The sequence below is a fragment of the Bradyrhizobium sp. 14AA genome (genome assembly GCF_054185205.1).
The window spans coordinates 56,613-110,446 of the sequence record NZ_JAVAYM010000005.1 but is presented as its reverse complement, the minus strand read 5'-3'; the positions used below and the strand labels follow the sequence as shown (position 1 = coordinate 110,446).

Sequence of the window (53,834 nt, the reverse complement as noted above, 5' to 3'; positions counted from 1 at the left end):
CGCGAGGTTCCTGTGCTTCAGGTCTACGGCTCGACGGAGACCTGCCCAATTGCGATCTATACGCGCCTCGGCGGCGATCTTGCGCGCGCCGGCTCAACCGGACTTGCCGGCTTGTGCTGCGAGGCAAAGGTGATCGATCCGGCCGGCAGCGAGGTGCCGGCGGGCACGCCGGGCGAGATCGCGGTGCGCGGTCCCAACGTGTTCTTCGAATATTGGGGCAATGCGGAGGCCACACGCGATGCGCTGCACGACGGCTGGTATCGCACCGGCGATATCGGCCTGTGCGACGCCGACGGCTATTTCTGGGTCCGCGACCGCAAGAAGAACATGATCATTTCGGGGGGAGAAAACGTCTACCCGGCCGAGGTCGAGCGCGTGCTGCTCGAACACCCCGATGTCAGCGAATGCGCCGTGATCGGCCGGCCGGACCCGCGCTGGGACGAGGTACCTATCGCCTACGTTATCCCGCGGACCGGCTGCCGCCCCGAAGCGGACGAACTCAGAGCGCATCTTCAAGCGCAGCTCGCGCGTTACAAGGTTCCACGCGACATCGTCTTCGTCGGCGATCTGCCGCGCACGGCGTTGGGCAAGGTGCAGCATTTCCTGCTGAAGCAGCTTGATGCGCAGTCGCGCGCACAAGGAGACGTATCTTGAAGATTGCAGTTCTGGGTGGGGGAAACGGCTCTTTCGCGGCCGCAAGCGATTTCGCGATGGCGGGACATGACGTCCGGCTCTGGCGCCGTGACGCCGATCAGGTCGCAGCGCATCGCGCCGCCGGCTCACGCATCCTGATGAAGGACCACAACGGCCGCCACGACGTGAAGCTCGCGCTGGTCACGACCGACATCGCCGAAGCCGTCAACGGCACAGAGCTGATCCTGTGCCCCGCTCCTGCTTTCGCACAGGCGGACATCGCCCGCCTGCTGGCTCCGCATCTGCGAGACGGCCAGGTCGTGTTTCTGCCGCCGGCGACCTTCGGCTCGATGATCTTCGCGCGGGCCGCGCGGGACGCCGGCAACCATGCCAAGGCGAGCTTCGCCGAGACTGGCACGCTGCCCTGGCTGACCCGCAAACACAGGCCGTTCGAGGTCGCGATCACCATCCGCGCCAAACGACTGCCGGTTGGGGTGTTTCCGCTCGATCAGGCACCGCGCGCGCTCGACGTGATTGAACGGGCCTTTCCCGGCGTGATCGAGCCGTGCGGAGACGCGCTGTCCGGCGCGCTGATGAATGCCGGCCCCATCATTCATCCACCACTGATCGTGATGAATGCGGGCCCGATCGAGCATTTCGAGACATGGGACATCCACAAGGAGGGCACGCAGGCCTCGATACGCCGAGTCACTGACGCACTCGATGCCGAGCGGGTCGCGGTGCGCGAGGCGCTCGGATATAGCGCGCCGCATTTCCCGCTCGCTCATCACTACGCGAGGGAGGGCGAGATCTGGATGTATGGCCGTGGCTCGCACGACCGGTTGACCGATTCCGGCGACTGGCGCGAGCGAATCGTCCTGACCGAACACCGCTACATGCGTGAGGATTTGCGCCTCGGGCTCTCGCTGCTGGTTTCCGTCGCCGGCCTGGCGGGCGCGGCCACGCCGCTGGCCAAGGCTTTCCTGGCCATCGGCGGCGCGATCTGCGGCGAGAACTTTGCGCGAGAAGGCCGAACGCTCGGTACGCTGGGTCTTGGCAAGCTCGACAAGACCGAGTTGCAGACACTCCTTCGCAGGGGATTTTGATCGATGACCAGCCGCGCCATTGCCTGTCTCGGGGCCGGCCGCATGGGACGCGGCATCGCCGTCGCGTTCGCCTACGCGGGGCATAAGGTCACCATGATCGACGTCAAGACACGTTCGGCAGACGAATTCGCCAAGCTGGAAGCAGATGCGCACGGCGAAGTCAGGACGACGTTTGCGAGCCTCTCGAAGCTGGGGCTACTGACCGAGACAGACGTCGATCCGCTCATCGCGCGGGTCTCGGTGGTGCCGGCCAGCCAAAGCGGCGCAGCGCTGGCCGAAGCCGGAATGGTCTTCGAGGGCGTCCCCGAAGTCGTCGAGCTCAAGCGGGAGGTGCTGGGGGCAGCCTCTAGGCAAGTCGGCCCGGATACGATCATCGCGTCGACGACGTCGACCATCCTCGTCGACGATCTCTCCGGCGCGGTCGTGAACCCGCGCCGCTTCCTCAACGTGCACTGGCTCAACCCGGCCTATCTGATCCCGCTGGTCGAGGTTTCGCCCGGCAGAGCGACCGACCCCGCGATCATCGACGAGGTCAAGGCGCTGCTCGAGGGCATCGGCAAGGTACCGGTGGTCTGCGCGGCGACGCCCGGATTCATCGTCCCGCGTATCCAGGCGCTGGCGATGAACGAAGCCGCGCGCATGGTCGAGGAAGGTGTCGCCAGCGCCGAAGAGATCGACAAGGCGATCCGCTATGGCTTTGGCTTCCGCTATGCCGTGCTCGGACTGCTCGAATTCATTGACTGGGGCGGCGGCGACATTTTGTACTATGCCAGCCGCTATCTCGAGGGTGCACTCGGCAGCGATCGCTACCGCGCGCCGGACGTCATTTCCCGCAACATGCATGAAGGCCGGATCGGCCTGCGCACGGGCGCGGGATTCCTCGATTACTCAGGCATGGACGTTGACGCCTATCGCGTGAAGCGGCTTCAAGCCATGGTGGACCTGCTCCGGCACTTCGACCTCGCTCGGCCGCCCGTGCTCGATCGCAGCTAGCCGAAGACGTCCTGAAGCACGCCTTCCCGCACCACTGCGACGCCGTCGAGCTCGATGGTCGTTCCCATCATCGGCAGATCGAAATGGCCTGCGGTGTAGCGGCCGGCAAATTCATTGGCGCCGGTCGAGAACAGGAAATTGCCGGAGACGGCACGAATTTCGGTACCGTTGGTGTCGCGCTGGTCGTACATCGACAGCGCTTCATAGCGCGCGCCGGGGTTCATGCCGAAACCGACATGCGAGACCGCATAGGCCTCGCGGTCGCCCCAGGCCGCGAGATAGGCCCGCATCATCGCGGCATCCGTGCCCTCGCCTTCCAGCTCGACGACGTAATCGTCCTTCAACGTCATCGTCACCGGCGAGGTCAGGTATCGCTTGAACGTGAGGTTGATGTCGCCCGGCGCCATCACCAGCGTGCCATTGATCGTCCCGCTTTTGGGAAAGCTGACGACAATGCCCCCCGGCCAGTGCGCCAGCGTGCCGGGCTTATCAGTCCACCCCCACACGCCGACCGTGGAAGCGCCGACCATGTCCACATCGAGTGCCGTGCCGGCCTTCGAGGTGACCCGCATCCGCTTGGTTCCGCGCAGCATCTTTGCCGCGGCACGAACGCGCTTTTCGAGCGCGGAATCGGGCACCATCCGCTCCAGCGCCTCGGGATGCTCGTTGGAGATCACCAGGATCCGCGCACCGGCCTTCAGGATATCTGGCGTCTCCACAGCATGCATCAGGCCCTCGATGGTGCAATCCACCACGAAGCCGGCCTGCTGAAGGGCTGTGATGACCGGACCAAGCTTTTGGATCGCCTCGCTCGCACCTGTCGAACGAACCGCGACGATATTCCGGTTGCGCGGGGTCGGCATCACCACGTGAAACGGCCGTGCCCCCGTTCGCAACAGCGCGAGCTCAGCCAGATGCACGTTCAGCGCGCGTGACTGGGTTTCCGAGAGGATCGCAGCGGTATCGCCGGCCTTGACGGCGCAGCGCTCAAATATCTCGCAAAATGCGTCAATCCATTTTGCCTCGATGCGATCCGCCAGCATGGTTCACTCCCGGTCTTCTGGTTTTTGTCAGGTTACGCTTCGGGGAAGCCCCGCAAGAGGTACGATCGCACGGCGCCCAACAAGCCGTTCAGGATCAGGCCCAACAGCGAGATCGTGATCAGCGGCACGAACATGTCGACGGCCTGAAAGGTGCGGGCCGCCGTCACGAGCGCATGGCCCAGTCCGTCCGTCGACGTGATCATCTCGGCCAGAAACACCACGATGCAGGAAATAACAAGGCCGATCCGGCAACCGGTCAGGATCGACGGCATCGCCGCCGGTAGCACCACCTTGAACAGGATTTCATAGCGCGGCGTTCCGGCCGCCATGGCCGACCAGATCAGCTTTTGCTCGACGGTCGACGCGCCGTAATAGGTGGACAGTAGAATGGGAAAGAGTGCGTCCGCGGCCACCAACGTGATCTTCGATCCGTGACCGAAACCGAGCAGCAGCAACAGTGCCGGATAGAGCGCAACCTTGGGCAACGGCGCCAAGACGCGCACGATGGGCCGAACCACGGCATTGATCACGGGACTGGCGGAAGCCGCGATGCCGATGCCGACACCGAGCACCACCGCAATCGCAAAGCCGGCAAACAGCCGGATCAGGGTCGCGGCGATCTCCTGCTGAAACGTCCACGTCGCGAGTTGCTGCAACAATCGGCTGAAGACATATCCCGGCGGCGGCAGCAACACCGCAGGCGCAAAACCAAACGACACGAGGCCTTGCCACAGCGCAATCACCAGCATGATCGGCGCGGTCCCGAGGATGATGTTTGCTGGCAGAAGGCGCGGTGTCATGAGAAGCTCAGCGGCATGTCGAACTGAGGCTCTGACCAGCGCACGAGCCGGGCGCGCACTCGCTCGAAGATCGCGTCGAGGCAGATTCCCATGGCCCCCACGATGATGATCATCGCAAAGACCGTGTCGTATTGCCCCATATCGAGCGCATTGAAGAGGATGTTTCCCGCGCCGGACTGGCGGGCGATCATCTCGCTGGTGATCATCGTGATCAGCGCCAGCACCAGCCCGGTCCGACAGCCGGTGAGGATTTCCGGCAACGCCGCCGGAAGCACGATGCGCACCAGGCGCTGCACGGCCGAAAGCCCCATCGCAGCACCCGACCACAGCATCTTCTCTTCGACCGCCTTGGCGCCCTCGAAGCTGTGATAGATGACCGGGAGGCTGACGCCGAGGAAGATCACCAGCGTCTTGGTGACGTCGCCAACTCCCAGCCACAGCATGATGATCGGCATCAGGGCCGCCTTCGGCACCGGGTAGATCACCATCAAAAGCGGATTGAAGAATGCGGCGACGGCCTGGCTGCGTCCCATCAATAGACCAAGTGGAATCGAAACCAGAACGGCCACGCCGAATCCGATCGCCATGCGGCGCAGCGAGGCCAGGATGTTGATCAGGGATTCCCTGTCGCCGAGAATGTCCGGAACCGCCCGGATCGCCTCGATCGCCGTCGGAAAGCTGTCGTTCTTCAGCGCGAGCGACGCGACCTGCCACGCCGCGAGCAACCCGATACAGGCCAGCACCGGTGCGGCGCGCTTGAATATGGCTGCGGGCGGCATCATGAGGGCGCCCCGATTTCGTCGCTCTCATCGAACATGCGTTCGATGTCGACGACGTATTTCTGGTAGCGCGGATCGAGCAACAGCTCGTTGCGGCGGCGTGGCCGCGGCAGATCGATGTCGATGACCTCCCGGATGCGGCCGGGCGATTTCGACATCATCACGACCTTGTCCGACAGGAAGACGGCCTCGTCGACCGAGTGGGTGACGAACAACACCGTCTTGCGATCGCGCTCCCAGATGTTCAGGAGATCGTTCTGCAGGCGTGTCCGAGTGTGAGCATCGAGCGCGCCGAACGGCTCGTCCATCAACAGGACTTCGGGATGGTAGGCGAGCGTCCGGGCCAGCGCCACGCGCTGCTTCATGCCGCCCGACAGCTCCTTGGGGTAAAAATTCTCGTAGCCCTTGAGGCCAACCATTTCGATCAAGGCGAGGCTTTGCGCCTCCGCCTCAGCGGCGCGCAGGCCTTGCTGGCGCGGTCCGTACATCACATTGCCCAGCACGGTCTTCCAGGGGAACAGCGCGAACTCCTGGAACACCGGTCCACGATCCGGTCCAGGCCCCGTAATCTCCTGTCCCTTCATCGTCGCTGTGCCGCTGCTTGGGCTGACGAAGCCTCCGACAATGTAAAGCAGTGTCGACTTACCACAGCCGGATGGACCGAGGATGGAGACGAAGGCCCCCTCTTCGATCGACAGCGAGATGTCCGATAAGGCCAAGTGTTCCTTGCGCGCCGAGGTTTGGAAGACCTGCGAGACGCGGTCGATCTCGATGATCGCAGAAGCCGGCTTTGGTCGTGTCACCGGTTCCACCCATTCACTCGATCTCGAAGGCACGACCTTCATCCCGTCTCTCACTTCACTCGCGCACGAACTCTGTGCAGCAGACTTGCTGAACGTCCTCCGTCAGCGGCACGAGCTTAGCAAGAAACTTGCCAGAGTACTGGCGATTTCCGAGCCGGTGCGGCGCGTCATTCGAACCAAGGCCATTCTGCCGGGCCTTCATGCGTGACGGCTCCGCCCGGCGCCTGCCCGACCAATCGCGCATACTTCGCGAGCGCGCCTGCACGGTGGCGTGGCGGACGCGGCTTCCAATCGCGCCGGCGCGTCGCAAGTTCCTGATCGTCGAGCAGCACATCCATGCGCCGGTTTGCGGCATCAATCCGGATCTTGTCACCGTCGCGGACGAGCCCCAGTGGACCACCTATGAAGGCTTCGGGAGACACATAGCCGATGCACATTCCGCGGGTTGCACCGGAGAACCGTCCATCGGTGATTAGCGCAACCTTTTCGCCCATGCCCTGCCCGTAGATCAGCGCGGTGACGCCAAGCATCTCGCGCATGCCGGGGCCGCCGACCGGCCCTTCATTACGGATCACGAGGACCTCGCCCGCTTTGTAGCTACGGTCGCGAACCGCTTTGACGCAGGCTTCCTCATCTTCGAAAACGCGCGCGATGCCCTCGAAGAACTGGTTCTTCAGGCCGGCGACCTTGATCACCGCACCATCCGGGCAGAGATTGCCCTTCAGCACCGCCACGCCGCCATCGGACATGATCGGCGCACGAGTCGCAAAAACAACTTCGCCATCCGGTGCATTGGCTGCGCCATATTCTTCCGCCAGCGTGCGGCCCGTGATGGTGACGCAACCACCATCGATGTGACCGCTCTCGATCAACTCGCGGATCACCACGGCGGCGCCACCGATATCGTAGACGTCCTTCGCCGTGTATTTGCCTCCGGGACGCAGATTTCCGATTAGCGGCGTCCTGGCAAACACCTCGCCGACGTCATCGATCGTGAATGCGATCCCCGCCTCGTTCGCAATCGCCGGCAGATGCAGCGCGGCGTTGGTCGAGCCACCCGTTGCAGCCACGATCGCCGCGCCGTTTTCCAGCGCCTTCCGCGTCACGATGTCACGCGGCCGCGGCCCTCCGCGTTTCAGCATCTCCATGATCAGGCGTCCGGCACGTCGCGAGATTTGCGCGCGCTCGGCGTAGATTCCGGGCACCATCGAGACGTTTGGCATGGTGAGACCCATCGCCTCCGACACCATCCCCATCGTGTTCGCAGTGAACTGGCCAGCGCACGCGCCGATGGTCGGCAGGCAGGCGCGCTCGATCCGCTCGAGCGTGGCGCCATCGATCTCGCCGGTCATGAAGCTGCCGACAGCCTCATAGGAGTCGAGTACTGTCAGCGTCCGCCCGTCCACACGGCCCGGCAGCGAGCTGCCACCATAAATGAAAATGGACGGCACGTTGCAGCGGACCATGCCCATCATCACGCCGGGAAGCGTCTTGTCGCATCCGCCGTATCCGATCAGCGCATCGTAGGCGAGACCTTGGACGACGGCCTCGATCGAGTCGGCGATCAGCTCGCGCGAAAACAGGGAGAACTTCATCCCTTCGTGATTCATGCTGATGCCGTCGGAGACCGAGACGGTCGAGAACTCGCGCGGCGTGCCACCGGCCTCCTCGATGCCGGTCTTGGCCGCGGCAACCTGGAAGTCGTGGGTCATGTTGCAGGGCGTCTGCTCGCCCTTCATGCTGACGACGCCCACCATCGGCTTGGCAATCGCGGCGTCGTCGAGGCCCATTGCGCGCATGAATGCGCGGTGCGGGGCCCGGTCGAGGCCGTCTGTCGTGACCCGTGATCGCAGCTTCTTCATACGTGCATCTTCTTCATGCAACGTCCCGTATCACCCGGGACGTTGCGATCTCACTATTCAGGACAATTGGCCCAGTCGCTTATTCCAGCGGCGCGACGATCGTCGGATGCTTGAACTGCGCGACATCCAGTTTCGGCAGCATCCCTGTCTCGGCGTAGATGTCCAGCATCTTCTGGATCGCCGGGAAGTTCGGTGCCGCACCTGGATCGCGGCCGAAATCGTTGTCCTTGAGCAGGTAAGTCTCCAGTACCGGAATGGGCGCTTTCAGAACCTCATTGACGACCTTCAGCGTCTCTTCGCGGTTCGCCAGCGCCTTCTTCATGCCTGACGTGATGTCGCGGACATAGGTCTTGACCAGTTCCGGGTTCTTGTCGACGAAATCCGCACGGCAGGCTTCCAGGATATGCACGATATTCGGCATGGCCTGCGACAGCGAGAACAGTTTCCTTGTGCCGCCCTTCGCCTCCGCGCGCGCGGCAAACGGCTGGTTCATGTTGACCGCGTCGACGCGGCCCTGACGCAGCGCATCCTCGGAGACGGCAAATCCGACCTCGACCAGCTTGATGTCCTTGGCCGGGTCGACGCCATTCTGCTTGAGGAGCAGGTTGAAGGGCCCTTGCGTGCCGCCGCCGATCACGGAAATGCCAACCGTCTTGCCCTTGAGATCGGCAATGGTCTTGATCGGCGAGTCATCCATCACCGCCCAGTAGACCGAGAAGCCACCGGGCTTCTCGAAGACGTGCTGCGCGACGATGTAGGCTTTGAGGTTGCCTCCGACCACGCCATTGGAGAGCGACAGCGGCGCCTGCGTGGCGCAATCCAGCGCGCCCGCTGCGAGCGCCTGCGTCATCGGCGCTGTGCCCTGGAATTGGGTCCATTCGATGTTGTAGGTCTTGCCGATGCTGGGAAACTCGGCAGGGCGGCGCATCATCCAATACTTGGATTCCTCCGCCGGAATCGTCCAGCCGACGCGGATGGTCTGCTGCGCCCATGCCGGGCCTGCGCCCGCGTTCACGGCCGCCGCCGCTCCCAAAGCCAGGATCCACTTCGAAACGGTTCGCATCGTGCCCACTCCGCTGCTCCGGCGCCGACCGGCGCCACCCAACCCGACCGGTCCAAATGTTTCATGGTTCAAACAATCAGGCAAGCCATGCAGACGGGCCCGGTTTCGCGGTGGGGTGCGCCATGTAAGGTAAGGTGACGGTCGCGCGGCGTTGCGCTGCGACAGAGGGAGGCAACCTATGGCTGATGCGAGCAAGACAAACGCGCAAGGTGTCGAGCGACTCGGCTATCTCGGCCTCGGACTGATGGGGACACCCATGGCCCGCCGCCTGCTCAAGGCTGGCTATCAGCTCACGGTCTGGAACCGCTCGGAGGGCAAGGTAGCTCCGCTCCTCGAGGCCGGCGCCAAGCGCGCGGTCACGCCACGCGACCTGTCGGCCAACTCGGACATCATCTTCATGTGCGTGACAGACGCTGCCGCCGTGGAAGAAGTGATTTTTGGAGCCGAAGGTCTTGCGGCGGCTCCCGGCGCGGGCAAGCTGGTGGTCGATTTCTCGTCGATCCATCCCGACGCCGCGCGCGACCTTGCGACGCGACTGAAAGCTGCGAATGGTGCTGGTTGGATCGATGCACCGGTGTCTGGCGGCACCAAGGGCGCCGAAGAGGGCTCGCTTGCGATCATGGCTGGGGGAGAAGCAGCCGATATCGAGAGGGTGCGCCCCTACGTGCTGGCCATGGCGCGCAGGTTCACCCGCATGGGGCCGACCGGCGCCGGCCAGACCACAAAATTGTGCAACCAGGTGATCGTCGGATGCGCGATGGCCGTGCTCGCGGAAGCAACACGCCTTGCGGCGAACGCCGGAATTGACGCCAACCGATTGCCCGAAGCGCTGGCCGGCGGTTTTGCGGACTCCATTCCGCTCCAGCTTTTCGTGCCGCGGATGGTCCAGGGCATTCATTCACCACCACTTGGCCATATTGCCACGATGCTCAAGGACCTCGATACCGTCGCCGATGTCGCGCAGGCAACGTCGACGCCTGTGCCGATGGCCTCGCTTGCGGGGCAGCTTTTCAGGTTGGCCAAGGCCGCGCGAGGCGCGGAAGCGGATGCACTGGAGATCTACAAGCTTTCAGAGCATTGAACCGTCGCGTCCGAAGCACCCTACGGTGACTTCTTGCGCCCGTCGTCCGCGAGAAATTGGCCAAACGCCCCTCGCGCAAACAGCAGCGGCTCCTTTGCATTGTAAGTATAGGCTTCGACCGCACCGAGAAAGATCACGTGGTCGCCGCCGTAGTAGCGATTGACCGAGCGGCATTGAAAATTGGCGACGCTCTCGGCGATCACCGGCGCATTTCCGAGACCCGGCGTCCAGTCGACGCCCGCGAATTTGTCATCGGATGATTTTGCGAACTTGTTCGCAAGCGCCTGCTGCGAAGCGCCAAGCACGTTGACGGTGAAATGGCTGGCGTTCTGGAAGATAGTCAGACTCGAGGAATAAACGACCAGGCTCCACAGAACCAGCGGAGGATTCAGCGAAACCGAGGCAAACGAATTGCACGTCAGGCCGTAGGGCTTGCCGTCGGGAGCCGCGGCCGTGATGATCGTCACGCCGGTAGCATAAGTCCCGAGCGCGTTGCGAAAGTCACGAGGATCGATCGACGAACTGTCGCTCGCGAATTCATTGGCAGGATCGGGAATGGCCGGCTGTTTCGGCAGATCATTCATCGGCCGGCCTCACAACGTGAGATTCTCGGACGGCAGGCCCAGCGCCACGCGTCCGTAGTTGGTTCCAGCCGCATCGAAGTTGAACGCGAGATGCGAGTTGATCGCGTGCGCATCGCGGAACTGCCGCTGCAACACGCCCGTCGTAAACAGGCCGCGCGCTCCGCTGGCGGCAAACAGCATCGAGACCGCATCGGTGCACAAGTTCACCGAAAAAGCCCCGTCGCGCCGATATCTGGTCTTGGCCGCCATATCAGGGATATGGCCGCGCCGCGCATCGTCCATGGCATCCAGACAGGCCGAGCGCATGATCAGGCGCGCGGCATCGATCTTCGCCGAGGCCTCTGCGATCTTGATCTGCGTGCTTTGAAAGTCGCTCAGCTTGGCGCGGTTGTAGGTCGAAATGCGGTGACGGGCGACCTCGGAATAATCGTCGAGACACGCCTGTGCGTTTCCCAGCGCGACGCCGGAGAGGACGTAAGGAAACAGCGAGAAGACGGGAAGCGCATACAACGGATTGGGATTCACCTTGCTTCCCGGCGTCGGACCGCCGGCAAGATCGCCGACCGCGACCGTCATGTAGTCGGCCACGAAGGCGTCCCTGACCTCCACGTCGCAAGAACCCGTGCCGCGCAATCCCGCCACATTCCAGGTATCGAGGACCTTGTAATCCCCTTTCGGCAGTAGAAATATCCGATACTCTATGCCGTCTGCCTCGTCGTCGGAGTAGACGACACTTGCAAGCATGTTCCATGCGCAGGAGGCAACGCCCGAGGAGAATGGCCAACTCCCATGCAGCCGGTATCCACCCTCGACCCTCGTGGCGCGTCCGGCCGGGAAAATGAATGAGGATGCAATCAGCGCGTCCGGATCATGGTCCCAGACCAGATCCTGCGCCTTCTGCTCGAACATGCCGAGCATCCAGTGATGACTGGCCAGATTGGCCAAATTCCAGGCCACCGACGCGTCGGCTTGCCCGAGCAGATCCGCGCAATCGATCAAGGCGACATAGTCCAGTTCTGCGCCACCAATGCGCCGGGGCTGGAGCATCCGGAACAGGCCGGCATCGTGCAGGTCCACCTCGGTCTCCGGCGGCAAATGGCGCAGCTCTTCCGTTCGCGCGGCACGGTCTCGCAGTCGTGGTACGAGCGCACGAGCTTTCGCGGTCATTGCCGCATAGCCACGTTCACCGGCTTCCGGCCCCGCCGACTGGCCTACGCTCGGCTCTTGACCACGCGCCATTCGTATCCCTCGCTTTCACACATTTATGCTGCGAGACCCTCGCCAAATCAAGCGGATGCGGCACATGCGCCTGCGGCCGCCCTGCACCTGGCTGCCTGGAAAGGATGCGATCTGGCAGCGGTCGGCCTCGCGAAACGGCGATCCGCAAGCCACGACGCCCAGCCCGCGGGACCAGCCGCCAAGCTCAAGCCGACGTTGACGGCTTGCCCGGGCCAAAGACACCCTTTTGGGCGAATTCCGTGATGCGACGCTGGTCGTACCCAAGCGTATCGCGCAACACGTCCTCGGTATGCTCGCCCAACAGAGGTGCGGCAACGGGATCGACCGCACCCGTCAGGCTCATCGCAATTGGTGGCTCGATGTTGGGGACCCATTGTGCCGTACGATGCGGGATCCGGCTCAAGCGATGGCGTTCGCGTGCCTCCGGCGCGTTGAACCCCTCCTCAACAGTCCGGAGATAGCCGACCGGGATATTGGCCAGCTTCATCTTTGCCATCCAGTTCTCGAGGGTATCGCCCGCAAAAACCTCCGCGATGGCTGCCCGCAGCAGCTCCTTGTTCTCGGAACGGGCTTTGCGCGTCGCAAACTGCGGATCGGTGATGAGATCAGGCCGGTTCAGCACCTCGACGACCAGCCGGCGATAGAGCCGGTCGTTCGCGCAGGCCATGTAGAGCGGCCCATCGGAGGCCTCGTACACGCCGACCGTGGGAGATCCACTCGGGGAGTTGCCGAACCGGCCGGGGTTCTCACCATTGATCAGATAGGCCATGCCGTAGAAACCGGTCATCCCCATCGCGACATCGAACAGGGCGACTTCGACGTGCTGCCCGCGACCGAGCCGATCCCGCGCCAACAGCGCCAGCAGGATGGCGTTGCAAGCTGACATCCCCGTCGCCATGTCCACGATGGGTGGGCCGGTACGAACCGCCGGTCCATCGGCAAACCCGTTGAGTGACATGAAGCCGCTTTCCGCCTGCGTGATGGGATCGAAGCCGGGGCGCGAGGCGAACGGACCGGTGCGTCCGTAGGCCGAGATCGAGCAATAGATCAGCCGCGGATTGAGCGGCGCGACCGCTTCATAATCGAGGCCGAATTTTTTCATGACACCGCTGGAGAAATTCTCCACGACCACGTCCGCCTTTCGGATCAGATCCAGCGCGATCTCGCGGGCCTCCGGCACGGCCAGGTCGAGTGCCATGCCGCGCTTGTTGCGGTTCAGGCTGAGATAGGCGGCGCTCTCGCCGCCGATCTCGGCGTGTTCGTAGGCGCGCGTGTCGTCGCCACCGTCCGGATTCTCGATCTTGATAACGCGCGCGCCAAAATCGGCGAGCGTCTGCGTGCAGGCCGGGCCGGCCACCACACGCGTAAAATCGACGACCAGCAGACCATCGAGCGCGGTTGGCCCTCCCGTCGCCCGCGACGAACGTTCAGGCAATTGAGGCTTGGTGGACATCGATAGCGCTCCCTTACATCGGCTTATGGCCGCCGAATTTCCTGCGAGAGCAAGCTTAAAGCCCGGCGCCGCCGACTTCGCAAGTGCTTCAGTCTCGCCGCCTGAAAACGCAAAAGCGGCCCGGCAGCCTTCAAGCTGCCGGGCCGCTCGATATTGCGGGCATACCGTCTACGCCACGTCTCGCGCGCTGCGAAAGCCACGTTCCGCATCACGAGAAACCTGCTCGAACGTCAACGAAGCGACCTTCGCCAATAAAGCGTATGCGACCAGGCCCATGGCATCTCGGGTTCGTAGAGCCGGTAGCCCGCCTGGATGAAATTATTGGCAGACACCGGATTGCTAGTCGTATCGGAAACGATACCGTCCCATCCGACACGCCGCCCATGCGCCTCGACAGCCCGCATCAGCCTGAGCTGGAGTCCCCGCCCCCAATGCCGCTGCATGACCCCAACCCTGGAGAAATAGCCGTTGTTTGGCGCATACGTGGACGGCACAACACCGGCAAACGCAACTGGCTCATCACCATGATAGGCCAGCCACCACGCTCCAAGGTCGAACTGGGGTAGAGGCGCGGTATCGAGGAACGTCAGTTGGTGCAGGTCGGACAAGGTGTCGGCAACGTCGTCATCCGACGCATCGACGATACGAATTCTGTACATGGGATGGCTCATTGGAGCGGAGCGCCCCTTTCATCGGGCACGCAGTGACGTTACCGCCACGAGAGCCTCAGCCACGAAAATCTCACTTGCCGAGCACGACCTTGACGCCCAACCAAACGGCACCCATCAGACCAGTGGCGATCACCGTAATCACGGCCTTGAAGGTGTAGCTCTGGGCCTGCTCCACGCTCTTTCGCCACCTCCGCAAATGCTGAAAATCGGCCCTCAGCTCCTTTCGATCGTCGTCCTCGATTCCAAAAGAGGCCAGCACCGACGCCACCGCTTTCAATACGATCGCATCGATGCTCTCCTGCTGGAGCCTGTGCTGCTCGGCCAGCGTCTCGGCGACAATCGCTTTGATCTCTTCATCTGGCATCTTCACCGCTTGATGATCCTTGCAACATTCTCGAAGCCGCGTTTTGCGAAGTAAAAGGACACAACCAGATTGGCCGTGATCGCAGCAAATCCCGCCAGAGCGTCGGTGGAGCCAAATCCAAGGACCTTGTCCCAGACCAGGAGTTTCGCGAAATAGAGTGCCACGCAGTAGCCCATCAACTTGTCCGGCTCATACCTGCGTACCAGCCGCGCCGCCGAATTGGCGCTGCCGCCGCCGGCCGTCGCGGACAAATGCTCTTCCACGGTGTCGCGCGCCTGCGTCTCGATCTCGGTCGTGCCGGTGTGCGGCAGCAAGGCCCTGATCTGACCGCCATCAAAGCCTTCCGCGATCAGCTGCGCCTCGGTTTTGGTGACGACCTCGTGGAAGCAATAATTGCAATCGCGGATGCTGCGCGCACCGCGCTCGATGCCGAATTCTTCGGGCGGCACCCCCATCACCCGCGCCAGCGCAAGCTTGCGCGTGGTGACGATGGTGACGTCGTGCGTGACGAGAGACCCCATCGGCGCTGATGGCGCCGGGGCTAGCAAGGGAAAGGGCATGTGTGATTGAACTCTCAGATTTTGCCGGGCGTAGAGGCGGCAGAAGGGCAGCAGCGGCTAATGGCCGTTATTGCGCATGTAGTCCTGGATCATGCCGAGCAGTCCGCCGGCCGGCGGCCAATCGAGATCGGATGGAACGCCCCGTGTGATCGCAGGGACCCCGCCTGGCAGGCCGGCAGAAGCGCGTTGCGTGAGCGGAGACGCGCCTCTTTGCGGTGAAGACGAGGCCCATTGATCCAACGCGCGACTGCGATCAGGCGCAAGCAACGCCTCGAGTGGAAATCGTGTCGGAGGAAACGCAGGCGAACTGAGCTGATCGGACGCGAAGTGCAACGACGGCAGCGTCGGATCGCCAGCCGGCGCGGGCCTCGTAGGGGCTTGCGAACGCGGGCGCAGAGGAGGCGTCAATGGTGCTGGACCATTAGGCCCACCAAGCGACGTCGGGCCTTTCGCGCCGGAAACTGCGGTGCTGGGCAAGTCCTGCGGGGGCGTGACCAGGGAACGTGGAGCGCGAACCGGCGGTGCACTTGTACGGTCGCCTGGAGCTCCAACAGAACCGAACGGTCGTTTCGCGGAATCGAGAGGGCTCGGCTGATCGACACCGCCCGGCTGCGAACCTGAGTTCGGTGCATCCCCAGAGCGGGCCGCACCGATGTTGAACTGACGCTGGATATCCTGAATATCCTTCGGGTCTAGCAACATACTCCTGGCGCCCGGGACCACGGACGCGCCACCGGGCATTGGCGATTCGGTCAAGCCCATCGCAGCGATCAACGTGCTCGCAAACGAGTTGCTGTTTTGCCCGAGCCCCATCCATGGATAATGGATGTTCCGCGCATTTATCTTGTCGAGGACGGCCCTGCCGGCATCCCACCTTTTCATGATCTCGGCCTGATCGCCGGAGGCTAACTCGGTCTGAGCAAAGTTGGGCTTGTAAAAGCGCTGGTCGTGATACCCCCTCAATTCATCCGACGGCAAATGCCCGATCGGCTTGGGAAGTCCGTCTGCCCCCGTCGCCAGACCATGCAGCTCCCCGATGACATTCCCATCCGGGTCGATCAGCACAAGAAAATTGTGTCCAGCAACTCCACCGATAAGGGGAAGTTGCGCCTTGACGATACGATATTGGCCTTCCGCCATAATCCACCTGCTCATTCATCGGGAACGTAGCGCTTGTGAGCTTGCACGACGGCGTCATGCGGCTTCAGATAGGAGAGCCGCACGTCGACATGATAAACTGCTCGTGCTCCGTAGTCGGGACCATCGCGCGGGACATATCGCTGGTCGCTTCGAACCCAATATTCGCCCGAATAGCTGCACTCCTTGCTGGGCGCCGGGGCGCACCGCAAACCAAGAGCCTCTGCATCGTCGCGAGAGATGCCCTTGGCAGACGTCTGCTCGATGATGAACCTCTTCGTCAGTTGCTTCAGGCCATCGACGTCATAGTTGGAGTTGCGGCCAAGGAATTTCGCCAGCTCGCCTTCGCCCAACCCCTCAATATTGATGTCGACGCGAGGCCACGGCCCGGACCAGAAACATCCGGAGATTATGAAAGCAATTGCCAACAGCGAGAGAATGTTGAGTATCGGGAACTTCGGCATTCCAAGTGCTTCTCCGGGCAAATACTTCATCTGCTCATCTTTCTGGAATCGCATGTGCGCTGCCTCTATCGTTCGCAGTACAGAGCGGCCAACAACGGCCGCAACACCTTTCGCCGTATAAGAGCGCGCTTACCGCACCACTACCTATGATTTGAATAGAACAAATGGAGAACTTCGTCAAACGAGACTTGGGCTACCATATACTTCCGGATCCAGCGGTCCGCGGGCTCGCACCGAAGCGGCGCCTCGCCAGCCCTAACGCAAGTCTCTCAAGGATCAGCTGCCACATATGGTAGGCTCCACAAAGTTGGGCCGAGGTGCGTCCGAACGATATCGTTTAATCCGAACACATGGCAAATGAAAATGGTAGGCGGCACGAGCGCCGCTCATCGACGTTCGTCAGGCGCACAGCGCAGCCCCAAGGATGCGACGGTCGATGAAATCGCATTAGGAATGACCGAGGGCGCTCATATCGCCGCTCGATGCCAGTGCTCGCGTTGTCATCCGACGGGCCATATTGCAGTCGCTCCAGCGCAATCAGTGAATAAAGGAGAGAACCACTGCAAGCCCGGCGCAACAAATCAGCAGGCCGATCAAGGCAGCGAATGTGGCCCAGTCTGCAACGTGTCTCGCTGTTCGATCCCGTCATGCACCGTGTGCGCGACGATCTTCATCGTGTCGTTCGATTCCGCGACGTCCTGGGCCAGCAGCGCGAACTGGTCGTCGGTGAGATCGTAATAGGTCTCACGGCTCTCCTCCTCCCGCTCTTCCCACCAGACCTTGACGATGCCGGCCTTCGACAGCAGCGCGTCCTTGATGAAGGAATAGAGGACCATGAAGCCGCCGTTCTGCTGCATGAAGACGTGGTTGACGTAGTCCGTCTCCTGCTGCGCGGCGGCGACGTCCTCCGGGCCGACCGGTTCGAAGCGCACGACCTCGTCGGAGCCAGCAAAGATGTCCATCAGCGATGGCATCAGGCCTTCGATGGTGTCGGCGACGTCGGTCGACACCGCGCGCGAGCGGCCGTCCTGCGCCGGCATGTCCTTGCGCATGTCGCCGAGATAATAGTCCATGGCAACGGCCCGCTCCTCGGCAAGCCGCGCAGCCGACATTGCGGCAAGCGCGTTGGCTTTTTCGGAGGCGAGCATCGCCTTTACTTCGGAAATCGACATCTTTGCCATAAAATACCCTTTGGTCAGAACTCGTTCATCGCAACACCGGCGGGCAAAGCCTCACCTGTATGGCAGGTACGGCACCGGCGAGGCACCTGACGTAAACACATCCGCCTCGTTTGAAACATTGCGCCGGGTCAATCGGCGGATGTCGCTGCGACGGACAGCGGGTGGGTCGACGGCGTTCTCGCCGAGCGCGTTCGGAGCCGGCGCGCTGGCGGCCGGAGGCGGCGGCGCGTCGTATCCGCTCCCGATGGACGCATAGCTTGCGCTCGCCGGTCCCAATACCCCACCGAGCTCGCTCCAACGTCCGAAACGATCGGCAAGGTCCCACGGCGCGGCTCCCGGGGCGGGAAGCGAATTATCGAGCGCCTGTTGAGCCCGTGTCGTTCCATCGAGAAAAGGAATCGGCGCGGCACTTGGCGCTCCGGTAAACCGACGAGCGCCATCCGGAGACAACACATTGGGCGAAGCGGGGCGCGAAGGCCAGCTCGTCGCACCGAACGCCGGCTCCACTGCCTGCGTCTGCAGGATGGAAGGAATGGGTTGGCCGCCCCTGTCCCATACGCTCGGCTTTGACGCCGGGGCGTTCGCCATCTTCCTGTTCGCCCAGGCGATGACCCAGCCGGCTGTCTTGCCCCGAAGGAAGTCGTTCGCTTCGATCGCATTCTTGCTGAGGATCGATTCCACCGGCGTATCCGGATTTGCTTTCATCAATGCGGGGGCGCCGCCCGGGCCGGCAAAGTGCATGAGATAGATCGAGCCCGGCGTGACAGGAAGGTGGGCGTCGCGAAGCGCCTTTTCGTTCTCCTCCGCGTACTTGGCCGTCATCTTTTTCGAAAGGTCGGGATTTTTCCGAAGCTCAAGGATCTCGGCGTCCGATTTACCTTCCGCCAGCTCGTGCTGGTAGCGCTTGACCATGTAGAGCCAGGTCCCGTTGGTGAACTGCCCGAGCCCAAGCGCGCTCGACGTCTTGTTCGGCTTGTTTGCCTTGATCAGATTCCCGCTACTCTCGGCCGAAATGATCTTGTCAAGAATATCCATCTTGCCTCCACAAATGAGAACAGCGGCCCACGAGGACCGCTGTTCAGTTCCAGAGATTGACGTTTTCGGTGCGCCGGCGTCACGGGAGCGTGGACCAACCCCACCAACGACTCGATCTTGTCAGCGACCCGTCAGTCAGCGATCGCCCCAGGAGCAGCCACACCCCTGTAGGAATTTGTGCGCGCTACGATTTCGTCACGTTATTTGCGGTTGCCGTCGCCAAGCCGTTCTCTCAGAGCCCCCTGCTGGGCGGCGCTCGGCGCGCCGAGGTAGGAAATGGTTCCTTCCTGATACAGGGCTCCCCATGCCCGGGTGGCGTTCGGAGCAAACATGACGGTCAGCTGGCTAAGGCTGCAATTCTGAGACTCGCAGGTGAACAACAACTCGTAGGTTGTGCCATCGATCGTGACATTGGTGACGGGTGACCCGACGCTCCAGCCTTTCCCTCTGCCCATTCCCTGAGCCCATTCAGGCAGCTTGTCAGCATGATCGAGCAATTCATTCAATGCTCGCGCATAGGCCGGATTTTTCTTCATCATCTCGGGCAGATAGGGTCCGGTCTTCGGCGGCGGCTCAGGAATATAGAGCTCGCTCTTCAGCACCGTTTGCTGCGCATCGCTCGGAGCTCCCAAGAAGGATACAACCCCTTTTTCCCTGAGCCCGGCCCACGCCTGCGTGCCATTCGGCGCAAACATGACGACGATGGAGGTGTCGATGCACTTTGCAACACGCACGCACATGTTAAAGAGCTCGTATCTAGTTCCGGCGATTTCCTCGTGGAATTGCGGGCTGCTCACATAAGGGCCGTTTCTCTTGAGGATTTCCCGAGTCCAGCTCGGAGCGTTACCCAGCAGGGTCGTCAGGGTCTGAACATAGGCAGGCTTTTGCAAGACACCGGACAGATAACCAATGGCCATCGCCGGCGGGCACACGGCCCACATTGCCAGACCCGCCGCCAATACGATCCAACGAAACTGCCGTCGCATGATCTCTCCCTCGAACGCCCAGGCACGCACTATCATAGGTAGCGGCTGCAATTCCAGACCGCGCGCTTTCGCTTAGAGCGGAGTCTGAGTACGGACGTCAAATTTGCCTGGACTGATCGGTGCCGTGCGCCAACGCTCACCGAATCCCTTGTAGGTCTGCTCGACAGATCCGTCAGCGTGACGACCGCGTGTCCGACGCCCCATTGTCTAAACTCTCCAGCCGCACTCAGGACAACATGCCATGAAACATGGCGACGATCGCAAGCAGCACCAGGACGCAAATCCCAAACCCGATCCACCCGGCGGCCCTCTGATGCATTTCGATCCGCCCGTTCACGTCGCGGCGATAACACGGCCACCGCAATGGCTGAGGAGATGCGCTGAAGGGCTCGACATAGATCCAGCCGAATGAAAGGAACGGCAATGTAGCTCGCGCCACCGCGTATCCGATCAACTCGACCAGCATTCCCAACGCCGACATCGCAGACTCACGCAGCGGTAGAGACTACACTCATAGAACATAACGCGAACATTCGTCAACCGGAGGTTTTACCCCAACAGCTTGTCTCGCTCACACCCAGCCCTGCTCGGCGTAGCGAAGCGGCCGGTTGAACGCGGCCGCCCTGCCCGGCTGCTCGTAGCAAACTGCCATCAGCCCGAGCGCATCCGCGGCATGGCTCGACCAGTCGTGCTCGGGGCCGAGACCGATGTTGCGCGTCTCGTCCTTGCGTTCGTGATAGAAGCCGAGCGCTTCGCGTCCGGGCTCCGTGGTGTCCGCGTTGAACCAGAGCTGCGGCGCGAGCCGCCGCAACGCCTCGATCCGCATCATGGCCGCGCCGGGCCCCTGGTTCTTCACCGGAGGCTCGACTGTAAAGCCGGCTTCGCGCAAATGATCCTCATAGCGCTTGCCGGTGATGTTGCTGGTGGCGATGCCGTCGTGCGGCAGATAGAGGATAGCGCTCTGATAGCCGCGCGAGCGCAACCAGTTGACGTGGAACGCCAGCACCTGGCCGACGCTCTCGTAATAATCGAGAACGCGTATCTCGCTTCCCACCCACTGCACGATCCAGATCGTGAAGGCATCCGCCGAGGCGCCTGCGCCGCCGATGTCGATGAAGGCGCGCAGCGGCAGCAGCGGATCCGCCGCGACCTTTCCGATCCGTCCCCCAGCGCGCGCCTCCGACAGCAGCGAGGCAAAATAGGCGCCCTCGAAGGCGCGCGCATATTCGCCTTCCCATATGTGGTCGTAGCGCTCGGGATAGAGCTTCTGGTCCAGCAACCGTTCCTCCGCCAGCACCTCCGGAAACCATGGATTGTCGCGCCAGTTGGCTTTCACCATCACCGCACCGTCCGGCCGGCGCCCGCGCAGAAAATCGTCGATTGCATCGCTCTTGCGCCGCGGATTCCAGCTCGCCCACAGCTCGGAATCCTTGGCACGGATCGTCGGCCGCAGCAGCGCGAGGCTGCGCGCGCTCAGGCTCTGCGCCTCGTCGATCCAGGCGATGCGGAATCCTTCCAGGGATTTGATCGAGTCCGCCGTGTGATCCTGAAGCCCCCGGAAGATGATCAATCCGTCCCCGGGCGTCTCGATCTTGTCGCTGAACAGCTTGAAGCCGTGGCCGAGATTGAGGTTCGCGATCTTGCCCTCGATCAACCGCTTGGAGGACTGCGCCAGGGTCCGCTGCGCCTCGCGGATACAGACGGCGAGCGTGCCGCGTTCGGCCTGGCAGGTCTCGACCAGGAGCTCGCCGAAGAAATGCGATTTGCCCGAGCCGCGTCCGCCGTAGACGCCCTTGTAGCGCGCAGGTTTGAGCAGCGGCTCGAAAATCTTGGCCGTCGGAATTTTCAGGATGGACACTGGATGCGCTCGCTCGCGTCAGGGCAGGCCGATGCGCCTGCCCACATCGCGGACCAGTCCTCGTTGTTTAGGGGGGGCGGGTTGTCCCTGTGGAGCTTGATTGGAGCCGGCGAGGACGCCGCCGGAAGGTGTAGGCCACGATCCGAACCGTCCCTCGAAGCGGCCTTGCGGCGAAGACGGAAACGAAGCGTCGGGCAGAATAAAAGGCACTGGCACGCCATCACTCGAATTGAAAGTGGATCGATCCGATTTGCCGGCAGTCATCCTTCTCAGGATCCGCACATCTTCGGGACGAGCCGCAGGCACGATATCCGCGTCCTGGAGATACCGCTGATGTTCCGGAACATGAGCTGGCGGGCTCGGCGCGGGCACCTCTCGTTGATTCCAGAATGCCTGGGGATCGAGACGACGCCCGGCGGCATCGATCAATTGATAATGAAGATGATGATCACCTTTCTCCACGTACTCCTCGCGCACTCCCATGTTGCCCATCGTGCCGACCATCTGTCCCGCGACAACCCGATCGCCGATGCTGACATATTGCCTGTGCGTGTGCAGCAGTTCGTGTGACACGCCGTCTGCGTCCCTGATCGCTATGCGACCTGCCGTTCCTTCACCGGCATTGGTCACGATGCCATCGACCGGAGATCGCAGTGCGGGATTCCTGAGATTGATTCTCTGCTGTCCGTTTGGTCCAACGTAGTAGTTCGCATCTACGCCACGATGGGGCGATGTACCAACGTCCCGAATTGCACCGTATGGGCTGGTGGTGTGCGGTTGAAAGCCGTCGGTCGGTGGCAGCATTCGTCGCAGGGCATCTTCCCAAGACATATAAATCTCCACTTCATTGAATGGATTGAGGGCAAGCCAGGCAGCGCCAGAACGCATCCCACTTGCTCAACCTATGGTCGATCCACTATTCTGCCGTTGACGCCCTCGGACAGTTCAACACCAAACCTTGTGCAGGGATGGATTCGTGAAACTGAATCGGATGAAACGCTTCACCTTAATGTTGACGCTTGCCGCGCTTTTGTTGCCGTGCGCTGACCTGTCTATCCACGCCCAGGAAAGCCCCAAGACCGCGCCCGACAGATGGCGCCCAAAAGACGGCGCCTATGCCGCGCCCGGCAAAGACTTCCAGTCGTCCTGCAACGAACTCAATGAGATGACGATCGATCTCCGCGGCAAGTCAGTCCACGGCTATGAATGGGGCTGCACGGTCAAGAAAATGACTGATCTCTCGCCCGGCTCACTGAAGCTCGACATGATTTGCAACGACTACAACCTGGCGCAGGATCTCGAGCCTCGTGATCCCAACTGGGAGACCAGGAAGTTCAAGGAAGTCATGTTCATCAAGCGGATCGATACTGCGACAATCTCCGTCCAGAAGAGCTTGAATGGGAAGCTCAAGGGGCCTCCCTGGCGTGCGGCCTACTGCCCTCTGGAGACGCAGCCCGCCCTTGCCGAAGTCAAACTGGGAGCCAAGATAGAAGCGAACGCCCATCCGCCCGATGGCGTATACGCCGCGGCAGGCGCCGATTTTGAGAAACGCTGCGCGAAGTTCGACGACACCACCGTTTCGTTCTCCGGCAAATCGATCACGACAGCCTGGAACATCTGCAAGATCGAAAAGACGCGGGTTCAGCTTCCCGACACAGTCAGGATCGGCGCGACCTGCACACCGCAGACGGCTCCGGGCCCCGAGGCCGTCAGCGTGCAAGACATGGACTTCACTCCGGACCGTGAGAACCTGATGTTCAAGAAGGTCGACGACAAAACCGTCATCCTCTGGATCATCAACAACGGACACTTCACCGGCGATGGCCGAAAGCTGTCCTATTGCAGCGACCAGGTGCAGCGCGCCTATGCCGCGCAACGCCGGACCAGCAAGCAGACCAAAAACTAGGACTCACCGAAACGAAAAGCCCGCGGAGAGATTCTTCCCGCGCGGGCTGAACCAGACCATTTCGATGATGCCATTCTGCCAGTGTTTTGCCCGACGTCTCAAACGTTCAACCGAAATTCCGAATCGAAGCTTCCGTCGACGGGGGCATCGTGACCGACGCACCGACGTCTCCCGTGTTTTCCGGATGCACGATCACGCGCTCGATCCGGTGCACAAATTCAAGCCCGCCGTCCTCGCCGTTCTCTATCGGCTGCGCGGCCTTGCCCCAGCCGCGGTCGAGAATGGCGTTGGCCGCCGAGACGCGGGCCGCCGGCGTCGCGTCGTCGCTGCGCATGATGCCGACAAGGACCCTTATCGCTGTCCTGGTGTGACTGCGCGCGAGCGAGCGAATTTCGGTGAGCGTCCGCGCCCTTGACGTATTCCTTCGCGCAGGCACGCGCGCCGGAGCGCTCTCGACTTCGCATTCGGCCTCCTCGCTCAAGAAAACGTCTCCCACAGCACGATCGCAACCAGGCCCGCGAGCGCGAGCGATATGAGATAGGCAGTCATCAGCTCTCCACGAGAAAAGAAATGCGCGGCAGATCGCGCGACAAGGCGCGATCGTTTCGGGCGCGAACCCTATCTCCGTGTCCCCGGAGACCGCAGCGGCGCGAGCAACAGGCCCAGCGCCGCGGGCCGGCACGTTCGCGCGTGCACGGCCAGCAAGATTGGTTCGGACGGCGGCACGCCGATCGGCGCTCTCTCAACGCGTATCAAGCGAGTGCGTGGCCGTGATGCGTGGGTCGCCGTCCGATTCTGGATCGAGACGAAAAAACCCGCGGCGGATTTCTCCGCGCGGGTGAACCAAACTCGTCTCGATGATGTCATTATGCCGGTGTTTTGCCCGACGTGTCAAAGCCTGTCTTGAAGCAACAACGCTCGGTCGGAATGAAAAAGCCCGCTGCGGATCATTCCGCGCGGGCCCAACCAAACTCATTTCGATGATGGCATTATGCCAGTGTTTTGCCCGACGTGTCAAAGCCTGACTTGAAACAAGAACGCACGATTGAAATGAAAGAGCCCGCCGCGGATCATTCCGCGCGGGCCCAACCAAACTCTTTTCGATGATGGCATTATGCCGGTGTTTTGCCCGACGTGTCAAAGCGTGTGTTGAAGCAAGAACACTCGATTGAAATGAAAAAGCCCGCTGCAGACTATCCCGCGCGGGCCGAACCAAACTCTTTTCGATGATGCCATTCTGCCAGTGTTTTGCCCGACGTGTCAACGCGTCGAACGCAAGAGAGAACATCGTCCTCCCAACTCAGTATGTGGTGCGCAAGGGGCTTGCTTCAAGTCCCCGACTGTCGCGTAGAACTCCCGACCCAGCAACACGTCGAGGGGTCACGACATGCCTGTACTGCTTCCCACGTCCCGCTCCCGCGGCCGGAGCGAGCAAAGCCACACGCGGAACCCGACGGGGGCCGCGCATGCCGTGGTGATCGCCGGCGGCGGACCGACCGGGTTGATGCTCGCCGCGGAGCTCGCACTCGCAAAGGTCGCCGTCGCCGTCGTCGAACGGCGCGGGAGCCAGGATCTCGTCGGCACGCGCGCCGGCGGATTGCACGCGCGCAGCATCGAGATCCTCGATCAGCGCGGCGTCGCGGATCGCTTTTTGCGCGAAGGACAAATCGTCCAGCTCGCGGGCTTTGCCTGGACGCGGCTCGACATCAGCGACCTTCCCACCCGGCACGCCTATGGGCTGGCGCTGCGGCAGAGCCACATCGAGCGCATCCTGGCCGATTGGGTGGCGGAGCTCCGCGTGCCGATCCATCGAAACTGCGAAGTGACGGGCTTCGTGCAGGACGCGGCCGGCGTCGACGTCATGCTGTCGGGCGGCGGCACGTTGCGCGCAGATTATCTCGTCGGCTGCGACGGCGGTCGCAGCCCGGTGCGCAAGGCCGCCTGCATCGACTTCGTCGGCTCCGATCCGACGCTCAGCAATCTCATGGCCGAGGTCGAGATGCGCGAGGCGCCGGCCTTCGGCCTGCGTCACGACGCGCTCGGCTTTCACGGCCTCAGCAAGAGCGAGAGCGGGCGCGTGCTGGTCGTCGTGACGGAAGCAACGCTCGATCGCACGGGTGAGCCCGGCTTGCGCGATCTCAGCGACGCGCTCATCGCCGTGTACGGCACCGACTTCGGCGTACAAAATCCCGCATGGATCTCCCGCTTCACCGATGCGGCACGGCAGGCTGCGTCCTATCGCAAAGGACGCGTGCTGCTCGCCGGCGATGCCGCGCATATCCATCACTCCGTCGGCGGACAAGGCCTCAACACCGGCCTGCAGGATGCCGTCAATCTCGGCTGGAAGCTGGCGCAGGTCGTCAAGGGCTCCTCGCCGGACAGCCTGCTCGACAGCTACCACGCCGAGCGTCATCCCGTCGCCGCGCGCGTCCTGCGCAACACCATGGCGCAGATCGCCCTGCTCCGCCGCGGCGACGACGGCCTCAAGGCCGCGCGCGACACTGTCGCCGAGCTGCTCGCGATGGACGAGCCGCGCCAGTGCTTCGGCGCGATGATGAGCGGGCTCGACATCCGCTATGATCTCGGCGACGGACACCCACTGCTCGGACGCCGCATGCCGGACCTCGACGTGACGATCGAAGGCAGGCCGCTGAGACTGTTCACACTGCTGCACGAGGCGCGGGCGCTGCTGCTCCATTTTGGAAAATCCAGCGGCGTCGACATCACGCCGCGGGCCGATCGCGTCGAAGTCGTCGTCGCCGACTACGACGGCGGATGGGAGCTACCGGCCATCGGAAAGGTTGCCGCGCCAGAGGCCGTGCTGGTACGTCCCGACGGGCATGTGGCATGGGTCGGCGAGAAGAGCCAACGCGGACTTGCAGAAGCACTCACGACGTGGTTCGGACCGGCTGTTGCGGCGTAGCGCATCTGCAGCTCACACGCGGTCAAAACGCGCAAAGCCCGCGGCATCCCGCGGGCTTGATCCAAATTCCTTTGATGACGTCATTCTGGTGTTTTGCCCGACGTATCCAACGTTCGATCTCGAGCAGCATGGGCGGAACTCCGTAACCAACCGTCAGTCGGGCCGAAGCAGCGGCCGTATCCAGCGCGAGAACCACTCTTCGGCATCATTGCGCGGATTGCCCGGACCATCCGACCCGAAGATCGGCGGCGGGATAAGATAGCTCGGCTCATCCGCGAACGCGCCGATGGGCCTGCTCGTCTGCGGTGACTGGCCGTCAGCGGTCGGCATGCTCCAGTTGCCGAACCGTTCGCTGAATTCGGTGGAAGGCAGATACGGGACTGGCGCACTCCCCGATGTGAAGACGCTGCCCGCATTCGACGCGTTGACGCGGGTGAGACGCCGAACCTCTTCGGGCGCGACTGCTCCCGCGGCGGGAGCTGTCGGGGCGGCTGGCGCGACTTGGGCGGGCATCGCGCCGGCTGGCGTATCGGTCCAGTTGCCAAAGCGAGCGGCGAAGGTGCTGTCAGGTTCCGATTCAAGTGTCTTGTCTTTGGCCGGCGATGCAGGCGCATGCCAGAGAGAGTTGCTTGGGCTTGTCTGAAGGACAGGATTGCTCGAGGAGAACGTATTGTAAGGAGTTGTACCCGTGAAGAAGACGCTGCCGGCACTGGTCCCTGCGCCACCCTCCGCACGAGCCGACGCCGTCCCTGCTAGTCCAACGCCTAACATTCCCCACAGTGGCCAGAGCTCCGGAGCTACAGCCATGAGCGCGGCGAGCCCGGCGACACCATACAGCGCATTAGGCGGCGTACCGCCGGAAGGTGGGTCGGGATCGAGGATTGGTGAGCGCTCGGAGAATGGAAGTGGAGCCCCGGTGGCCGGATCGAACCTGAGAATCAAGGGATCCGGCGTCGTTGCCGTGGTCGGAGGCAATTGACCGAGCCTTTGTTCATTTGGGCTTGGCTCGGGAAAGGCCGGCAGGGCGCCCGTGAAGCGGGGATCACCCCGCGTGAGTCCTTCTTCGTTCAGACCGGAGAGAGAAGGTGAATGGTAGCCCGGGAGCGGAGGAACATCGCTCGGATTGACTGCTGTCGAGCCGGGTAGCCCGCGAGACACGCATCGTTCTGGCGCTGTACCGCAAGCGCGGCTTCGTCAATGGCGATGCGTTTGCCGATGATGTGCCGAGTGCCTTCAACCAGTTCCTGCACCTGAGCCTCTCCGCCTGAGCCGGGCGCAGCCTCTGCGGCGGCCCGCTGCCCGCGCAAGAACAAGCGCCGACGCGCGCCGTTGAGTCGCCATGCACGGATCATTGCCCGACCCGCTGATTGCGCGCGCCGATGCCGCTCTGGACGAAGCAAGGCAGCTTCAGCTGGCACTGTTACGCCAGCGTTCGCTGGCCCAGGCCATTTGCCCCCAAGCCCGCCAGAACCACACGCTGCGATCCGGCCTGCAGCCGGCCGTCGGCATCGCGCTGGTGGTCAGCGCTCATCCCCCGTGGGAGAGATAGACCGTCCGGCCTCGTCGTCGGGCGTCACCTCTTTCGGAGGCGCCTCCTGCGTCTTCCGCCCAAGGAAGGTGTCGGGCAGCGGCTGCTTCAACAGCTCGCGCGCCTCGCGCGTCAGCTCGCGCATGTACTCGGTCTGCTCATGATCGGCAGGCAACGGCCGATACACCGGCATCTGGTGTGCTCCTTCGCTGCAGGCGGGAGCACTCTCGGTCTCTCTGCCACCGACGCCCACGGACAAAGCCTTGGCCGGTGATGGAAGTAAACTGACTGAGGTCGCCTTTGTTCAAAATCGTACTTTGGAATCGCCTGCCTCCAATTGAGTAAGCCACTCAAAACGCTCAGCTTAGCCCCCGAAAATAAATCTGCGGGACATATCAAATGATAGGAGTGCGCCGCCGCCTGAGGCGTAGGGTCACCTCATCACCGCGAGGCCCGTGGCATCAACCGGTGATGAGAACGCCAGTTGCGCTCCCGCCTTACTCCAACGAGGGAGCACCCCATGATGAAGCGGCGTCGTTTCAAACAGACCAACACACTCCATGAACGGCTTGCCGACGAGGCAAAACGGCTTCGCGACGAAGCACGCGCGCTCTCGCCCGGCCGCCGCCGCGAACTCCTGCTGCGCAGGGCGCGGCAGGACGAGACGGCCATGCAGATCGATGCCTGGCTTCGCTCGCCGGGCCTGAGGGCGCCGTCATGACCCAACAATATCGCGCCTATCTCGTCGGCGAGAACGGCGTCTTTCGCTCCGCCGAAGCGTTTGAGGCCTTGTCGGACGAGTCGGCGCTTGCCATCGCGCGGCAATTCACGCGACAGGGCAAGGTGGAGATCTGGCAGCTCGGCCGGAAGGTCGGCGTGCTCGAGGGCGAGCAGTCCTCGCCGCGGATGCTGTCGCGTCAATGATCGCGTGAGTGCGATCGCGTCTTGAGATTCTCGATCTCGAACCAGAATTTCACCTGCATGACAGGACCGCTGGCGTCGCGCACGTCGATCGTCATCGTCTGCCGGCCGCCTGTGAGCGGCGAGGAGAGCACGGCGTCGCGCGCCATGTCGGCCAGCGATTTGGCGGCCTCGGCCCGGACGGCGCGCGGACTGGCCAATTCAAGTCCCTCCTCGTCGAGTGCTATTCCCTTCTCGTCGTGAAGGTCGAAGTAATATCGGGGCATTGCCACATCCTTTTCTCCTAATAGGTCCGGGACGGACAAAGGTTTCCGGCGACGCGAAACTTTTCTCTTGGGATCAAGGGGTTCCGGGAACACGGCCGCTCCGGGCCCGTGACCGGGCGAGAGTCGCCCGCTTGCGCGAACCTCTCACTCCTCCGCAAGCTTGCCCTCGATATAGGCGTCCACCGTCTCGGCGAACGAGCGCTGCACGCCAACAGCAACATCGTGCTGGTCGAGCGTATCGCGCTGAAGCACGCGCAGGCCGCGCCCGCGGGCGCTGACCGGCGCAGTGTTCAGAAACTGATCGATGGCGCCCTTGGCGAGCGGGATGGATTTCGGATCGCCCCTTGCGATCAACAGACGCAGGAGGCTCTGGCATTCGGCCAAACCGGGCATGGAGGCTGCTCTCTCACCCCTGCTGCGATTTCGGCTTTGGGCGCCTGACCGGCTGGGTGTGCGTGCCGAACAGCGCCAGCAGAAACGCGACTTCTTCCTTCGAACCGACTTGGATCATGTTGTCTCTCCTGTTCGCTTCGTTGGTCGGTGTCCGGAGCCGGGCAGTTCAGGACAATCGGGTTTCAGCATTGTTTCAGGCGTGTTTCGTCGGTGACGGGGAGATGCGGCTCACGCAGGCAAACGCTTGAAATGCCGGCGTCGCAGAGAGCGCCGATGCGGGGCGAGCAAACCGGATGAAGCGGCAAACGTTCCTAAGCTCCAGCTCATCTGACGCAAGACCATGCTGCGGCACTCGCACGTGCAAGCCGGAGAAACCAATTCGAATCCCGCTTGTTGTCGCCGGCACATTCACTTTGCCGGAGGACAAGACATGTCACGACTAACTCTGCTGCTCACAACCCTGTTGCTGCTCGGATCGGTGCCGGCCGGCGCCCAGACGCGGCCCGCGCAAAGCGGGCCGGGAAACAACGCCGTCAACAGCTCCGATCGCAACAACTCGAACGCGCCCGTCGCCGGCCGCAACAGCTTCACCGAGGGACAGGCGAAGTCGCGGATCGAGGCGGCCGGCTATTCCAACGTCTCCGGCCTGCAGAAGGACAACGAGGGCGTCTGGCGCGGCAAGGCCGACAAGGCCGGCACCAAGTCCGGCGCCAAGACCGACGTCAGCGTGGACTTCCAGGGCAACGTGAACCCCACCAAGTAAGAGGAGGACTTTTGAAATGACGATCACCATCTCTCGCCTGTACGACAATTATTCCGATGCCGAGCGGGCGGTCACCCGGCTCGAGAGCGCCGGCGTGCCGCACTCCGACATCAGCATCGTCGCCAATAATTCCGACAACTGGTTCAGTTCCTCGCGCGGCAAGGTCGACCGCGACCGCGACGGCGTCGACGATCGCGCCGAAGGTGCCGGCACGGGTGCCGGAATCGGCGCCGGCCTCGGCGGCGCGGCGGGCCTTCTGGCCGGCCTCGGCCTGCTCGCCATCCCCGGCCTCGGACCGGTCGTGGCGGCCGGATGGCTCGCCTCGACGGCGGCCGGCGCTGCCGCCGGCGCGGCCACGGGCGGAATCGTCGGCGCCTTGACCGAGGCCGGCGTCTCCAGGGAAGACGCATCGCGCTATGCAGAGGGCGTTCGCCGCGGCGGCACGCTGGTGTCTGCAAGGGTGCCCGACCAGGACCGCGCACGTCTCGACGCGCTTCTCCACGACAAGTCCGTGAACCTTCAGGACCGCAGCGCGGCCTGGCGGAAAGCGGGCTGGACCGACTTCGACGCGGCAAGCCCACCCTTGTCTCCGGAGGATCTCGGTCGCGAGCGCGAGCTGTACGGCGCGGGCACGCGGCGATAGGCGCAGGCCCATTCGACACGACAAAGGCCCCGCCATGGCGGGGCCTGACAATGTTTTATCCGGCGGCTCAAACTTTATCTTAAATGCAGCGATGCGGATTCGGCGGACTGAAATCTCTTCGCGCCATGCTGGGACAATCGCCTGACGGGGGCGAGCCGGAGAGATCGACTATGTATTACGTCGCCGCTGCATTGCTGGTGCTGTCGGGACTGTTCTATTCGGCGAGCCATCACGAGATCGGCTCGTTCGGTGTCACCATGTGCACCTATGGCGGCGCGTTCTGCGACAACCCGCTGATCGTCTTTTCCGGCGCGGCGCTGGCCAGCGCCTGGGGCATGTTCGTCAGCATCAAGTAGGCCGCACGGGCAGTTCTTCACCCGCGTTCGAATTCCCTCCGGCGCGATGGCGGCCGCGGCCGGGCTGCAGCGCTTGCGATTGTCGGGATGATGACACTCTACAGGTGTTTTGCCCGACGGGTCAAGCCAAGTTATAAAAATCCGAAATGATCGTGGCCAACGGTGCGGAAGGAACTTCCGTTCCCTCATTGGCATTTGCTCTGAAAGCCATTCCGGACCAAGGCCTTTTCCAATGAGTGACGACGCCCTCGCCCCGACGAAATCCTCGCCGACATTCCTGCAAAGGCTGGGGCCAGGCCTCGTCACCGGGGCGGCGGACGACGATCCCTCGGGCATCGCCACCTATTCGCAGGCCGGCGCGCAGTTCGGCTACGGGCTGCTGTGGACGGTATTCCTGACCACGCCGTTCATGATCGCGATCCAGCTCGTCAGCGCGCAGATCGGCCGCGTGACCGGCAAGGGGCTTGCCGCCAACGTGATGCAGGTCGCACCGCGCTGGGCGGTGCTGACGCTGGTCGCCATGCTGGTCGCCGCCAACACCTTCAACATCGCCGCCGACATCGCCGCGATGGCCGAGGCGCTCTCGCTCGTCATCGGCGGCCTCAACCACGAGCACGCGCTGATCTTCGCGGCGGGCTCGACCCTGCTCCAGGTCTTTCTGCCCTATCGCCGCTATTCGCCGGTGCTGAAATTCCTCACTTTGGCGCTGTTCGCCTATGTCGCGACCGCCTTCACCGTCGAGATTCCCTGGAGCACGGCGCTGCTTGCCGCGGTGTGGCCGAAGGCGAATGTCAGCGCGGACTATTTCATGATGGTGGTCGCCGTGCTCGGCACCACCATCAGCCCCTATCTGTTCTTCTGGCAGGCCTCGCAGGAGGTCGAGGAGATGAACCAGGGCACGCGCGACGAGCCGCTTCGCAAGCTGAAGCGCGGCGGAAGCCCGGAGCTCGCGCGCATCAGGGCCGACACCATCTCCGGCATGCTGCTCTCCAACGGCATCGCCTTCTTCATCATCCTCACCACGGCATCCGTGCTGCACGCCAACGGCGTCACCAGGATCGGCTCGGCGACGGAAGCGGCCGAAGCGCTGCGGCCGCTGGCCGGCAATTTCACCTTCGCACTGTTTGCGATCGGCATCATCGGCACGGGCCTGCTCGCCATCCCGGTGCTGGCGGGCTCGGCCGCTTACGGCGTGGCCGAGATCTTCGGCTGGCGGGCGACGCTGGAGGCCAAGCCCGACGAGGCGGCCGGCTTCTACACGATCATCGCGGCCGCGAGCGCGATCGGCTTCGGCCTCGGTTTCACCGGGATCGACTCGATCCACATGCTGGTCTGGAGCGCGGTGCTCAACGGCGTCGTCGCCGTTCCGATCATGGCGATGATGATGCTGATCGTCTCGAGCCGCGCGATCATGGGCCGCTTCAGGGCCCGGGCATGGTTGATCGCGCTGGGCTGGCTCGGCACCGCGCTGATGGCGCTGGCCGTGCTCGCTTTGCTCGGCTCGTCCGCGATCGGCTGACGGGCTTTTCCGCCGAAAGAGACCCGAAAGCGTTCTGGGCCGCAGCCCTGCGGGCTTCACGCCGGTCCCTGGTTGGCCTAACAGTTGTATCCAGGGCCGGCTCGCGACCGGACCACAAGAAAAACAACGCCCGCCAGGGCGACAGGGAGCGACATGACCAAATCGTCAAAAGCAACAAGTCTCGAAATTCTCGCCTGCGATGCCGGCTGGAGAAACTACCACTTCGTCAAGCTGACGACCGAAGACGGCATCGTCGGCTGGAGCGAGTTCGACGAGGGCTTTGGCTCGCCTGGCGTTGGGGCAGCGATCCAGCGCCTCTCCGCCCGCATCATCGGGCAGAATGTCTTCCAGCACGAGCGCATTTACGCCGAGTTGTTCGCGGCGACGCGGCCCGCCGCAGGCGGCGTGGTCGCGCAGGCGCTGGGCGCTATCGAGAATGCCCTGCTCGATGCCAAGGCGAAGTGTCTGGGTGTGCCCTGCTACGAGCTGCTCGGCGGCAAGATCCGCGACCGCGTCAGGGTCTACTGGTCTCATTGCGCCACATGGCGGATCAATCACCCCACCTGGTACAAGCCGCCGATCGAAAACCTCGACGGCGTCAAAGCCATGGGACGCGAGGTGCGCGAGAAGAAGTTCACCGCGCTCAAGACCAACATTTTTTCCTATGACGACGGCAAGCCGACGGGCTGGCGACCGGGCTTCGGCTCGCCCTTCGCGCCCGAGATCAATGTCGACCGGAAGATCCTGCGCGATCTGCGCATGCATCTGGAAGCGATCCGCGACGGCGCCGGCCCCGACGTCGACATCCTGCTCGACTGCAACTTCAACGCCAAGACCGAAGGCTATCTGAAGATCCTGCGCACCATCACGGACCTCGACATGTTCTGGATCGAGATCGACAGCTTCAATCCGCAAGCACTCGGCTATATCCGCAGGCAGAGCCCGCATCCGATCTCGTCCTGCGAGACGCTGCTGGGCCTGCGGGAATTCCTGCCCTATTTCCACGAGCAGGCGATGGACGTCGCGATCATCGACACGCCCTGGAACGGCGTCTGGCAATCCATGAAGATCGCAGCCGCCGCGGAAGCCTTCGAGGTCAACGTCGCCCCGCACAATTTCTATGGTCATCTCTGCTCGATGATGAACGCGCATTTCTGCGCCGCCGTTCCGAACCTGCGCATCATGGAGATCGACATCGACCGCCTTGCCTGGGACCGCGAGCTGTTCACGCATGAGCCGGAGATCCAGAACGGCCATTTGGTCATTCCTGACCGGCCCGGCTGGGGCACCGAGCCGAACGAGGAAGCCTTGCGCGCGCATCCGCCGAAGACGAGCGGCGGACTGCTCAACTACGGTCGCAAGAGCTGAAGCAGGCTACGGCGTCACGGGATTGACGGTCGGGGACGTCTTTGGCCCCGGCCGCGCCGGCTCGATCGGCGACTTCGGTTCGGTCGGGAGCACCGCGGCGCCTGCCGCGCGTGCAGCTTCTCCTGTGGTCGCGTACATCGCGACATGAGCCGGCTGGGTCTTGGCGCGGTTCCAAGGTCCGTGGTCGACGATCAGCATCGCGGCAATCGTCACCCCCGCCACGATCAGCGCAATCACGCCGGGGTGGCGAAGCGCGGTGGAAATGGAGTTCGTGAAACGATCGTTTGCCATTGGAGGGTCCGCTTTTTGCTATCGCAGGTTAATTCAATTGCGCCCCACCCGGTTCCCCCTCATAGCTCAAGCAAGTTCCGAGCCAAAGACGCGGAACTCCGCTTTTCGCCGCTCCAGGCGATGCCGTTGATCGAGGATTCACTCGCCCGGGGCGATCGCGTTGCTCGGCGTCGGTCGATCGGCGATCTGCTGCCCGAACAGGCTGCCAATCAGCTCGACCGCAGTACGCGCGGTCCGGCCGCGCTCGTCCAGAAACGGATTGAGCTCGACGATATCGACCGATCCCACGACTCCGGAATCGTGCAGCAGCTCCATGATCAAATGGGCCTCACGATAGGTCGCTCCGCCCGGCACCGTCGTGCCGACACCCGGCGCGACGCACGGGTCGAGGAAATCGACGTCGAAGCTGACATGCAGCACACCATCGCTCGCCTTCACGCGCTCGATGACGCGGCGGATCAGCACGGCGACGCCGAACTCGTCGATCTGGCGCATGTCGATAACCCTGATCCGGCGTGCGCGCATCAGCTCCTTCTCGAGCTTGTCGATCGAACGCGCCCCGAACAGATCGAGCCTGTCGGGGTCGATCGAGGCGCGCGGATCGTCGCCCAGCAGGCCATCGAGGCCCGGCTCGCCGCACAGGAACGCGGCCGACATGCCGTGCATGTTCGCCGTGATTGTCGTTTCCGGCGTGTTGTAGTCCGCATGCGCATCCAGCCAGAGCACGAACAGGTCGCGTCCGCGCTCCTGCCAATGACGCGCCATCGCATTGACCGAGCCCATCGACAGCGTGTGGTCGCCGCCGAGGAAGATCGGCAGCGCACCAGTTTTCGCAATCGCGTAGCCCCGGCGGCTCAACACGCGTGTCCAGCGCTGGATTTCGCGGTAGTGGTTGGCCTTTTCGGGGGGCCTGTCTGCGAGGTCCCGGACCTCGGCCACCGAAAGATCGCCGTGATCGACGACCTCGAAATCGAGGCTTTCGAGCAGGGTCGCAAGCCCTGCAGTCCGCAGTGCCGCGGGGCCCATCAAGGTCCCGCGCTGCGAAGCTCCCATGTCGATGGGAGCGCCAAGCAAGGCGATGCGCCGGGCTCGATCCGTCATGGTTCGGTCGGTCACGGCTGTCTCCTGAGATCAGCAAGGTTGAGCCAGCCTAACAGAGATTCGCACCCGTCGTTTCACGGGGATCGCCTTCGCCTTGTCGGAACAAAATCCCGCACGCCGAATTGCCCATCTAAGGCCGGCACCCGCCGTAAATCACGGCGCCTGGCGCGGATAGCCAAAGGTCATTGGACCCGCTGTTCAGAACGAGCGCTCGCGCGGATAGCCAAAGGTGCCGGCCTCCGCCACATCAGCATGTCCGGAGGTCGCGCGCTTGAGCACGGAGATACCGCAATCCACTTCCCAGCCCGGCATGGCCGAGCGTGCCGTTGATGCGGCGACGGATGTATCCCGCACGATCGGTGAAGTCGCCGGAGGCCTGCATGCAGCCGTCGACCGTCTGACCTCCGCAATCGAGGAAGCGCGAAAGCCTGGTCGGCCGCTCTCGACGGTCGCGGCGATCACGCGCGAAGCGCCCCTTGCCAGCCTGTTTGTCGCTTTCCTGTTTGGCATAGCCATCGCGCGCCGGCGCTAGAATCGCAATGGGCCTGCTCAGGCAGCGCTGACGGCTTCGAGCTCGACCGTCTGGAATTTCTTTTCGAATCCGTCGACCGGCATCGGACGGCCGAAGAAATAGCCCTGCCCTTCCTTGCATCCCATGCTGACCAGGAAGTCAGCCGTGGCGCGATTCTCGATGCCTTCGGCCACGACCGTGAGCCCGAGTTGCCTGCTGAGGCCGATCGTCGAGCCGACGATCGCCGCATCGTCGGAATCCTCGAGCAGATCGAGCACGAAGGACCGGTCGATCTTGAGTCCGTCGAGCGGAAACTTCTTCAGGTAGCTCAGGCTTGCGTAGCCCGTGCCGAAATCGTCGAACAGGACGCGGACGCCGAGCTCCTGGATTCGCTTGAACATGTCCAGCACGCGGTTTTCGTCATGGAGCAGGATATCCTCCGTGACCTCGAGCTCGAGCAGCGACGGCGTCAGTCCCGTTGCTTCAAGCAATGCTGCAACCGAATGCGCGAGATCGCCGGAGTGGAGCTGCGACGGCGAGAGGTTGATCGCGACGCGCACGCTATTGCCGGACAATTCCCAGGCCCGCGCCTGACGGCAGGCGGTCTCCATCACCCAGTTCGCGATCCGCTCGGACAGCGCCGAGGTATTGACCACGGGCATGAATTCCCCGGGGGAAACGTGGCCGCGCACAGGATGCCGCCAGCGAATGAGCGCTTCGGCGCCGACCAGGCTGCCGTCGACTAGCCGGACCTGGGGCTGGTAGAACAGCTCGAACTCGCCGCGATCTGCGGCAAGCGCCAGCTCGCTCTCGAGCGTCAGCCGGTTCTCCAGCTCCTGTCTGATCGCGCTCTCGAAAATCACATGGCTGCCGCGCCGCGTCAGCTTTGCCTTGGACAGGGCCAGATGGCCGTTGCTCAGCAGATCGTCGGCGTTGTGCCCGCCCTCCGGGTAGACGGCGACGCCGATGCTGATCCTGACGCGGTGCTGCCGCGTACCCGTTGCAAGCGGCGTTTCGAACGCGCGCGCGATCCGCTCGGCGAATTCCACGATCGGCTCGCCAGCCTCTGCACAATCGAGCGCGATGGCGAATTCGTCGCCGCTGAGCCTGGCGACGACCGCCTTGCCATCGATGTCGGTCCGGAGACGATCAGCGACGGCCCGCAGCACGAGGTCGCCGGCCGAATGTCCAAGCATGTCGTTGATCTGCTGGAAGCCATCGAGCCCGAGCACGAGCAGTGCGACCCCGGAAGACCGACGCTCCGCCGCGGCGATCAGACCGCCAAGGCCCGCATGCAGCATGTTGCGGTTGGCAAGCCCCGTCAGCGCGTCATGTTCGGCGAGGTATCTGACGCGTTCGGCCTCGCGCTTGCGGACCGAGATGTCGCGCAGGATCGCTCCGTACTGAAAGCCCTCCGTTCCCTGCCAGCCCGAGAAGCTCGCCTCGACCGGGAAGGTTTCGCCGTTCTTGCGCCGCCCCTCGAACTCGACGACGACCGCCCCGCCGGGAACCAGGAGCGCCTGGCGCGCGGCATCGCGCATGGACGGCTTCGGGTGCCCGTCGACCGGCACAGCGCACAGCGTTTCGAACGGGCGGCCAATCATCTCGGCCGGCATGTACCCGAAGATCGCGCTCGCACCGGGATTCCAGACCGTGATCAGGTGATCCTCGTCGGTACAGACGAGGCCGTCACCCAGCGACATCGCGATGCGGTGAAAGCGGCTCTCGGCGATGCGTCCCAACAGACGTCGGAAATCGATTTCGTCCAGCGCGATCGCCGTCAGATAAGCGACGATCGCGATGTGGAACAGCGATGTGTAGATGATGAAGGGCCATCTTGCCTGCACCAGCACCGCGACCAGTTCGACGGCTACCCCGGCCGAGATCAGAATCGCGACGCGAATTCCCGGTGCGAAGCGGCGCCACGAGTACATCATCAGCAGGCAGATCACACCGAGACCCAGGATCATGCCGATGTCGGAAGTCCAGTGCAGCATCCGGTTCTGAAGGATCGATTCCGCCGCCAGCGCCTGGAGGGCCGGCCCCGAGATGACCTTGCCGTTTGGAACGCTGAACCGGTCGCCGAGTTCGAGCGCCGTGGCACCGACGATGATCTTCTTGTCTCTCAGTTGCTCCAGGGTCGCGGCGTCGCCGCGCAGCACGTCGACAAAGGAGACAGTCGGGATGGAGGCCGCCCTGATGCTGAAATCGATCAGGAAAGGCGGCCGCCGGTTGGCGTCCTGCCCGGCCAGCACGACGGCCATCGACGGGATCTGGGAGTCGCCGAGCTTCTCGCCGATCGGATAACGGCGGACGAGTCCGTCGGATTCAACCGGGACATTGACCACGGCTGGCCACGACTGGTTGCTGAACGGCTTCAGGGGACGATTAATGTGAGCCGCGCCGCCATTCGGCGTCGGCTGCTTGAAGGACGGCAGGATGGTCGAGCCGCCAACCTCCCGAAGTGCCTTGACGAAAGCATCGTCCGAGGACGGATCCGACGGCGTACTGAAATCGACGTCGAAGGCTACGTCCCGCGCTCCCGCGGCCTCGAGCCTGTACAACAGCTCGGCGTGCAGCCGGCGCGGCCATGGCCAAACCCCGATCTGGTCGATCGATGGCGCATCAATGGCCACCACGACGACATTGCCGCTGGCGGGACGCGATTGCCAGGCGAACCGGAGGTCGGTCAGCGCGTTGCGAAGCGCACCATGCCATCCCGTGGACAGCACGACCGCCAGCGCGATCACGACAAGAATATGCGGCCGATAGCGTTTCACTTTGCTCCCCTGCACATGCGGCATGAGCCGGCAAGTGCTCCCCTTACGTCGACGCCGCGATCCTAGTGATGACCCCTGCCCCAATACCAACCGTAGTGGTGGCCGTTATTGCCGTTTCCGTTGTTACCGTTGCCGCTATTGCCATTGTTGCCGGTGCCACCGCTTCCGTTGCCAGTCGCACCAGTCCCGCTGCTTCCGCTTCCCGAACTTCCGCTGGACACATCGCTGGTCGACCCGGCGGTGGTCGCAACAGTCGTCGTCGCAGTTGACGACGTCGACGTTGCGCTGGCCGCGGATGCGCTGCTGCTCACGGTAACCGCCGTTACGGTGGAGCTGTTGGAGGCTGTGGTCGTCGTGCTCGCCTTCCCATCGCTCCACACGGTATCGGTGCTGGCGTTGGCATGCGCGTTACGCACCTGTTCGGAAGCAACGGTGCCGTGGGCGAGCCCGTGCGTGACCTTGTGGAAGTTCAGCTTGACCTCGCCGAGCGAGCCCGAGATGCGCACGATGCCACCCTTGGGCGCCTGAGCTCCGGTCGCCTGATGCGATTGCACCGGCGCGCCGGTCGCCTTGGTCCCCTTGTCGATCGGACCGAGCGCATGGATCGCATGGCCGTTCGCCGCATTGCGCGGCGCGGACAGTCCCGATCTCGGCACGGGGATCCGCTCGATCGTCGAAGCGCGCGGCTTGCCCTGCTCGATCGGATTGAGCGTCCCTGCACCGCTCAGGCCGAGGCCGGGCTTGCCATGCTCGAAGACAGTGGCCGCCTGTCCCGGCATGACCTGGGCGATCTGTCCGGACTTGAAATCGGATACTTCGACCTGGCCGCGGAGCACGTCGACCTTGGTGCTGCCCGCGCCCACCGTGACGCTGAACTGCGTTCCCTTGACCACGGCGGCGAGATAGGGCGTCTCGACCTCGAAATGCTTGACGTTGCGCTTCTCGACCTCGAGCAGGATCGACCCTGCCTGCTGGATGATGGTGGTCGAGAGTCCCTCCTTCTTGTCGACCGGCAGGCCGACCACCGAGTTGGGAGAGATCAGAATCGTTTCCTCGCCGCGGACGAGGAGCACGCGCCCGGTGCGCCCGGTGCGAATGGTGTCGCCGGGCTTGAGCGCCTCCTCCTGATTCAACGACACTTGCTGCGCACCGTTGGTGGCGACCCAGACTTCGCCGGTGGCCTTGCTGACGGACCAGACGCCGTCGTCTGCGGCGGATGCACCGGAAGCCGTTCCCAGGATCAGCGCTGCCAGCAAGGCGCGCCGCACTCCAACTCTACCGAACATCACGATCCTCAGTCCGCGTTACTGCCAGGCCCGAGGCGTATCCGAAATGACTCAAGAGAGGCTTAGCGGGAACCCGACAGCCGAGCGGCCTCATTAACCAATCGTTGACCATAAAAAATTATGTAAAATCATGTGGCTAACGACCCCTTACCGCCCTGCAGCAAACCCTCCGTCAAACTACGGGGGCGGGTTTGTTGCGCGCGTTGAGAAGCGGCATCTTCTTACCGCCTTGGTGCTGTTAGCACCTGGGATTGCGGGAATTCCGCAGGCGCTCGCGCAACAGGCGAACCAGCCTGGGTTCGATCCGCGCCAGCCCGAGAAATACTTTGAGAACCAAACCGAACGGGAAACGCTGAACCGCCCCCCGGTCAAGCTGCCGACCGTCGGCCAGCCCAGCACCGGCGGCGATACCAGGCCTCAATTCGTGCTGCGTGGAATCAGCATCGTCGGCGCCCATACCGTCTCCCGCGATCGCATTGCCGCGGCCTATCAGCCCTATCTCGGCAAGAAGGTCTCGCAGGCGGATCTCGCCACGATCGCCGGTGCGATCAGCGATCTCTATCGCGCCGATGGCTTCCATTTGAGCCGGGCGATCGTGCCGCCGCAGGACATTGCCGACGGCCGGGTCCGGATCCAGGTGATCGAAGGCGCCATCGTGCAGGCCGAGCTGAAGGGCGACGGCGCCGAGCAGTTCGGCGTGAGGCCGATGCTCGAGCCGGTTCTGGCCGAGCAGCCGTCGCGGCTGGCAACACTCGAGCGCCAGCTCTTCCTCATCAACGGCAGGCCGGGCGTCCGGATCTCCGATACCGGGCTGGAGGAGATCGGCGGTGCGACCGGCCGCTTCCGTCTCACCGTTTATTTGAAGACCTGGCACGTCTTCACGTCGTTCGGCCTCGACAATCTCGGCTCGTCCTCCGTCGGCCCGTGGCAGACCTACGCGACAGGCGCGTTCAACTCCTACCTCACGCCCGGTGACACGCTGGCGGTCAACCTGTCGACCATTGCCAACGACCCCCGCGAGCTCGGTTTCGCACGGCTGTCCTATGACGCACCGGTTGGCGTCGACGGCGTGCGCCTCGGCGCTTCCGTCCTGTACAGCGCGGTCCGGCCGGGCGACGCCCGCCGCCTCGACAGCGATATCACCACGACCGAAGCTTTCGAGGTGCGGGCGAGCACCGCGCCCTTCATGTCGCAATCGTCGGCGCTGACGCTCACAATGGCCGGGACCTTCAGCAATGTGTCCGAGCATGACCTTTACGGTCCCTGGTACAACGACCACATCAGGACCGCGAGTCTGACCGCCGACTACCGGCTGCAGGATCGCTTCGGTGGCACCAATTTCGCGACGCTGACCTACCGCCAGGGCCTCGACATCTTCGGCGCCTCGCATTTCGACGACGATCTGCTGTCGCGCGACGGCGCGTCGTCCAACTTCTCGGTGCTGAACCTCTGGTTCACGCGCTACCAGACGCTCAGCGACGCCTGGTCACTCAAGATTTCCGCGGCAAGCCAGACCGCATCGCGGCCGCTGTTCACCTCGCAGCAATTCTATCTCGGCGGCGCGGCCTTCGGCCGGGGCTATGGTGCAGCCGAGATCAGCGGCGACAACGGTCTTGCCGGCTCGGTCGAAGTCCGCTTCGACCAGAAGCTCAACTTTCGCTACTGGACCGGCTATCAGCTCTACGCCTTCGGCGACGCTGGCGCAGTCTGGAACGACGGATATCGCCTGGGCGAGGGTCTCGCGCTGACATCGGCCGGAGCGGGCGTGCGATTCTTCCTGCCGGACGATCTCCAGGCCGATCTCGGCGTGGCCGTCCCCTTGAGCTACCGGGCGCCGGACAACGCGCGCCGCAGCCCGCGCTTCCTGTTCACCCTGTCGAGCGCGTTCCGGCTCTGCCCCGAGCGCGGCAAGGGCGACTGCCTCTAACAGCGCAGCCTTTGGCGGCCGCGTGCCTTGATGCGGCCGTTTTGCGGCGCTTCTCACAGACTTGCCTAAATTTAATCCCGTAACCTGCTCACGATCGCTCGATCCGGGAGTGTCCAATGACCATGTCCAGCCGAAAGTGATTTGAGACCGATCCATGAAAAGGGTGTTTACAATCCTGGCCTTTCTCTGCGTCCTCGGCGTCAGCCAGTACGTCGTCGTCAGCCGTTTCGCGATCCGCCATGACACTTTGCCGCTGTTCGACGCCTCGCGCCAACGGCCGATCTCGGTCGACGTGGCGGTGCGCCGTGACTACGAGACCAAGGCCAATCTCGGCCTCCTGAAGCTTCCGCTCGCCATCATCAGCAACGGCAACACCGTCAAGGCGACCGAGTATTCCTTCCTCGCCAACGTGCTCGCCGCGCGCGGCTATCTGGTCGCCAGCATCCAGCAGGACCTGCCGAGCGATCCCCCGCTGATGACCCACCTCGATCAGAAATATGTCGGCCGGCGCGAAGTCTATATCCGCTGCGAGGCCAACATTCTCTTCGTACTGGGCGAACTGAAGAGGCAGCAGGAAAACGTCGATTACGACCACATCACTCTCGTCGGCCACTCCAACGGCGGCGATGTCTCCATGTATGTCGCTCATCAGCACCCGGAGCTGGTGTCGAAGGTGATCACACTCGACAATCTGCGGGTGCCGTTCGTGCTCAGCGACAACATGAAGATCTTGTCGTTCCGCTCCAAGGACCCGCATTTCGTAACCGATCCCGGTGTGCTGCCGACACCGGAAGAGGCGAAGGCACGTGGTATCGATATCGTCCACACCGGTGCACAGCACACCGAGATGAGCGATCGCGGTCCCGATGCGGTCAAGGCGAAGATCCAGGAGACGCTCGACCGTTTTCTGCGTGACAGTGCCAGCAGCGCGCTCGCGCCGGCCGACACGAGAAGTCCGATGATCATGAATCCCGGCGACTATTAGCCGGGAACGCTTTGCGGCAGATCAAGGCAGCTCCGGGCCGGCGGAATAGAAAGGCCATATCGCGTCGGAGAGCCACGTGTCGCACTATACCGAACGTCTTGATACGAAACGCCTTCACCTGGAAAGCCTTGACCTGGGAAGCCTTGGCCTGCCCGCGGCAAGGATTCCGGCATTCCTGCGGCATTTCTATCGTTCAACGCGCAGGCTGCTGCGGTCGGTGATCGCCCGCATCGATCTCTCACAATTTCCGGGATCGTGCTGCGGCTGAGCACGGCGATTGCGAACGAACGCATGAAGGTTGCCCTATGCGCCAGCATTTGAGACGAATTTGCCTGCTGCTTGCCGTGACCTGGAGCCTCGGCACGGCGTCCGCTTTCGCCGCCGACGCCGATCACGGTGCGGACCTCGCCAAGCGCTGGTGCGCAAGCTGCCATGTCGTGGCAAACGGCCAGACCCAGGCGAGCGCCGACGTCCCCTCCTTCGCATCGGTTGCGCGCCGGCCGGAGTTCAGTCCGGAGAGGCTCGCCTTCTTTCTGCTCGACCCCCACCCGAAGATGCCGAACTTTCCCCTGAGCCGGACCGAAGCCGGCGACATTGCGGCCTACATCGCATCGCTACGTTAGCGCAGCGCGGACCGATCGACACCAGCTACAAATGCAAATCCCTGCCGGAGGACCGACAGGGATCAGCAGAAAGGATGACGGACGGCGAATGAGATCCATTCGGTGGCCCATCATGGACCTGCGTCAACATCGAAGTGCGGATCTGCCCGCCGCGCAAGATCAATTTGTGGGCATGCCGCACACATCCCGGGAATCAGGACTTGCCCTTGCCGGACTGCATGAAATTACCGGTCATCTGCCGCATGTGATCCCCGGCATTGGTAAACTGGCTGCGCAGGAATTCTGACTGGATCCGCATCGCTTCCTGAACGTCGGTGGCATGAACGAGCTTGCGGGCGTGCTCGAATGCCGCCTTCATGTTCTGCTCGGTGAATGCCAGCGCCTGTTTGGAGACGTCCGCGCCCGCTCCCGGAACCGAGGACATCGATTTGGTGGCGGCTTCGAAAAACATCCCGAACGCCTTTTCCGCCTGGTCGATCGTCTTCTCGGCTAGGTCGCGCAGTTCGGCCGGAACTTCCAGCTTCGGTTCGATCATGGTCGCACTCCTCCCTTTTTCTTAGCTGAATAGCACACTTGCCGTATCGCCTTCCAGCGGCCTAGCCCCCGGCAAACGTCGCCCGGCGGCCGGCTCTGACAGGAAACCGAGGGACAAGGCGTAGGGCCGGCGTGCGGCCTGGCTCAGGAAAGGGGGTGTTCGGGGAGGGTTTCTTCGGTGGCGAGGTCTTCGACGAGCTTGATGACCTCGAAACGCTGTCGAGGCCCGAGCTTCAGAAACGCACGGAGCAGCCGCAGGCTTTCGACGGTACCGCTTGCCGGCGCGCCTAGCTTGAGGTGCAGTTCAGCCGCGAAATTTAGGTTCTTCATCTGCCACCCATGATTTCGCACCTATGACAAACATCGACCTTCGCGATCCGATGTCGAGGTCCCACTCGAGAACCGAACGCCATGACCTGATGCAATGGCGACGGCACAATCTCGGCCGGGGGGGCCCCGGCGCATCAGCACGCTGAACTACATATCCAACGGACGGGCTCAACCGACTAGGTTGCAATTATGCCAAGGAACAACCCCTCCGGCAAGCCCTACCGCTCATCTAGCGCTGCTTCGTCTGCATCGCGCCACGGCAATTCCGGATAACAGGAATATGGACCGTCGTCACCACCCTGCGTCAAGAAGCGGCATCAACTCACGCACACAGTCCCGCTCGTTGTCAATTGGTCCTGCGTTTCGCCTTGTTTCCATGTGAATGGGCGTTGGCGAGCGCGAGCTGGCGCTTCTTCAGCGTATACACGTAATTGTTGAGTCCTACTTCGGCGGTTGTATCGTCAACGAAATGAACGTCGATCTCGCAGCCGGTCTCCAGCGTCCTGATCGGCGGATTGCTGAAGCCAAGCGAGGTGGCAAGCGCTTTGGGATCGACCTTCTTGTCGGCGCGCCGCATCTCGTCGAGTGCACCCTGGAAGATCATGTCGGGGCCGTAATCCACCACCTTGTACTGCGGTTTTGCGCAGGCAAAGGGACGGGGCCCTGATATCTCTCTCGTCTTGAAGACAACCGCCTTTCCCATCAGTTGCGCCCGCTCTGTACCGTCGGGCTTGCGTTGCGGATCGGCCCATGGCGCGACAACGGCGGCGGTGAACGTCCAACTGCCGATGTAGAAGGGATCGGCAGCCGCGACGGCGCCTGCCGCGCCAAGAGACGCGACAAGAGACACGACAAGGCAAACCGCGCCGGTGAATTTCATCTGATCCATCCCCTTGAGCTGTTGGATTTGGACGCGGCTCTCCGCATCAAGGTTCATCGGTCCGGACATGTTTCCGCCTGTGAACCGGCGTTCAGGATCGAACGACAAAGCGGTTGCGACACGGCCACGCAGATCACGGGCGCCATGGCCGATGGATTCATCGATTCGGGCGCGCGTCAGCACCAAAGGACGACGGCATGCTTTCTCGCTGCGATCTCATCAAGGGCGCCGCAGTCGCCTTTCTTACCTTCTCGATACAAGGCGCATGGGCGCAGGAGACCAAGATGAATCTCTTCAAGATCGTCACCATCAAGGACGAAATCGTCGTCGGATTGTCGGCCGAGGAACTCCAGGCGCTCGGCGGCAATGATGCGAGCGCGGTTGCGCACGCGCTGGCGCAGAAGGGCGATCTCACCGTCTGGCAGTACAACGTGCATCGCGGCCCGAACGGCGAATTGCAGCAGGCGCCGACCGCCAAGATCGGGCTTCTGACCAACGCCTCGCTCCGTGTCGAGCCCTACACGACGCCCTATCAGATCGTCCCGCATCCGTAGGCAGCAGACAGGCACGCCAGCGGCCGGACCGCCGGCGTGCCGCCGTCATCAGCGCTGCCCTGCACGCCGTGGCCCCGCTTCCGTCGCAAAGCCGTAGATCAGCGCCAGCCGGTCCAGACATTCGCGAAAACGCCGCGCGAAATAGTCGTTCCAGCGCTGTGTCCGGACGGCGCGACGCTCTCCGATCTGATCCATGGTCAGGCCGAGTACCAGCACGTCGTGCACCAGCGCGGCGCCGTCGGTGCCAAGTTCATGCTCGATCCGATTCAGCCGCAGCACGGCCTGGCGCTGGCTCTCGGTAACAGGCTCTCGCGCGCGCGCGCCATCAACATATTCCCGGGTCGGGTCCATCGCCTGAGGCCCCCGCTCGGCCCGCTCCCAATCGTTCTGGAAGGCCCGCCCGCCGCGATATTGCGCTTCGTCGATCTGGTGGTGCGCGTGCAGCCGGCCGAGCGGATCGCTGCGGACCGACCGGACGGCCACGATCTTCTCACCGGGATCCAGCGCCAGCGGATTGTCGACCTCGACCTCCGCCACCTCGGCGTTGAACGGCACGTCGCGCGACCGTCGATCGTAGATGTTCGTCAATTTGTAGGACTTGTTGCGTCGGCCACGTGCCACTCCGGTGCTCCTTGCAAGATTGACGATTGAACAGGTGGCCGCGCTCAGGCCGCAGAAACCAGCCGCAACACGACGGGACCGGCGACACGCGCGGACGCGGCTCCAGAGCGACGCGTCAGGCGCGCATGCGGCGGGCAATAGCTGGAGCCCGGCTGGCGCGGATGGCCGCAGAAGCTGATCTCCTCCCCGTCCCTGTCGCCGCCATAGGGATAGCGGCAGTCGCCGCGCGCGAGTTCGACCAGCGCAATCAGGCGCGGCTGGACCCCGACGCAGCGCAACTTGACCCGCGCGGGCTTCATCGCGGATTTCGGCGGCAAGTTCAGATTCGGCAACGCCGGTTGCCGCGGCGAAAGCAGACAGGCCTCGCCCGGCAAGGACGGCACGATCGACGGACTCGTCATCCGCGCCGGTGCGGCGAGCCCGAGCCGCTTGGCACGCCCGATCACCGCGCTGCGCGTGTAAGCCGTTCCAAACCTTGCGTTAATCTGTCTTCCGATCTCGGCATAAGACATGCCCTTGAGAAAATGGTCGCGAAGCGCGTCGGAGTGCTCCGACGGCCAATGGCCCGGTTCCATGCTGCTGTCCTGTGATGCGCTCCTCCGATCGGACGACCGGGGACGAATACACATTCCGGTATTCCGAAGCCCGAGTCAAGCGATAATTCTGATATTCATAATTGCAATTATTCCGAATTTCGGATTACAAGAGGCGAGACAATGCGCAATCGAGGGAATCACCATGTTGGACGTTGCAATGATCGAGCGGGGCCTGGAAAAGACGGGCAAGAGCAAGGGCGGCCTCGCGGCGGCCATGGGCGTGCGGCCCGGCGCGGTCTCGGAGATCCTCGGCGGCGAACGCCTGGTGAAGGCCTCGGAAATCATTCCGATCATGGAATATCTCGAGCTCAATCTCGCGCCGATCATGGGCCGCGTCGGCGCCGGCGCCGTGATCGAGCCGGATTACGAGCAGGTTCCTCCGGAAGGCCTCGGTGACATCGCGCTGCCCTTCCCGATCATGGAAGAAACGGTCGCATTCGAGATCGTGGGCGATTCGATGCTGCCCAAATACGAGAGCGGCGACGTGATCGTGGTCTACAAGGACCAGCGCCATCCGTTGTCGAGCTTCTACGGCGAAGAGGCCGTGGTCCGGCTCAAGACCGGCGAGCGCTATTTGAAGACCATCGAGCGGGGCAAGTCCCCCTCCGTCGTCAACCTCACCAGCTTCAACGCCAAGCCGATCGTCGGCGTCAAGCTCGAGTGGGTCGGCGAGATTTGCCTGTCCATGCCCAAGGGCCAGCTCGAGCGGCTGCGCGCCAAATCGGCGCGCCCCCGCAAGAAGAGCAAGTAAAGCTGCCCCGCGCGCGAGCGATTTCCGATTTTTGGAAATTGCTTGACTTTGTTACGTTTTTCAGAAATACTCTGCCGCGCTCCCTGCCACGGGGCGCGGCAGGATCGTTTGATGCAGTACTTCGTCGTGATGATTGACTATGGACGGCGGGGCCGCGAGGCGGTAGTCGACCCCGAGATGACAAGGCGCGAGGTCATCTCCCGCATCGCTTCGGGGGAATACCGGAACATCTCGTTCATCCACGAGATCGTGGATAGCTCCGTCGAGGACGTGACCGACGCGGTCCTGGCGGAGGCCGTCCTTCCCCAGGTTCCGCCTGAAGACGTCGATCTTCAGGCAATCCGCATGGACCACGCCCGCGACCTGCGCAAGCACGAACGGACGTAACGCAGGCGTCGGCCTGCGTCACGCCCGGCCCGACGTCACACCAGCAGGACGGTCGATCCCGTGGTCTTGCGCGCGGCGAGATCGGCATGCGCCTTGGCGGCGTCCTTCAGCGGATAAGTCTGGTGCACCTCGATCTTGACCGCGCCGGACTTGACCACGTCGAACAGCTCCCCTGCCATCGCAACCAGGCTCTCGCGCTTGGCGGCGTAGGTGAACAGCGTCGGCCGGGTGACATAGAGCGAGCCCTTCTGGGCCAGCAGGCCGAGATTAAGCGGCTCGACGGCACCCGAGGATTGGCCGAACAGCGCCACAACACCGAGCGGCGCGAGGCAGTCCAGCGATTTCAGGAACGTGTCCTTGCCGACGGAGTCATAGACCACCGGCACCTTCTTGCCGCCGGTGATTTCGTCGACGCGCTTCACGAAATCCTCGCGCGTGTAGATGATGACATGGTCGCAGCCATGCGCCTTGGCGAGCTTGGCCTTCTCGTCGTTGCTGACGGTGCCGATGACGGTCGCGCCGAGATGCTTGGCCCACTGGCTCAGGATCAATCCGACGCCGCCAGCCGCGGCATGAAGCAGGATGGTGTCCCCCGCCTTCACGCGATAGGTCTGCCGGATCAGATATTGCGTGGTGAGTCCCTTCAGCATCATCGCCGCCGCGGTCTTGTCGTCGACGCCGTCAGGGAGCTTCAACAGCCGGTCGGCCGGGATCAGCCGCGCCTCGGAATAGGCGCCAAGCGGCGAGGCTCCATAGGCGACGCGATCGCCCGGCTTCAGATCGGTGACACCGGGGCCGATTTCCTCGACGATGCCGGCCGCCTCGCTGCCGAGTCCGCTCGGCAGTTGCGCCGGATAAAGACCCGAACGGTTGTAGATGTCGACGAAGTTGAGACCGACGGCGGTGTGGCGGATGCGTGCTTCGCCCGGCCCGGGCTTGCCGACACTGACCTCCTCCCAGACCAGGACTTCCGGACCGCCGGTCTTGTGAAAGCGAATGGCATGCGTCATGGGCGTTGCTCCCTTATCGTTGCAGTGAAGGTCCGAAAAAGACGGATCGGCCGGAGAAATAGGCATTTGGTCCGCCCGTTACAGTACAGAGACGTAACAAGAATGTCACAGCGGACGACAAACGCCCGCCGTTCCGCCTCTGTTCGAAAGAGTTGATGACGGCTCTGGAGCAACCGGCAGTAGCTTTTGCGCGGGGATTGGTGGTCGCCTGCGAAGGAGAGCCGAGATGCCAGCTTATGTACAGCATCATCAGGATATCGAGATCGCGCCTGTGAATTGCCCGACATGCATGGGGTTCCTGCCGATGTATGTGCGCGAGGTCGAGCCGCATTGGAGCCTTGCCAAGATCGACTTCGTCTATGAATGCGCCGATTGCGGCGCCGAGTTGAGACAGACCATCCGCAAGCCGGAGCTGCTGCGGCACTGAGCGCGGCCGGCGAGCCGCCCAACTATTTGCGCTGAACGGAAAAAATGCCGCTCACGCGGATCTGATGTCTCCCAAACGAGGCTTGTTCTTTGCCGGGAACGCAGGCAGAACAAGCTTCAAGCAAGACCTTTGGGAGCGCCCTTTCGTGGCTGAACAGAAGGCCTCGACCTCGATCGAGGCAGTGGAGAGCGGCCTCGCCGCGCAGGGCTACATCGCGAGCCGGCAGATCGCGACCGCCGTCTATTTGTCGCAGCAGATCGAGAAGCCGATCCTGGTCGAGGGACCCGCGGGCGTCGGCAAGACCGAGCTTGCCAAGGCGATCGCCGCCTGGCGCGGCATGAAGATGATCCGCCTGCAATGCTACGAAGGCCTCGACGAGGCCAAGGCGCTCTACGAGTGGAAATACGCCAAGCAGCTTCTCTATACGCAGATCCTCAAGGACAAGCTCGGTGAAGTCCTCGGCGGCGCGCAGACGCTGCACGCGGCGCTCGACCAACTCCACGATTTCGGCGACGTGTTCTTCTCCAAGGAATTCGTCGAGCCGCGCCCGCTGCTGCAGGCGCTGGAACAGCCTGGCGGCTGCGTGCTCCTGATCGACGAGATCGACAAGTCGGACGCGGAATTCGAATCGCTGCTGCTGGAGATCCTCTCCGACTTCCAGGTCACGATCCCCGAGCTCGGCACCGTCTCGGCGATCACGCCGCCGACGGTGATCCTCACCTCCAACAGCGAGCGCGACCTTGGCGATGCCCTCAAGCGGCGCTGCCTGCATCTGCATATCGGCTTCCCCGAGCAACGGCTGGAGGAGCGCATCGTCGAGAGCCGCGTGCCCGGCATCTCGCAGACGCTGCGCCGGCAGATGGTCGGCTTCATCCACGAGATCCGTTCGCTCGATCTGAAGAAGCTGCCCTCGGTCAGCGAGACCATCGACTGGGCGCGCGTGCTGGTGCTGCTCCAGGCCACCGAGCTCGACACCGAGATGGTCAAGGACACGCTCAACGTGCTCCTGAAATACGAGGCCGATATCGAAGCCGCTCAGCCTCAGATCACGACCTTCATTGCCAAGGCGGCCCGGTCCAACGTCTTCGGTTGACGCCGATGCGCGAGAACCTTCATCGTTTCTTTCGGGCGGCACGCGGTGTCGGCGTCCACGTCTCGCCGGCTGAAAGCATCGATGCGATGCGCGCGGTGTCGCAGGTCGGCGTATCCGACCGAACCATCCTGCGCGACGCGCTGCTCCTGACGCTCGCCAAGTCGCAGGACGAGAAGCTCGCGCTCGGCGACTGCTTCGACCTGTTCTTCAGCCAGCCGGAACCACGGCAGGACCAGCCTGAGGCCGACAGCGACGACGACGCTTCTCAGGACGCTGATCAATCGCCCTCCTCCGGCGAGACCGGCGATGCAAGCGCAGGTCAACCGACCGAAGGATTGGGCCCGCTGGCGCAGATGCTGCTGTCGCAGGACCGCAACGCGATCGCCGCCGCCATGGCCAGCGCGTCCGGTGCGGCCTCCCTGTCCGATATCCGCTATTCCACCCAGCGCGGCATCTTTTCCAGCCGGATCCTCGACGCCATGGGCCTCCAGCGCCTGCGCGACGATCTCGACGGGCTGACCGCAACCAACCCGGCGCTCGCCGAGCGCCTGCGTGCCGCGCTCGACGCCTTGCGCGAAGCCGTGCGCGACACCGTCTCGCAGGGGCTTGCGCTCTATGCCCGCGAGGAGGCCGAAAACCTCCGCAACGAGATCCTGCGCAACGCGCCGCTCGCGCGCATCGAGCGACGTCAGGTCGCCGAGATGCGTGCCCTCATCCGCAAGATCGCGCGCCGCCTGCGCGAACGCTATTCGAAACCGCGCAAGCGCCAGCGCCGCGGCCATCTCGATGTTCGCCGCACGCTCCGCCGGAACGCCGCCTGGGGCGGCGTGCCCTTCCTCACCGCATGGAAGCGCAAGCACCGCGACCGGCCGAAGATCGTGGCGCTATGCGACGTCTCCGGCTCGGTCGCGCAAGTGTCCGATTTCTTCCTGCTCCTGATCCACTCGCTGCACGAGGTGGTCGACGACGTCCGCTCCTTTGCTTTCTCGTCGCACATGATCGAGGTCAGCGAGATCCTGGAAAAGAAATCGCCGGAAGAGGCGATGGCCGAGATCATGTCCAAGGTCGGCTTCGGCTCGTCCGACTACGGTTCCTCGCTGGTCGATTTCGAGAAGGACTTCATGAGCGCGCTGACGCCGCAGACCACGGTGATCGTGCTCGGCGATGCCCGCAGCAACAACCTCGACCCGCGCGCCGACATCCTGCGCCGCATCTCCGAACGCTCGAAGCGACTGGTCTGGCTCAATCCCGAAGGACGGCTCGCCTGGGGCTTTGGCGATTCCGAGATGCCGCGCTACGCGACCTTTTGCAGCGTGGTGCGACAGTGTGCCACCGCGCAGCAGCTCGAGCGCGCGGTGTCCGACATCGTGGCGACTTATCAGTAGGTCTCGACTCGCAGCCTACGTCAGTTTGGCGCAAGCTCCGCCTGGCCGACGTTGCACTCCCGGAAGTGATGGGCAATTTCGTCGAGCGCACGCTGCTCCCATTCCTGGGCTTGCGCGAGCCAGAAAACCCGGCGCTCGAAATCGAGCGCGGCACGCTCCCGGCACAGAGATTCCTGACTGCGAATTTCAACCAGCCTGTTCATGCACTCCACTCCTGCCGCGTGAAGCCATTCCCCGGCAATCACCGTAACAGAGTCTCCAACTTCTCGTCTCATGATTCCTGTGCATATTGCGACGCAGAATGAGACAGCAGCGCTTCCCTGCAGCGCGGCAAATCGCGGTGCAGCATCAAATCCAGATCATTAACATGTGATCGAAGCCCAGGACGATCTTCGTCGTTGAACGATCTTAACGGTTGTGGCGCAACGAAGTGCGGCAATTCGTGAAGAGAGGTTCTAAACAGCTCACCGGATTCCCGACTCATTGTCGTCGCATGGTCTTCATGCAGCGCCGCTAACAGAGGCGCGCGAATGGCACTACCGCTTGAGGCAACATGAGCAACGATGTCGACTTCGATCTTTCGCCGGACCAATGGGAAGCCCTGCGCACACTTCGCAATCCCGTGTCGGGCGGTCGCCTCTCGAGGGCCTATCTGGTCGAAAGTCTCGTCAAGCTCGGCCTCGTCGTCGTCAATGACGGCGTGCCGGCGATGACGCCCGCGGGACGCAAGGTGCTCGTGCGTGGTTCGTGCCGCCTGCTGGACGTCGCGGCGTGACGCATGCGTTAAAATATTTGTGCGATCACGATCGCGTAGGCGATGAATACGACCCCGAGGCCCCACACCATCGTTGGAATCTGCGACCGCCGGCCGACTGACATTTCCAGAGCGATGTAGCTCAGCGTGCCCAGAGCCATTCCGTTGATGAGGTTGTTGGTCAGCACGGTGACCAGCAGCGTCAGCACGATCGGAACCGCATTGACGAGATCGGTCATGTCGATGCGAGCGAGGCCCTGCATCATCAGCACGCCGACGAGCACCAGCGCGGGCGCGGTTGCTTGTGGCGGGATGATGACGAAGATCGGCCAGAAGAACAAAGCGAGGCAGAAGAGCGCCGCCACCGTCAGCGAGGTCAGTCCGGTACGCCCTCCGGCCTGCACGCCGGTGATCGATTCGATATAGGCCGTCACGACCGATGTGCCGAGCAGCGGACCGACGATGGACGCCGTCGCATCCGTCGCAAATGCGGCGGTGGCGTTCGGGATCGAGCCGTCGGGTTTGCGCAGATTGGCCGCTCCCGTTACGCCAATCAGCGTGCCCAGGGTCGAAAAGAACTCGGCGCACAGGAAGTAGAACAGCAGCGGCAGCGCTACGACGAAATGGCTGAAGAGATAGCCGACGTCGAGCGCCATGAAGGTGCTGGTCGGCCAGCGCGGCCACGACAGGATGGCCGACGGCATCGACGTCACCATCTTGCCGTTGG

Annotated in this window: 65 protein-coding genes (2 of these 65 cut by a window edge); 26 read left to right on the top strand and 39 right to left on the bottom strand. The window is 63.1% G+C overall.

The window, feature by feature from the left end:
• The 3 genes in view from RAD15_RS12220 to RAD15_RS12210 are tightly spaced (at most 3 nt apart) and all read left to right on the top strand, a layout consistent with a single transcriptional unit that may run on beyond the window.
• On the top strand, positions 1–654 hold the final stretch of the coding sequence (locus tag RAD15_RS12220) for a class I adenylate-forming enzyme family protein (RefSeq protein WP_458177632.1). The gene continues 882 nt to the left of window position 1, outside the view; only the last 654 of its 1,536 coding nucleotides appear in the window; its start codon lies beyond the left edge, outside the window; it ends in the stop codon at positions 652–654.
• Entirely contained in the window at positions 651–1,739 is a 1,089-nt protein-coding gene (locus tag RAD15_RS12215; RefSeq protein WP_458177630.1) for an NAD/NADP octopine/nopaline dehydrogenase family protein, read from the top strand. The genes RAD15_RS12220 and RAD15_RS12215 overlap by 4 nt, the downstream gene beginning before the upstream one ends.
• Positions 1,740–1,742: 3 nt before the next feature.
• Complete coding sequence (locus RAD15_RS12210; RefSeq protein WP_458177628.1) at positions 1,743–2,732, top strand: 3-hydroxybutyryl-CoA dehydrogenase; 990 nt, start codon at positions 1,743–1,745, stop codon at positions 2,730–2,732.
• Here the strand turns inward: RAD15_RS12210 and RAD15_RS12205 are convergent.
• The 4 genes from RAD15_RS12205 to RAD15_RS12190 are packed head-to-tail and all read right to left on the bottom strand — an operon-like array spanning position 2,729 to position 6,121.
• The gene (locus tag RAD15_RS12205) at positions 2,729–3,775 is read right to left on the bottom strand and encodes a peptidase M29 (RefSeq protein WP_458177626.1); all 1,047 of its coding nucleotides are present in this window, start codon (positions 3,773–3,775) and stop codon (positions 2,729–2,731) included. The two genes, RAD15_RS12210 and RAD15_RS12205, sit on opposite strands and share 4 nt — an antisense overlap.
• Before the next feature lie 32 nt (positions 3,776–3,807).
• On the bottom strand, positions 3,808–4,575 hold the full coding sequence (locus RAD15_RS12200) for an ABC transporter permease (protein ID WP_458177624.1): 768 nt from the start codon (positions 4,573–4,575) through the stop codon (positions 3,808–3,810).
• Positions 4,572–5,357 carry an ABC transporter permease gene (locus RAD15_RS12195; RefSeq protein ID WP_458177622.1) on the bottom strand — a complete coding sequence of 262 codons (786 nt, stop codon included), beginning with the start codon at positions 5,355–5,357 and terminating at the stop codon, positions 4,572–4,574. Before RAD15_RS12195 ends, RAD15_RS12200 begins: the two co-directional genes overlap by 4 nt.
• On the bottom strand, positions 5,354–6,121 hold the full coding sequence (locus tag RAD15_RS12190) for an ABC transporter ATP-binding protein (RefSeq protein ID WP_458178002.1): 768 nt from the start codon (positions 6,119–6,121) through the stop codon (positions 5,354–5,356). The genes RAD15_RS12195 and RAD15_RS12190 overlap by 4 nt, the downstream gene beginning before the upstream one ends.
• On the opposite strand from RAD15_RS12190, the gene RAD15_RS12185 reads away from it, so the two are divergent.
• Entirely contained in the window at positions 6,021–6,365 is a 345-nt protein-coding gene (locus RAD15_RS12185) for a hypothetical protein (protein ID WP_458178016.1), read from the top strand. The two genes, RAD15_RS12190 and RAD15_RS12185, sit on opposite strands and share 101 nt — an antisense overlap.
• On the opposite strand, the gene ilvD is transcribed toward RAD15_RS12185, so the two are convergent.
• Both ilvD and RAD15_RS12175 read right to left on the bottom strand, forming a co-directional pair.
• Entirely contained in the window at positions 6,325–8,019 is a 1,695-nt protein-coding gene (gene ilvD / locus RAD15_RS12180; RefSeq protein ID WP_458177620.1) for a dihydroxy-acid dehydratase, read from the bottom strand. The genes RAD15_RS12185 and ilvD overlap by 41 nt on opposite strands.
• 79 nt (positions 8,020–8,098) lie before the next feature.
• Positions 8,099–9,082 carry an ABC transporter substrate-binding protein gene (locus RAD15_RS12175; RefSeq protein WP_458177618.1) on the bottom strand — a complete coding sequence of 328 codons (984 nt, stop codon included), beginning with the start codon at positions 9,080–9,082 and terminating at the stop codon, positions 8,099–8,101.
• Between the two features lie 178 nt (positions 9,083–9,260).
• On the opposite strand from RAD15_RS12175, the gene RAD15_RS12170 reads away from it, so the two are divergent.
• A complete protein-coding gene (locus RAD15_RS12170) occupies positions 9,261–10,163 on the top strand; it encodes an NAD(P)-dependent oxidoreductase (protein ID WP_458177616.1) in 903 nt (300 codons plus the stop codon).
• A 20-nt stretch (positions 10,164–10,183) separates the two neighbouring features.
• On the opposite strand, the gene RAD15_RS12165 is transcribed toward RAD15_RS12170, so the two are convergent.
• From RAD15_RS12165 to RAD15_RS12100, 14 genes are all read right to left on the bottom strand, one after another.
• Positions 10,184–10,747, bottom strand: coding sequence for a flavin reductase family protein (locus RAD15_RS12165; protein ID WP_458177614.1), 564 nt, complete (start codon positions 10,745–10,747; stop codon positions 10,184–10,186).
• Between the two features lie 9 nt (positions 10,748–10,756).
• Entirely contained in the window at positions 10,757–11,986 is a 1,230-nt protein-coding gene (locus tag RAD15_RS12160; protein ID WP_458177611.1) for an acyl-CoA dehydrogenase family protein, read from the bottom strand.
• 184 nt (positions 11,987–12,170) lie between these two features.
• A complete protein-coding gene (locus tag RAD15_RS12155; RefSeq protein WP_458177609.1) occupies positions 12,171–13,439 on the bottom strand; it encodes a CaiB/BaiF CoA transferase family protein in 1,269 nt (422 codons plus the stop codon).
• A gap of 230 nt (positions 13,440–13,669) precedes the next feature.
• Positions 13,670–14,098 carry a GNAT family N-acetyltransferase gene (locus RAD15_RS12150; protein ID WP_458177607.1) on the bottom strand — a complete coding sequence of 143 codons (429 nt, stop codon included), beginning with the start codon at positions 14,096–14,098 and terminating at the stop codon, positions 13,670–13,672.
• A gap of 82 nt (positions 14,099–14,180) precedes the next feature.
• Positions 14,181–14,480, bottom strand: a complete 300-nt coding sequence (locus RAD15_RS12145) for a hypothetical protein (RefSeq protein ID WP_458177605.1) — start codon at positions 14,478–14,480, stop codon at positions 14,181–14,183.
• A complete protein-coding gene (locus RAD15_RS12140; protein ID WP_458177603.1) occupies positions 14,477–14,995 on the bottom strand; it encodes a portal protein in 519 nt (172 codons plus the stop codon). The genes RAD15_RS12145 and RAD15_RS12140 overlap by 4 nt, the downstream gene beginning before the upstream one ends.
• A gap of 96 nt (positions 14,996–15,091) precedes the next feature.
• Positions 15,092–16,174, bottom strand: coding sequence for a hypothetical protein (locus RAD15_RS12135; protein ID WP_458177601.1), 1,083 nt, complete (start codon positions 16,172–16,174; stop codon positions 15,092–15,094).
• An 11-nt stretch (positions 16,175–16,185) separates the two neighbouring features.
• Complete coding sequence (locus RAD15_RS12130; RefSeq protein ID WP_458177599.1) at positions 16,186–16,689, bottom strand: hypothetical protein; 504 nt, start codon at positions 16,687–16,689, stop codon at positions 16,186–16,188.
• Between the two features lie 539 nt (positions 16,690–17,228).
• Entirely contained in the window at positions 17,229–17,816 is a 588-nt protein-coding gene (locus RAD15_RS12125) for a portal protein (protein ID WP_458177597.1), read from the bottom strand.
• 51 nt (positions 17,817–17,867) lie between these two features.
• Positions 17,868–18,851 carry a hypothetical protein gene (locus RAD15_RS12120; protein WP_458177595.1) on the bottom strand — a complete coding sequence of 328 codons (984 nt, stop codon included), beginning with the start codon at positions 18,849–18,851 and terminating at the stop codon, positions 17,868–17,870.
• Positions 18,852–19,051: 200 nt separating this feature from the next.
• Positions 19,052–19,837: an Ivy family c-type lysozyme inhibitor gene (locus RAD15_RS12115; protein ID WP_458177593.1), complete on the bottom strand. Its 786-nt coding sequence runs from the start codon at positions 19,835–19,837 to the stop codon at positions 19,052–19,054.
• Positions 19,838–20,063: 226 nt separating this feature from the next.
• A complete protein-coding gene (locus tag RAD15_RS12110) occupies positions 20,064–20,303 on the bottom strand; it encodes a hypothetical protein (RefSeq protein ID WP_458177591.1) in 240 nt (79 codons plus the stop codon).
• 105 nt (positions 20,304–20,408) lie between these two features.
• Complete coding sequence (locus tag RAD15_RS12105) at positions 20,409–21,695, bottom strand: PBSX family phage terminase large subunit (protein WP_458177589.1); 1,287 nt, start codon at positions 21,693–21,695, stop codon at positions 20,409–20,411.
• Between the two features lie 18 nt (positions 21,696–21,713).
• Entirely contained in the window at positions 21,714–22,583 is an 870-nt protein-coding gene (locus tag RAD15_RS12100; RefSeq protein WP_458177587.1) for a M23 family metallopeptidase, read from the bottom strand.
• 103 nt (positions 22,584–22,686) lie between these two features.
• Here RAD15_RS12100 and RAD15_RS12095 point away from each other — a divergent pair, with 103 nt between their 5' ends.
• A complete protein-coding gene (locus RAD15_RS12095; RefSeq protein WP_458177585.1) occupies positions 22,687–23,601 on the top strand; it encodes a hypothetical protein in 915 nt (304 codons plus the stop codon).
• 106 nt (positions 23,602–23,707) lie between these two features.
• Here RAD15_RS12095 and RAD15_RS12090 read toward each other — a convergent pair whose 3' ends face one another.
• Positions 23,708–24,037 carry a hypothetical protein gene (locus RAD15_RS12090; RefSeq protein ID WP_458178000.1) on the bottom strand — a complete coding sequence of 110 codons (330 nt, stop codon included), beginning with the start codon at positions 24,035–24,037 and terminating at the stop codon, positions 23,708–23,710.
• A 306-nt stretch (positions 24,038–24,343) separates the two neighbouring features.
• Positions 24,344–24,889 carry a hypothetical protein gene (locus RAD15_RS12085; protein ID WP_458177583.1) on the bottom strand — a complete coding sequence of 182 codons (546 nt, stop codon included), beginning with the start codon at positions 24,887–24,889 and terminating at the stop codon, positions 24,344–24,346.
• Between the two features lie 99 nt (positions 24,890–24,988).
• On the opposite strand from RAD15_RS12085, the gene RAD15_RS12080 reads away from it, so the two are divergent.
• A complete protein-coding gene (locus RAD15_RS12080; RefSeq protein ID WP_458177581.1) occupies positions 24,989–26,524 on the top strand; it encodes an FAD-dependent monooxygenase in 1,536 nt (511 codons plus the stop codon).
• A 153-nt stretch (positions 26,525–26,677) separates the two neighbouring features.
• Here the strand turns inward: RAD15_RS12080 and RAD15_RS12075 are convergent, their stop codons facing one another.
• The 3 genes from RAD15_RS12075 to RAD15_RS12065 all read right to left on the bottom strand — a co-directional run bounded on the left by RAD15_RS12075 (position 26,678) and on the right by RAD15_RS12065 (position 28,245).
• A complete protein-coding gene (locus RAD15_RS12075; RefSeq protein WP_458177579.1) occupies positions 26,678–27,037 on the bottom strand; it encodes a hypothetical protein in 360 nt (119 codons plus the stop codon).
• Between the two features lie 554 nt (positions 27,038–27,591).
• Positions 27,592–27,774, bottom strand: a complete 183-nt coding sequence (locus RAD15_RS12070) for a hypothetical protein (RefSeq protein WP_458177577.1) — start codon at positions 27,772–27,774, stop codon at positions 27,592–27,594.
• A gap of 270 nt (positions 27,775–28,044) precedes the next feature.
• Positions 28,045–28,245: a hypothetical protein gene (locus tag RAD15_RS12065; protein WP_458177575.1), complete on the bottom strand. Its 201-nt coding sequence runs from the start codon at positions 28,243–28,245 to the stop codon at positions 28,045–28,047.
• Between the two features lie 327 nt (positions 28,246–28,572).
• On the opposite strand from RAD15_RS12065, the gene RAD15_RS12060 reads away from it, so the two are divergent.
• Positions 28,573–28,773, top strand: a complete 201-nt coding sequence (locus tag RAD15_RS12060) for a hypothetical protein (RefSeq protein WP_458177573.1) — start codon at positions 28,573–28,575, stop codon at positions 28,771–28,773.
• The gene (locus tag RAD15_RS12055; RefSeq protein WP_458177571.1) at positions 28,770–28,976 is read left to right on the top strand and encodes a hypothetical protein; all 207 of its coding nucleotides are present in this window, start codon (positions 28,770–28,772) and stop codon (positions 28,974–28,976) included. The genes RAD15_RS12060 and RAD15_RS12055 overlap by 4 nt, the downstream gene beginning before the upstream one ends.
• Here the strand turns inward: RAD15_RS12055 and RAD15_RS12050 are convergent.
• Complete coding sequence (locus RAD15_RS12050) at positions 28,970–29,239, bottom strand: DUF6894 family protein (protein ID WP_458177569.1); 270 nt, start codon at positions 29,237–29,239, stop codon at positions 28,970–28,972. The two genes, RAD15_RS12055 and RAD15_RS12050, sit on opposite strands and share 7 nt — an antisense overlap.
• Positions 29,240–29,383: 144 nt before the next feature.
• On the bottom strand, positions 29,384–29,632 hold the full coding sequence (locus tag RAD15_RS12045; RefSeq protein WP_458177567.1) for a hypothetical protein: 249 nt from the start codon (positions 29,630–29,632) through the stop codon (positions 29,384–29,386).
• Between the two features lie 430 nt (positions 29,633–30,062).
• Here RAD15_RS12045 and RAD15_RS12040 point away from each other — a divergent pair, with 430 nt between their 5' ends.
• The 5 genes from RAD15_RS12040 (at position 30,063) to RAD15_RS12020 (ending at position 34,281) form a co-directional block, all read left to right on the top strand.
• Positions 30,063–30,395 (top strand): hypothetical protein, encoded by a 333-nt coding sequence (locus RAD15_RS12040; protein ID WP_458177565.1) that lies wholly within the window; start codon positions 30,063–30,065, stop codon positions 30,393–30,395.
• A 16-nt stretch (positions 30,396–30,411) separates the two neighbouring features.
• The gene (locus RAD15_RS12035) at positions 30,412–31,038 is read left to right on the top strand and encodes a hypothetical protein (protein WP_458177563.1); all 627 of its coding nucleotides are present in this window, start codon (positions 30,412–30,414) and stop codon (positions 31,036–31,038) included.
• Between the two features lie 170 nt (positions 31,039–31,208).
• The gene (locus RAD15_RS12030) at positions 31,209–31,394 is read left to right on the top strand and encodes a hypothetical protein (RefSeq protein WP_458177561.1); all 186 of its coding nucleotides are present in this window, start codon (positions 31,209–31,211) and stop codon (positions 31,392–31,394) included.
• 232 nt (positions 31,395–31,626) lie between these two features.
• Complete coding sequence (locus RAD15_RS12025; protein ID WP_458177559.1) at positions 31,627–32,913, top strand: NRAMP family divalent metal transporter; 1,287 nt, start codon at positions 31,627–31,629, stop codon at positions 32,911–32,913.
• A 153-nt stretch (positions 32,914–33,066) separates the two neighbouring features.
• On the top strand, positions 33,067–34,281 hold the full coding sequence (locus RAD15_RS12020; RefSeq protein ID WP_458177557.1) for a mandelate racemase/muconate lactonizing enzyme family protein: 1,215 nt from the start codon (positions 33,067–33,069) through the stop codon (positions 34,279–34,281).
• A 6-nt stretch (positions 34,282–34,287) separates the two neighbouring features.
• On the opposite strand, the gene RAD15_RS12015 is transcribed toward RAD15_RS12020, so the two are convergent.
• Positions 34,288–34,572: a hypothetical protein gene (locus tag RAD15_RS12015; protein ID WP_458177555.1), complete on the bottom strand. Its 285-nt coding sequence runs from the start codon at positions 34,570–34,572 to the stop codon at positions 34,288–34,290.
• Positions 34,573–34,710: 138 nt separating this feature from the next.
• On the bottom strand, positions 34,711–35,688 hold the full coding sequence (gene rocF, locus RAD15_RS12010) for an arginase (RefSeq protein ID WP_458177553.1): 978 nt from the start codon (positions 35,686–35,688) through the stop codon (positions 34,711–34,713).
• Between the two features lie 256 nt (positions 35,689–35,944).
• On the opposite strand from rocF, the gene RAD15_RS12005 reads away from it, so the two are divergent.
• Complete coding sequence (locus RAD15_RS12005) at positions 35,945–36,205, top strand: hypothetical protein (protein ID WP_458177551.1); 261 nt, start codon at positions 35,945–35,947, stop codon at positions 36,203–36,205.
• Between the two features lie 17 nt (positions 36,206–36,222).
• On the opposite strand, the gene RAD15_RS12000 is transcribed toward RAD15_RS12005, so the two are convergent.
• Positions 36,223–38,964 (bottom strand): EAL domain-containing protein, encoded by a 2,742-nt coding sequence (locus RAD15_RS12000; RefSeq protein ID WP_458177549.1) that lies wholly within the window; start codon positions 38,962–38,964, stop codon positions 36,223–36,225.
• 62 nt (positions 38,965–39,026) lie between these two features.
• Positions 39,027–40,250 (bottom strand): FecR family protein, encoded by a 1,224-nt coding sequence (locus tag RAD15_RS11995; RefSeq protein ID WP_458177547.1) that lies wholly within the window; start codon positions 40,248–40,250, stop codon positions 39,027–39,029.
• Between the two features lie 130 nt (positions 40,251–40,380).
• Here RAD15_RS11995 and RAD15_RS11990 point away from each other — a divergent pair, with 130 nt between their 5' ends.
• The 4 genes from RAD15_RS11990 to RAD15_RS11975 all read left to right on the top strand — a co-directional run bounded on the left by RAD15_RS11990 (position 40,381) and on the right by RAD15_RS11975 (position 43,785).
• Entirely contained in the window at positions 40,381–42,177 is a 1,797-nt protein-coding gene (locus RAD15_RS11990; RefSeq protein ID WP_458177545.1) for a ShlB/FhaC/HecB family hemolysin secretion/activation protein, read from the top strand.
• Between the two features lie 154 nt (positions 42,178–42,331).
• A complete protein-coding gene (locus RAD15_RS11985; RefSeq protein ID WP_458177543.1) occupies positions 42,332–43,162 on the top strand; it encodes an alpha/beta fold hydrolase in 831 nt (276 codons plus the stop codon).
• Between the two features lie 76 nt (positions 43,163–43,238).
• Positions 43,239–43,430 carry a hypothetical protein gene (locus tag RAD15_RS11980; RefSeq protein WP_458177541.1) on the top strand — a complete coding sequence of 64 codons (192 nt, stop codon included), beginning with the start codon at positions 43,239–43,241 and terminating at the stop codon, positions 43,428–43,430.
• 37 nt (positions 43,431–43,467) lie between these two features.
• The gene (locus tag RAD15_RS11975; RefSeq protein ID WP_458177539.1) at positions 43,468–43,785 is read left to right on the top strand and encodes a c-type cytochrome; all 318 of its coding nucleotides are present in this window, start codon (positions 43,468–43,470) and stop codon (positions 43,783–43,785) included.
• Between the two features lie 193 nt (positions 43,786–43,978).
• On the opposite strand, the gene RAD15_RS11970 is transcribed toward RAD15_RS11975, so the two are convergent.
• The 3 genes from RAD15_RS11970 to RAD15_RS11960 all read right to left on the bottom strand — a co-directional run bounded on the left by RAD15_RS11970 (position 43,979) and on the right by RAD15_RS11960 (position 45,712).
• On the bottom strand, positions 43,979–44,320 hold the full coding sequence (locus RAD15_RS11970; protein ID WP_458177537.1) for a phasin: 342 nt from the start codon (positions 44,318–44,320) through the stop codon (positions 43,979–43,981).
• A 143-nt stretch (positions 44,321–44,463) separates the two neighbouring features.
• On the bottom strand, positions 44,464–44,649 hold the full coding sequence (locus RAD15_RS11965) for a hypothetical protein (protein ID WP_458177535.1): 186 nt from the start codon (positions 44,647–44,649) through the stop codon (positions 44,464–44,466).
• Between the two features lie 346 nt (positions 44,650–44,995).
• The gene (locus RAD15_RS11960) at positions 44,996–45,712 is read right to left on the bottom strand and encodes a hypothetical protein (protein WP_458177533.1); all 717 of its coding nucleotides are present in this window, start codon (positions 45,710–45,712) and stop codon (positions 44,996–44,998) included.
• 14 nt (positions 45,713–45,726) lie between these two features.
• On the opposite strand from RAD15_RS11960, the gene RAD15_RS11955 reads away from it, so the two are divergent.
• Complete coding sequence (locus RAD15_RS11955) at positions 45,727–46,083, top strand: hypothetical protein (RefSeq protein ID WP_458177531.1); 357 nt, start codon at positions 45,727–45,729, stop codon at positions 46,081–46,083.
• Between the two features lie 48 nt (positions 46,084–46,131).
• Here the strand turns inward: RAD15_RS11955 and RAD15_RS11950 are convergent, their stop codons facing one another.
• The gene (locus RAD15_RS11950; RefSeq protein WP_458177529.1) at positions 46,132–46,704 is read right to left on the bottom strand and encodes a hypothetical protein; all 573 of its coding nucleotides are present in this window, start codon (positions 46,702–46,704) and stop codon (positions 46,132–46,134) included.
• 44 nt (positions 46,705–46,748) lie between these two features.
• Positions 46,749–47,279, bottom strand: a complete 531-nt coding sequence (locus tag RAD15_RS11945; protein WP_458177527.1) for a GcrA family cell cycle regulator — start codon at positions 47,277–47,279, stop codon at positions 46,749–46,751.
• A 163-nt stretch (positions 47,280–47,442) separates the two neighbouring features.
• On the opposite strand from RAD15_RS11945, the gene RAD15_RS11940 reads away from it, so the two are divergent.
• Positions 47,443–48,051 carry a S24 family peptidase gene (locus RAD15_RS11940; RefSeq protein WP_028156659.1) on the top strand — a complete coding sequence of 203 codons (609 nt, stop codon included), beginning with the start codon at positions 47,443–47,445 and terminating at the stop codon, positions 48,049–48,051.
• A 111-nt stretch (positions 48,052–48,162) separates the two neighbouring features.
• On the top strand, positions 48,163–48,438 hold the full coding sequence (locus RAD15_RS11935) for a hypothetical protein (RefSeq protein WP_458177524.1): 276 nt from the start codon (positions 48,163–48,165) through the stop codon (positions 48,436–48,438).
• A gap of 35 nt (positions 48,439–48,473) precedes the next feature.
• On the opposite strand, the gene RAD15_RS11930 is transcribed toward RAD15_RS11935, so the two are convergent.
• Positions 48,474–49,448: a quinone oxidoreductase family protein gene (locus tag RAD15_RS11930; RefSeq protein ID WP_458177522.1), complete on the bottom strand. Its 975-nt coding sequence runs from the start codon at positions 49,446–49,448 to the stop codon at positions 48,474–48,476.
• A 226-nt stretch (positions 49,449–49,674) separates the two neighbouring features.
• Between RAD15_RS11930 and RAD15_RS11925 the strand changes: the two genes are divergently transcribed.
• The 3 genes from RAD15_RS11925 (at position 49,675) to RAD15_RS11915 (ending at position 52,353) form a co-directional block, all read left to right on the top strand.
• The gene (locus RAD15_RS11925; protein WP_212375101.1) at positions 49,675–49,875 is read left to right on the top strand and encodes a hypothetical protein; all 201 of its coding nucleotides are present in this window, start codon (positions 49,675–49,677) and stop codon (positions 49,873–49,875) included.
• A gap of 145 nt (positions 49,876–50,020) precedes the next feature.
• Positions 50,021–50,968: an AAA family ATPase gene (locus tag RAD15_RS11920; protein WP_458177519.1), complete on the top strand. Its 948-nt coding sequence runs from the start codon at positions 50,021–50,023 to the stop codon at positions 50,966–50,968.
• Between the two features lie 5 nt (positions 50,969–50,973).
• Positions 50,974–52,353 carry a vWA domain-containing protein gene (locus tag RAD15_RS11915; RefSeq protein WP_458177517.1) on the top strand — a complete coding sequence of 460 codons (1,380 nt, stop codon included), beginning with the start codon at positions 50,974–50,976 and terminating at the stop codon, positions 52,351–52,353.
• Between the two features lie 20 nt (positions 52,354–52,373).
• Here the strand turns inward: RAD15_RS11915 and RAD15_RS11910 are convergent, their stop codons facing one another.
• A complete protein-coding gene (locus RAD15_RS11910) occupies positions 52,374–52,556 on the bottom strand; it encodes a hypothetical protein (protein WP_458177515.1) in 183 nt (60 codons plus the stop codon).
• Between the two features lie 350 nt (positions 52,557–52,906).
• Between RAD15_RS11910 and RAD15_RS11905 the strand changes: the two genes are divergently transcribed.
• Entirely contained in the window at positions 52,907–53,128 is a 222-nt protein-coding gene (locus RAD15_RS11905) for a hypothetical protein (protein WP_458177513.1), read from the top strand.
• Positions 53,129–53,136: 8 nt separating this feature from the next.
• On the opposite strand, the gene RAD15_RS11900 is transcribed toward RAD15_RS11905, so the two are convergent.
• Positions 53,137–53,834, bottom strand: partial view of an NCS2 family permease gene (locus tag RAD15_RS11900; protein ID WP_458177511.1) — the 3' portion only. The gene runs 694 nt beyond the window's last position; only the last 698 of its 1,392 coding nucleotides appear in the window; the start codon falls outside the window, past its right edge; its stop codon occupies positions 53,137–53,139.

Excerpts from the sequence above, each read along its gene's own strand:
- RAD15_RS12210 (WP_458177628.1), top strand. The coding sequence starts at position 1,743 with ATGACCAGCCGCGCCATTGCCTGTCTCGGGGCCGGCCGCATGGGACGC.
- RAD15_RS12205 (WP_458177626.1), bottom strand. The coding sequence starts at position 3,775 with ATGCTGGCGGATCGCATCGAGGCAAAATGGATTGACGCATTTTGCGAG.
- RAD15_RS12200 (WP_458177624.1), bottom strand. The coding sequence starts at position 4,575 with ATGACACCGCGCCTTCTGCCAGCAAACATCATCCTCGGGACCGCGCCG.
- RAD15_RS12195 (WP_458177622.1), bottom strand. The coding sequence starts at position 5,357 with ATGATGCCGCCCGCAGCCATATTCAAGCGCGCCGCACCGGTGCTGGCC.
- RAD15_RS12185 (WP_458178016.1), top strand. The coding sequence starts at position 6,021 with ATGGAGACGAAGGCCCCCTCTTCGATCGACAGCGAGATGTCCGATAAG.
- ilvD (WP_458177620.1), bottom strand. The coding sequence starts at position 8,019 with ATGAAGAAGCTGCGATCACGGGTCACGACAGACGGCCTCGACCGGGCC.
- RAD15_RS12175 (WP_458177618.1), bottom strand. The coding sequence starts at position 9,082 with ATGCGAACCGTTTCGAAGTGGATCCTGGCTTTGGGAGCGGCGGCGGCC.
- RAD15_RS12170 (WP_458177616.1), top strand. The coding sequence starts at position 9,261 with ATGGCTGATGCGAGCAAGACAAACGCGCAAGGTGTCGAGCGACTCGGC.
- RAD15_RS12165 (WP_458177614.1), bottom strand. The coding sequence starts at position 10,747 with ATGAATGATCTGCCGAAACAGCCGGCCATTCCCGATCCTGCCAATGAA.
- RAD15_RS12160 (WP_458177611.1), bottom strand. The coding sequence starts at position 11,986 with ATGGCGCGTGGTCAAGAGCCGAGCGTAGGCCAGTCGGCGGGGCCGGAA.
- RAD15_RS12155 (WP_458177609.1), bottom strand. The coding sequence starts at position 13,439 with ATGTCCACCAAGCCTCAATTGCCTGAACGTTCGTCGCGGGCGACGGGA.
- RAD15_RS12150 (WP_458177607.1), bottom strand. The coding sequence starts at position 14,098 with ATGTACAGAATTCGTATCGTCGATGCGTCGGATGACGACGTTGCCGAC.
- RAD15_RS12140 (WP_458177603.1), bottom strand. The coding sequence starts at position 14,995 with ATGGGGTCTCTCGTCACGCACGACGTCACCATCGTCACCACGCGCAAG.
- RAD15_RS12135 (WP_458177601.1), bottom strand. The coding sequence starts at position 16,174 with ATGGCGGAAGGCCAATATCGTATCGTCAAGGCGCAACTTCCCCTTATC.
- RAD15_RS12130 (WP_458177599.1), bottom strand. The coding sequence starts at position 16,689 with ATGCGATTCCAGAAAGATGAGCAGATGAAGTATTTGCCCGGAGAAGCA.
- RAD15_RS12125 (WP_458177597.1), bottom strand. The coding sequence starts at position 17,816 with ATGGCAAAGATGTCGATTTCCGAAGTAAAGGCGATGCTCGCCTCCGAA.
- RAD15_RS12120 (WP_458177595.1), bottom strand. The coding sequence starts at position 18,851 with ATGGATATTCTTGACAAGATCATTTCGGCCGAGAGTAGCGGGAATCTG.
- RAD15_RS12115 (WP_458177593.1), bottom strand. The coding sequence starts at position 19,837 with ATGCGACGGCAGTTTCGTTGGATCGTATTGGCGGCGGGTCTGGCAATG.
- RAD15_RS12110 (WP_458177591.1), bottom strand. The coding sequence starts at position 20,303 with ATGCTGGTCGAGTTGATCGGATACGCGGTGGCGCGAGCTACATTGCCG.
- RAD15_RS12100 (WP_458177587.1), bottom strand. The coding sequence starts at position 22,583 with ATGCGTTCTGGCGCTGCCTGGCTTGCCCTCAATCCATTCAATGAAGTG.
- RAD15_RS12095 (WP_458177585.1), top strand. The coding sequence starts at position 22,687 with ATGAAACGCTTCACCTTAATGTTGACGCTTGCCGCGCTTTTGTTGCCG.
- RAD15_RS12085 (WP_458177583.1), bottom strand. The coding sequence starts at position 24,889 with ATGTTCTCTCTTGCGTTCGACGCGTTGACACGTCGGGCAAAACACTGG.
- RAD15_RS12080 (WP_458177581.1), top strand. The coding sequence starts at position 24,989 with ATGCCTGTACTGCTTCCCACGTCCCGCTCCCGCGGCCGGAGCGAGCAA.
- RAD15_RS12075 (WP_458177579.1), bottom strand. The coding sequence starts at position 27,037 with ATGCCCGCCCAAGTCGCGCCAGCCGCCCCGACAGCTCCCGCCGCGGGA.
- RAD15_RS12065 (WP_458177575.1), bottom strand. The coding sequence starts at position 28,245 with ATGCCGGTGTATCGGCCGTTGCCTGCCGATCATGAGCAGACCGAGTAC.
- RAD15_RS12060 (WP_458177573.1), top strand. The coding sequence starts at position 28,573 with ATGATGAAGCGGCGTCGTTTCAAACAGACCAACACACTCCATGAACGG.
- RAD15_RS12055 (WP_458177571.1), top strand. The coding sequence starts at position 28,770 with ATGACCCAACAATATCGCGCCTATCTCGTCGGCGAGAACGGCGTCTTT.
- RAD15_RS12050 (WP_458177569.1), bottom strand. The coding sequence starts at position 29,239 with ATGCCCCGATATTACTTCGACCTTCACGACGAGAAGGGAATAGCACTC.
- RAD15_RS12045 (WP_458177567.1), bottom strand. The coding sequence starts at position 29,632 with ATGCCCGGTTTGGCCGAATGCCAGAGCCTCCTGCGTCTGTTGATCGCA.
- RAD15_RS12040 (WP_458177565.1), top strand. The coding sequence starts at position 30,063 with ATGTCACGACTAACTCTGCTGCTCACAACCCTGTTGCTGCTCGGATCG.
- RAD15_RS12035 (WP_458177563.1), top strand. The coding sequence starts at position 30,412 with ATGACGATCACCATCTCTCGCCTGTACGACAATTATTCCGATGCCGAG.
- RAD15_RS12030 (WP_458177561.1), top strand. The coding sequence starts at position 31,209 with ATGTATTACGTCGCCGCTGCATTGCTGGTGCTGTCGGGACTGTTCTAT.
- RAD15_RS12025 (WP_458177559.1), top strand. The coding sequence starts at position 31,627 with ATGAGTGACGACGCCCTCGCCCCGACGAAATCCTCGCCGACATTCCTG.
- RAD15_RS12020 (WP_458177557.1), top strand. The coding sequence starts at position 33,067 with ATGACCAAATCGTCAAAAGCAACAAGTCTCGAAATTCTCGCCTGCGAT.
- RAD15_RS12015 (WP_458177555.1), bottom strand. The coding sequence starts at position 34,572 with ATGGCAAACGATCGTTTCACGAACTCCATTTCCACCGCGCTTCGCCAC.
- RAD15_RS11995 (WP_458177547.1), bottom strand. The coding sequence starts at position 40,250 with ATGTTCGGTAGAGTTGGAGTGCGGCGCGCCTTGCTGGCAGCGCTGATC.
- RAD15_RS11990 (WP_458177545.1), top strand. The coding sequence starts at position 40,381 with ATGTGGCTAACGACCCCTTACCGCCCTGCAGCAAACCCTCCGTCAAAC.
- RAD15_RS11985 (WP_458177543.1), top strand. The coding sequence starts at position 42,332 with ATGAAAAGGGTGTTTACAATCCTGGCCTTTCTCTGCGTCCTCGGCGTC.
- RAD15_RS11975 (WP_458177539.1), top strand. The coding sequence starts at position 43,468 with ATGCGCCAGCATTTGAGACGAATTTGCCTGCTGCTTGCCGTGACCTGG.
- RAD15_RS11970 (WP_458177537.1), bottom strand. The coding sequence starts at position 44,320 with ATGATCGAACCGAAGCTGGAAGTTCCGGCCGAACTGCGCGACCTAGCC.
- RAD15_RS11965 (WP_458177535.1), bottom strand. The coding sequence starts at position 44,649 with ATGAAGAACCTAAATTTCGCGGCTGAACTGCACCTCAAGCTAGGCGCG.
- RAD15_RS11955 (WP_458177531.1), top strand. The coding sequence starts at position 45,727 with ATGCTTTCTCGCTGCGATCTCATCAAGGGCGCCGCAGTCGCCTTTCTT.
- RAD15_RS11945 (WP_458177527.1), bottom strand. The coding sequence starts at position 47,279 with ATGGAACCGGGCCATTGGCCGTCGGAGCACTCCGACGCGCTTCGCGAC.
- RAD15_RS11940 (WP_028156659.1), top strand. The coding sequence starts at position 47,443 with ATGTTGGACGTTGCAATGATCGAGCGGGGCCTGGAAAAGACGGGCAAG.
- RAD15_RS11935 (WP_458177524.1), top strand. The coding sequence starts at position 48,163 with ATGCAGTACTTCGTCGTGATGATTGACTATGGACGGCGGGGCCGCGAG.
- RAD15_RS11930 (WP_458177522.1), bottom strand. The coding sequence starts at position 49,448 with ATGACGCATGCCATTCGCTTTCACAAGACCGGCGGTCCGGAAGTCCTG.
- RAD15_RS11925 (WP_212375101.1), top strand. The coding sequence starts at position 49,675 with ATGCCAGCTTATGTACAGCATCATCAGGATATCGAGATCGCGCCTGTG.
- RAD15_RS11915 (WP_458177517.1), top strand. The coding sequence starts at position 50,974 with ATGCGCGAGAACCTTCATCGTTTCTTTCGGGCGGCACGCGGTGTCGGC.
- RAD15_RS11910 (WP_458177515.1), bottom strand. The coding sequence starts at position 52,556 with ATGAACAGGCTGGTTGAAATTCGCAGTCAGGAATCTCTGTGCCGGGAG.
- RAD15_RS11905 (WP_458177513.1), top strand. The coding sequence starts at position 52,907 with ATGAGCAACGATGTCGACTTCGATCTTTCGCCGGACCAATGGGAAGCC.